The sequence below is a fragment of the Salinicola sp. 4072 genome, from assembly GCF_036663415.1.
In the GTDB taxonomy this organism is placed as follows: Bacteria; Pseudomonadota; Gammaproteobacteria; order Pseudomonadales; family Halomonadaceae; genus Salinicola; species Salinicola salarius_A.
The window spans coordinates 1-57,671 of the sequence record NZ_JAXOVV010000021.1 but is presented as its reverse complement, the minus strand read 5'-3'; the positions used below and the strand labels follow the sequence as shown (position 1 = coordinate 57,671).

At 63.0% G+C, this 57,671-nt stretch carries 47 protein-coding genes (1 of these 47 running past the window's edge); 21 read left to right on the top strand and 26 right to left on the bottom strand.

Annotated elements, in window-relative coordinates; genetic code table 11:
- Positions 1 to 356, bottom strand: partial view of a type I secretion system permease/ATPase gene (locus tag R3F72_RS14060; protein WP_087720391.1) — the beginning only. 1,429 nt of this gene lie to the left of the window's left edge; only the first 356 of its 1,785 coding nucleotides appear in the window; the start codon lies at positions 354 to 356; the stop codon falls past the left edge of the window.
- A gap of 690 nt (positions 357 to 1,046) precedes the next feature.
- Here R3F72_RS14060 and R3F72_RS14055 point away from each other — a divergent pair.
- A complete protein-coding gene (locus R3F72_RS14055) occupies positions 1,047 to 8,507 on the top strand; it encodes a carbohydrate-binding protein (RefSeq protein WP_332779960.1) in 7,461 nt (2,486 codons plus the stop codon).
- Between the two features lie 111 nt (positions 8,508 to 8,618).
- On the opposite strand, the gene R3F72_RS14050 is transcribed toward R3F72_RS14055, so the two are convergent.
- The 4 genes from R3F72_RS14050 to leuS all read right to left on the bottom strand — a co-directional run bounded on the left by R3F72_RS14050 (position 8,619) and on the right by leuS (position 14,194).
- Positions 8,619 to 9,800, bottom strand: a complete 1,182-nt coding sequence (locus R3F72_RS14050; protein ID WP_303856164.1) for a multidrug effflux MFS transporter — start codon at positions 9,798 to 9,800, stop codon at positions 8,619 to 8,621.
- 138 nt (positions 9,801 to 9,938) lie between these two features.
- Positions 9,939 to 10,997: a DNA polymerase III subunit delta gene (gene holA, locus R3F72_RS14045; RefSeq protein ID WP_071230364.1), complete on the bottom strand. Its 1,059-nt coding sequence runs from the start codon at positions 10,995 to 10,997 to the stop codon at positions 9,939 to 9,941.
- Positions 10,994 to 11,482: an LPS-assembly lipoprotein LptE gene (locus tag R3F72_RS14040; RefSeq protein WP_332779959.1), complete on the bottom strand. Its 489-nt coding sequence runs from the start codon at positions 11,480 to 11,482 to the stop codon at positions 10,994 to 10,996. Before R3F72_RS14040 ends, holA begins: the two co-directional genes overlap by 4 nt.
- Positions 11,483 to 11,608: 126 nt before the next feature.
- The gene (gene leuS / locus R3F72_RS14035; RefSeq protein ID WP_332779958.1) at positions 11,609 to 14,194 is read right to left on the bottom strand and encodes a leucine--tRNA ligase; all 2,586 of its coding nucleotides are present in this window, start codon (positions 14,192 to 14,194) and stop codon (positions 11,609 to 11,611) included.
- A gap of 321 nt (positions 14,195 to 14,515) precedes the next feature.
- On the opposite strand from leuS, the gene R3F72_RS14030 reads away from it, so the two are divergent.
- Both R3F72_RS14030 and R3F72_RS14025 read left to right on the top strand, forming a co-directional pair.
- The gene (locus R3F72_RS14030; RefSeq protein ID WP_332779957.1) at positions 14,516 to 15,058 is read left to right on the top strand and encodes a zinc ribbon-containing protein; all 543 of its coding nucleotides are present in this window, start codon (positions 14,516 to 14,518) and stop codon (positions 15,056 to 15,058) included.
- An 82-nt stretch (positions 15,059 to 15,140) separates the two neighbouring features.
- Complete coding sequence (locus tag R3F72_RS14025) at positions 15,141 to 16,505, top strand: alpha/beta hydrolase family protein (RefSeq protein ID WP_332779956.1); 1,365 nt, start codon at positions 15,141 to 15,143, stop codon at positions 16,503 to 16,505.
- Between the two features lie 46 nt (positions 16,506 to 16,551).
- On the opposite strand, the gene R3F72_RS14020 is transcribed toward R3F72_RS14025, so the two are convergent.
- From R3F72_RS14020 to miaB, 7 genes are all read right to left on the bottom strand, one after another.
- Complete coding sequence (locus R3F72_RS14020) at positions 16,552 to 17,922, bottom strand: MFS transporter (RefSeq protein WP_332779955.1); 1,371 nt, start codon at positions 17,920 to 17,922, stop codon at positions 16,552 to 16,554.
- A 127-nt stretch (positions 17,923 to 18,049) separates the two neighbouring features.
- Positions 18,050 to 19,423 carry a 2-oxoadipate dioxygenase/decarboxylase HglS gene (hglS, locus tag R3F72_RS14015; protein WP_332779954.1) on the bottom strand — a complete coding sequence of 458 codons (1,374 nt, stop codon included), beginning with the start codon at positions 19,421 to 19,423 and terminating at the stop codon, positions 18,050 to 18,052.
- A gap of 270 nt (positions 19,424 to 19,693) precedes the next feature.
- Positions 19,694 to 21,181 carry an apolipoprotein N-acyltransferase gene (gene lnt, locus R3F72_RS14010; protein WP_332779953.1) on the bottom strand — a complete coding sequence of 496 codons (1,488 nt, stop codon included), beginning with the start codon at positions 21,179 to 21,181 and terminating at the stop codon, positions 19,694 to 19,696.
- A gap of 89 nt (positions 21,182 to 21,270) precedes the next feature.
- Positions 21,271 to 22,164 carry an HlyC/CorC family transporter gene (locus tag R3F72_RS14005; RefSeq protein ID WP_071230372.1) on the bottom strand — a complete coding sequence of 298 codons (894 nt, stop codon included), beginning with the start codon at positions 22,162 to 22,164 and terminating at the stop codon, positions 21,271 to 21,273.
- A 303-nt stretch (positions 22,165 to 22,467) separates the two neighbouring features.
- A complete protein-coding gene (gene ybeY, locus R3F72_RS14000; RefSeq protein ID WP_087718711.1) occupies positions 22,468 to 22,953 on the bottom strand; it encodes an rRNA maturation RNase YbeY in 486 nt (161 codons plus the stop codon).
- Positions 22,950 to 23,954, bottom strand: coding sequence for a PhoH family protein (locus R3F72_RS13995; RefSeq protein ID WP_083387181.1), 1,005 nt, complete (start codon positions 23,952 to 23,954; stop codon positions 22,950 to 22,952). Before R3F72_RS13995 ends, ybeY begins: the two co-directional genes overlap by 4 nt.
- Positions 23,955 to 24,245: 291 nt before the next feature.
- Entirely contained in the window at positions 24,246 to 25,595 is a 1,350-nt protein-coding gene (miaB, locus tag R3F72_RS13990; RefSeq protein ID WP_087718712.1) for a tRNA (N6-isopentenyl adenosine(37)-C2)-methylthiotransferase MiaB, read from the bottom strand.
- 276 nt (positions 25,596 to 25,871) lie between these two features.
- Between miaB and R3F72_RS13985 the strand changes: the two genes are divergently transcribed.
- The 4 genes from R3F72_RS13985 (at position 25,872) to R3F72_RS13970 (ending at position 27,755) form a co-directional block, all read left to right on the top strand.
- Positions 25,872 to 26,201, top strand: a complete 330-nt coding sequence (locus R3F72_RS13985; RefSeq protein WP_071230376.1) for a DUF1820 family protein — start codon at positions 25,872 to 25,874, stop codon at positions 26,199 to 26,201.
- A 58-nt stretch (positions 26,202 to 26,259) separates the two neighbouring features.
- Entirely contained in the window at positions 26,260 to 26,436 is a 177-nt protein-coding gene (locus tag R3F72_RS13980) for a hypothetical protein (RefSeq protein ID WP_157957044.1), read from the top strand.
- Between the two features lie 73 nt (positions 26,437 to 26,509).
- Complete coding sequence (locus R3F72_RS13975) at positions 26,510 to 27,103, top strand: TIGR04211 family SH3 domain-containing protein (RefSeq protein WP_256961161.1); 594 nt, start codon at positions 26,510 to 26,512, stop codon at positions 27,101 to 27,103.
- A 19-nt stretch (positions 27,104 to 27,122) separates the two neighbouring features.
- Positions 27,123 to 27,755 (top strand): thiopurine S-methyltransferase, encoded by a 633-nt coding sequence (locus tag R3F72_RS13970; RefSeq protein ID WP_087718713.1) that lies wholly within the window; start codon positions 27,123 to 27,125, stop codon positions 27,753 to 27,755.
- A 142-nt stretch (positions 27,756 to 27,897) separates the two neighbouring features.
- Here the strand turns inward: R3F72_RS13970 and R3F72_RS13965 are convergent, their stop codons facing one another.
- The 7 genes from R3F72_RS13965 to ggt form a co-directional block, all read right to left on the bottom strand.
- A complete protein-coding gene (locus R3F72_RS13965) occupies positions 27,898 to 28,491 on the bottom strand; it encodes a YajG family lipoprotein (protein ID WP_087718714.1) in 594 nt (197 codons plus the stop codon).
- Between the two features lie 107 nt (positions 28,492 to 28,598).
- Entirely contained in the window at positions 28,599 to 29,699 is a 1,101-nt protein-coding gene (locus tag R3F72_RS13960) for a sulfate/molybdate ABC transporter ATP-binding protein (protein WP_332779952.1), read from the bottom strand.
- A complete protein-coding gene (gene cysW / locus R3F72_RS13955; RefSeq protein WP_035411899.1) occupies positions 29,696 to 30,523 on the bottom strand; it encodes a sulfate ABC transporter permease subunit CysW in 828 nt (275 codons plus the stop codon). Before cysW ends, R3F72_RS13960 begins: the two co-directional genes overlap by 4 nt.
- Positions 30,523 to 31,377, bottom strand: coding sequence for a sulfate/thiosulfate ABC transporter permease CysT (cysT, locus tag R3F72_RS13950; protein ID WP_332779951.1), 855 nt, complete (start codon positions 31,375 to 31,377; stop codon positions 30,523 to 30,525). The genes cysW and cysT overlap by 1 nt, the downstream gene beginning before the upstream one ends.
- The gene (cysP, locus tag R3F72_RS13945; RefSeq protein WP_332779950.1) at positions 31,374 to 32,402 is read right to left on the bottom strand and encodes a thiosulfate ABC transporter substrate-binding protein CysP; all 1,029 of its coding nucleotides are present in this window, start codon (positions 32,400 to 32,402) and stop codon (positions 31,374 to 31,376) included. Before cysP ends, cysT begins: the two co-directional genes overlap by 4 nt.
- 166 nt (positions 32,403 to 32,568) lie before the next feature.
- Positions 32,569 to 33,732 (bottom strand): MFS transporter, encoded by a 1,164-nt coding sequence (locus R3F72_RS13940; protein ID WP_332779949.1) that lies wholly within the window; start codon positions 33,730 to 33,732, stop codon positions 32,569 to 32,571.
- A 79-nt stretch (positions 33,733 to 33,811) separates the two neighbouring features.
- Entirely contained in the window at positions 33,812 to 35,572 is a 1,761-nt protein-coding gene (gene ggt, locus R3F72_RS13935; protein WP_332779948.1) for a gamma-glutamyltransferase, read from the bottom strand.
- Positions 35,573 to 35,770: 198 nt separating this feature from the next.
- Here ggt and rpe point away from each other — a divergent pair, with 198 nt between their 5' ends.
- From rpe to R3F72_RS13910, 5 genes are all read left to right on the top strand, one after another.
- Positions 35,771 to 36,457 carry a ribulose-phosphate 3-epimerase gene (gene rpe, locus R3F72_RS13930; protein WP_332779947.1) on the top strand — a complete coding sequence of 229 codons (687 nt, stop codon included), beginning with the start codon at positions 35,771 to 35,773 and terminating at the stop codon, positions 36,455 to 36,457.
- A gap of 6 nt (positions 36,458 to 36,463) precedes the next feature.
- Complete coding sequence (locus R3F72_RS13925) at positions 36,464 to 36,805, top strand: GIY-YIG nuclease family protein (protein WP_303854313.1); 342 nt, start codon at positions 36,464 to 36,466, stop codon at positions 36,803 to 36,805.
- A gap of 42 nt (positions 36,806 to 36,847) precedes the next feature.
- Positions 36,848 to 37,594, top strand: coding sequence for a ParA family protein (locus tag R3F72_RS13920; protein WP_303854315.1), 747 nt, complete (start codon positions 36,848 to 36,850; stop codon positions 37,592 to 37,594).
- Between the two features lie 85 nt (positions 37,595 to 37,679).
- Positions 37,680 to 39,419: a VRR-NUC domain-containing protein gene (locus R3F72_RS13915; RefSeq protein WP_332779946.1), complete on the top strand. Its 1,740-nt coding sequence runs from the start codon at positions 37,680 to 37,682 to the stop codon at positions 39,417 to 39,419.
- Positions 39,416 to 41,764, top strand: a complete 2,349-nt coding sequence (locus tag R3F72_RS13910; RefSeq protein WP_332779945.1) for an ATP-dependent DNA helicase — start codon at positions 39,416 to 39,418, stop codon at positions 41,762 to 41,764. Before R3F72_RS13915 ends, R3F72_RS13910 begins: the two co-directional genes overlap by 4 nt.
- A gap of 365 nt (positions 41,765 to 42,129) precedes the next feature.
- On the opposite strand, the gene R3F72_RS13905 is transcribed toward R3F72_RS13910, so the two are convergent.
- On the bottom strand, positions 42,130 to 43,785 hold the full coding sequence (locus R3F72_RS13905; protein WP_332779944.1) for a dihydroxyacetone kinase subunit DhaK: 1,656 nt from the start codon (positions 43,783 to 43,785) through the stop codon (positions 42,130 to 42,132).
- Between the two features lie 84 nt (positions 43,786 to 43,869).
- Complete coding sequence (locus R3F72_RS13900) at positions 43,870 to 45,168, bottom strand: NAD(P)/FAD-dependent oxidoreductase (RefSeq protein ID WP_332779943.1); 1,299 nt, start codon at positions 45,166 to 45,168, stop codon at positions 43,870 to 43,872.
- A 349-nt stretch (positions 45,169 to 45,517) separates the two neighbouring features.
- On the opposite strand from R3F72_RS13900, the gene R3F72_RS13895 reads away from it, so the two are divergent.
- From R3F72_RS13895 to R3F72_RS13885, 3 genes are all read left to right on the top strand, one after another.
- Positions 45,518 to 46,183: a phosphoglycolate phosphatase gene (locus tag R3F72_RS13895; RefSeq protein ID WP_303854322.1), complete on the top strand. Its 666-nt coding sequence runs from the start codon at positions 45,518 to 45,520 to the stop codon at positions 46,181 to 46,183.
- 229 nt (positions 46,184 to 46,412) lie between these two features.
- On the top strand, positions 46,413 to 47,909 hold the full coding sequence (trpE, locus tag R3F72_RS13890; protein ID WP_276232883.1) for an anthranilate synthase component I: 1,497 nt from the start codon (positions 46,413 to 46,415) through the stop codon (positions 47,907 to 47,909).
- 139 nt (positions 47,910 to 48,048) lie between these two features.
- The gene (locus R3F72_RS13885; protein WP_332779942.1) at positions 48,049 to 48,675 is read left to right on the top strand and encodes a TVP38/TMEM64 family protein; all 627 of its coding nucleotides are present in this window, start codon (positions 48,049 to 48,051) and stop codon (positions 48,673 to 48,675) included.
- 65 nt (positions 48,676 to 48,740) lie between these two features.
- On the opposite strand, the gene argF is transcribed toward R3F72_RS13885, so the two are convergent.
- A complete protein-coding gene (gene argF, locus R3F72_RS13880; RefSeq protein WP_332779941.1) occupies positions 48,741 to 49,658 on the bottom strand; it encodes an ornithine carbamoyltransferase in 918 nt (305 codons plus the stop codon).
- On the opposite strand from argF, the gene R3F72_RS13875 reads away from it, so the two are divergent.
- Both R3F72_RS13875 and grxD read left to right on the top strand, forming a co-directional pair.
- Complete coding sequence (locus R3F72_RS13875; RefSeq protein ID WP_332779940.1) at positions 49,657 to 49,860, top strand: hypothetical protein; 204 nt, start codon at positions 49,657 to 49,659, stop codon at positions 49,858 to 49,860. The genes argF and R3F72_RS13875 overlap by 2 nt on opposite strands.
- Before the next feature lie 195 nt (positions 49,861 to 50,055).
- A complete protein-coding gene (gene grxD / locus R3F72_RS13870) occupies positions 50,056 to 50,400 on the top strand; it encodes a Grx4 family monothiol glutaredoxin (protein WP_071230395.1) in 345 nt (114 codons plus the stop codon).
- Between the two features lie 62 nt (positions 50,401 to 50,462).
- Here the strand turns inward: grxD and rnt are convergent, their stop codons facing one another.
- Complete coding sequence (rnt, locus tag R3F72_RS13865; RefSeq protein ID WP_071230396.1) at positions 50,463 to 51,128, bottom strand: ribonuclease T; 666 nt, start codon at positions 51,126 to 51,128, stop codon at positions 50,463 to 50,465.
- Positions 51,129 to 51,419: 291 nt separating this feature from the next.
- Between rnt and R3F72_RS13860 the strand changes: the two genes are divergently transcribed.
- From R3F72_RS13860 to R3F72_RS13845, 4 genes are all read left to right on the top strand, one after another.
- On the top strand, positions 51,420 to 52,640 hold the full coding sequence (locus tag R3F72_RS13860) for an argininosuccinate synthase (RefSeq protein WP_087718731.1): 1,221 nt from the start codon (positions 51,420 to 51,422) through the stop codon (positions 52,638 to 52,640).
- A 63-nt stretch (positions 52,641 to 52,703) separates the two neighbouring features.
- Positions 52,704 to 53,009, top strand: coding sequence for an HlyU family transcriptional regulator (locus tag R3F72_RS13855; protein ID WP_332779939.1), 306 nt, complete (start codon positions 52,704 to 52,706; stop codon positions 53,007 to 53,009).
- A gap of 149 nt (positions 53,010 to 53,158) precedes the next feature.
- Positions 53,159 to 53,821 carry a glutathione S-transferase family protein gene (locus R3F72_RS13850; protein ID WP_332779938.1) on the top strand — a complete coding sequence of 221 codons (663 nt, stop codon included), beginning with the start codon at positions 53,159 to 53,161 and terminating at the stop codon, positions 53,819 to 53,821.
- Positions 53,822 to 53,933: 112 nt separating this feature from the next.
- The gene (locus R3F72_RS13845; protein WP_332779937.1) at positions 53,934 to 54,458 is read left to right on the top strand and encodes a DUF1161 domain-containing protein; all 525 of its coding nucleotides are present in this window, start codon (positions 53,934 to 53,936) and stop codon (positions 54,456 to 54,458) included.
- 48 nt (positions 54,459 to 54,506) lie between these two features.
- Here R3F72_RS13845 and nth read toward each other — a convergent pair whose 3' ends face one another.
- Genes nth through R3F72_RS13830 form a run of 3 tightly spaced genes read right to left on the bottom strand, consistent with a single transcriptional unit; the run spans position 54,507 to position 57,556 of the window.
- The gene (gene nth, locus R3F72_RS13840; protein WP_087718735.1) at positions 54,507 to 55,145 is read right to left on the bottom strand and encodes an endonuclease III; all 639 of its coding nucleotides are present in this window, start codon (positions 55,143 to 55,145) and stop codon (positions 54,507 to 54,509) included.
- On the bottom strand, positions 55,142 to 56,149 hold the full coding sequence (locus R3F72_RS13835) for an RnfABCDGE type electron transport complex subunit B (RefSeq protein ID WP_332779936.1): 1,008 nt from the start codon (positions 56,147 to 56,149) through the stop codon (positions 55,142 to 55,144). Before R3F72_RS13835 ends, nth begins: the two co-directional genes overlap by 4 nt.
- 54 nt (positions 56,150 to 56,203) lie before the next feature.
- Positions 56,204 to 57,556 (bottom strand): GGDEF domain-containing protein, encoded by a 1,353-nt coding sequence (locus R3F72_RS13830; RefSeq protein ID WP_332779935.1) that lies wholly within the window; start codon positions 57,554 to 57,556, stop codon positions 56,204 to 56,206.
- Positions 57,557 to 57,671 lie beyond the last annotated feature (115 nt).

Sequence of the window (57,671 nt, the reverse complement as noted above, 5' to 3'; positions counted from 1 at the left end):
TTGAATGGCTGAGCCGACGGTCTGCCCGGCGCCAGCAGCGCTCGCTTGAATGTGGCCTGATAGAGTCGCTCGTTGATCTGCATATCGAGCCGGTTACCGACACGAACCAGGATGCGCGAACGCACCAGGTCCAAGGCGCCCATCACGACGAACAGGAACACCACCACCAGCGTCAACATGAGCAAGGTTTCAGGGCTACGGGTGGTGATCACGCGATCGTATACCTGCAACATGTAAATCGACGGCGCCAGCATGAGCAAGTTGATGAACAAACTGAACAATAAGATAAACAGAAAGGCCTGACGACTGGCCGAGATAGCCCTTTGCAGGTCGGTTTTGTCCTGGGGGTTTGCCACAGCATTTTCTCTTCTGAGGTTGTTGTGGAAAGTGGCGTTGATGCATCGCTGTTCCCATCAGGATGCGTAAATTGTGCACAAGCTTACAAGCGGGATTTTAAATGGTTTTTCTCGGTAAAGAGAGGTTGATGAATTTTAGAATTTTCTAATAGTTTTTAAAAAACAATGATTTATTGTGGCTTTTCGCGATTGGTTTAGTGGGTTGGGAAGTTGGTGGGAATAAAAATAAAGGATCTAATGGAGTGGCGGTTACGAATTTGTGCTGAAATTTCAGGGCGATTTTTAGTGCTTTAGTTTGATATTTCTCATTCTTGAAATTTTATGTAAACGCGCCTTTATAATAGGGGCAGAAGCTTGGCTAACACGATGATGGTTTGCCGAAATCAGGGCGTGGAAAACTCAAATCTTTCCTGCGCCTCGCTAAATTCGTTTTCATGGTTGTAGAAGTTTCAACTTTGCGCCGAAAGTGAGAAGCGCTAGGTTGCCATCGGTAAGACTCCATCGGTAAGACTCCGGCGATAAAATTTTAGTCACGAGTCCGTCCTGGGTCTTCCTGTACATAACAACGACCAGCGATAGGGGGCTTCCGTTAGTGCCCGGAAGGTCAACATCGTGTCGGTTAGCGCCGAACGGGTGAAGGTCATTCTCGCTCGTTTCATAAACACCAACTTCTGCGTAGGTGCTCCATTCATGTTCACGCTATCCATCATCGATGCCCAGACAGGTGACGTCGTCGAGACGTTGACGCAGGGCGCTGCGATCACCCGTGACTTTCTTGGCGAGGACTACTGGCTGGAAGTCACGCCCATCGACAGCGCTGGCTTTGTCGCCAGTGACGTCGCCGGTCTCTCTCTTGCGGTAACTGACTCGGCGGGTAATCCGAGCGAGCAGTTGACCTCTGAGAGCCCCTATCGTTTCACGTTGCCCTCGGATCTGGACCGAGGTCTGACCAATCTGATGTTGGATGCGTTGGATGGAAGCGGTCAGCTTTTGACTGGCAGTGAGCAATCGATCGATATCGAAATCGTCAATGTCGAAGGCTGGTCGGGCGATGTCTTCACCCTCCAGGGCGAATCGTTGATGCCCGATGATGGCGCCTCGGCTGCCGACACCGTAATTCGTAACTCAGCGAATCCCGAAGCTACGGCGGCAGCGGGGTCTGATGGGCTATGGGATGGATCGAGCGGTACCGGGTACATGGACATGGGCGGACAGATCGGGGACGCGGCCTATTTCGAGGTGGATGTCGCCGCTGCCGGCACCTATCAGCTCGATGTGCGGTATGCCGGCAGTAGTGCATCTGGTTTTTCACGCCCGATGGCGGTGCTGGTCGATGGCAACGATCAGGGCACCTTGACGTTTCCCTCGACCGGTACCGGGACGGTCGGCTGGGAAACCTGGCAGCACGCGACGCTGACATTGACCCTGGATAGCGGTACCAATGTCATCCGGTTGGAGAACATCGTGGGAGGCGGCCCGAATATCGACAGCCTGACGTTGACCGCGGTCGCTGTCGACGACGGGCCGGCGCAGCTGGTCATTCAGGCCGAAGACCCGGCGCTGGTCTCCATCGATGACAGCGGATCGACGAGCAGCGCTGGCCTGACGCGAGTCGTCGACAGCGAACATCCCGACGCGCAGGGCGTCGTCAGGGCGGGCGCGATCGATGGCGGCTATGTCGACTTCGGCACGAATGCCGGCGATGCGATCACCTTTCAGGTCTCCCCCGAGGAGACCGGGATCTATACCGCGACGATTCGCTACGTCAATGGCGGAACCGGCGATCGCCCGCTGCTGCTCTCCATCAATGGTGCCGAGCCCACACTGGTCTCGTTCCCGCCGACCGGATCCTGGACCGACTGGAGCGAGATCAGCGTGTCGGTGCCGCTTTCGGCGAGCGGCAATACGCTGAAGTGGACGATACCCTCGACAGAAGAGGGGGGGATACCTAACGGCCCCAATATCGATCAGATCAGCTTCGACTACGCCGAGGCCATTCCCAAGGTGGCGTTTTCGATCGAGGGAGAAGCGCTTGCCATCGATGATGGTTCTTCTCTGGCTGATACCGTCGTGCGAGATGCCAACAATCCTGAAGCCAGTGGTGGTGGCAGCGATGGGTTGTGGGGTGATTTCAATGGTAGCGGCTATCTGGATATGGGCTCGCAGGCGGGGGATGCAGCCTCCTTCGCGATTAACGTCGTCGAATCAGGCACTTATTTCCTGACGATTCGTTACGCCAGCAGCGGCGCGGCGGATCGCCCCATGGCGCTGTCCGTGGACGGAGATGCTCAGGGAATCATCGCCTTTGCGTCTACCGGAGTGGGTAGCGCAGGTTGGGAAAACTGGACCGAGACTACGATCGAGATCGACCTCAGTGCCGGCGATAACGTGATCAGACTTGCCAATATCGGCAATACCGGACCCAATATCGACAGTTTGTCGGTTGATAGCGAAGTAGAAAGTGAGCCGAGCGTAGAACCGGGTGAGCGCTTCGAGGTGAAGATCAACTTTCAGCCGGCAGACTCCACGACGCCAGACGGCTATGTAGCGGATACCGGATTGGCGTTCGGGAAGCAGTCAGTGAACATTGACGGTCAGAGCTACCAATATGGATGGGTGACTGAAGCGTCCATCGCCAATGGCACAGCCAACGGTACGATGCCGATGGCGATCGCCGGTCAGGACCCCGATGCTCTGGGAGATCGCAGCGGCACGCTTGCCAACGTAGACTCATTGCAAGCCACCTACGCAGGTTTCGACAAACCCGGCTACAGCCAGGACGCCGGTTGGGAGATCGAACTGGAGGACGGCTATTACGAAGTCACGATCTCCATTGGCGACAGTGGCGGCTCCTATGACAGCGTCAATCTTATCAATGCCGAGGGTGAATCGTTCGGTGAACTGACATCCGAGCGGCCGGACGGCTTCCCTGCCGATGACGATCCCACCAACGACAGCGAGGGTTACCGGTCGACGCTGGTCACGCGGATCGTGCAGGTCACCGACGGGCGGCTGACGCTCGATTCGATCGGCGTCGACAGCGCCAACACTGAAATTCAGTACATCGAGATCCAGTCACTGCCGGATCTGACGCCCAACGATGACCGCGAGGCACCAGCGGATTACGCTTATTTCACTGATCCACGAGCGGTTGCCGGTGTCGGCGAGCAGCAGGTAGAGGTGTCCCTCCAGGCGGAGGATGGTACGCCGCCGGTGGGCGTCGATCCTACGTCCGATATCTTCATCGGTATTTCGGTGGTCGACGGTCGCGGCGGCGCGCTGCTGGAGAGTCTCAACGACGGCTCGGTCAAGCTCTTCAACACCGTTACCGGTGAAGAGGTCGCGTTCAACATCAATACCACCGGCGGGTTCGATTCGCTGACCATATCGCCGGTGGGTGAGCTGGATGAGTACACCAGTTACACGCTGGTGATCGACGGCTTCCAGGACCGCGGCGACAACGACGATCCCAGCGCGCCCACCCGCGAGTTCCAGAAATTCACCACTACCTTCGTGACCGGCGCCGAACCGGAAGTCCAGGACAGCGAAGTGGCCTTCGACACGACGGTGGAGCTGAACGGTGCCGAAGATGGAGCGTACCTGTTTACTTCCATCACCATGTCGCCGGACTACAGCAAGATCTACGTCTCGACCATGAACGGCGAGATCAAGCGCTTCGATGTCGATCCGGTCACCGGGGCGCTGTCCAACGAGCAGACGCTGGCGCTGGACTACTTCCAGAGCGAGGAGGGCGCTCGGGGCATCATGGGGCTCGCTTTCGATCCGACCGACCCCAACGTGCTATGGGTGACCGACAACTACCCCATTCCGCTAAGCGGGCGAGATAACGGTGTGCCCGATTTCAGCGGACGGGTCAGCAAGGTCACGATCGACGATAGCGACGCCACGTTCTCCGGGTTGGCGGAAACCTATATCACGGGGCTGCCGCGTTCCAACGGCGACCATGTCACCAACAGCCTGGTGTTCCACGCCAACCCCGAATACGACGCCGAGACCAACCCTGACGTGCCGCCTTATCTGCTGTATGTCTCGCAGGGGGCCAACACCGCGATGGGTGGAGACGACAGTGCCTGGGGTAACCGTCCCGAGCGACTGCTGAACGCCGCGGTACTCGAAATCGATCCGTATCGGGATGCGCCGGCGGGGGGCTTCGACGTCTCGACCGAACCGTTGCCGACCGATGGTTCCAACACTCGCTACGAAGACGATGACGGCGACCTCAAGAACGGCCCCATCGACATGGGTGGCGGCCAGTACCTGGTCTTCGCGGAAGATGGCACCGCGACGATGCAGGATGCCGACGGCAACGTATTGATCGAATACTACGATCCATTTGCGGCCGATGCCGTCCTCAAGGTCTACGCCACCGGCATTCGCAACGCCTATGATCTGGTATGGCACTCCAACGGCAGCCTGTACGCGCCCACCAACGGCTCGGCTGCCGGCGGTGTCACGCCGGACGATCCTTCGACGGCCTACAACGAAGGGCTGATCAACGTGGGCATCGAGGACGACTGGCTATTCAAGGTCGAGGAAGGGGGCTACTACGGCCACCCCAACCCGATGCACGACGAATATATCCTCAACGGCGGGAATCCGACCGCCGGCGAGGATACCAACGAGACCGACGAGTACGCGGTAGGTACCAACCCCGACAGCAATTACGCGATCGACGATGTGTATTCCCTGGGTACCAACCGTTCACCCAACGGCGCCATCGAATATACCAGCAACGTTTTCGGCGCGACGCTGGACGGCAGCTTGCTGTTCGTCGAGTACTCCGGCGGTGACGATATCCGTTGGATCACGCTGGACGAGGAGGGCAACGTCTCGAACGATAACGTGCTGCGTGACGTCGACGGTAATGTCATCTCCTATGTCGATCCCCTGGATATCATCGAGAATCCGCTGACCGGCCAGCTCTATCTGATAACGCTCAATCGCAGCACGGGCGAGAGCCAGGTCGTCCGGCTGGATCCGGTGCCTGGCGATATCATTGACCCCGGAGAAGGAGATGCCGACTTGACTACTATTGCCACTATCCAGGCCGAAGACGAGTCCCAGGCGATCATCGCTTCCGGGGCCGGCGCTCAGATCGTGATCCGAGACGGCGACAACCCCGAGCCCACCGATGTCGGATCGGAGTACGGCGTGCGTCCCGGCGCCTACGGGCTCGACGGCAACACCAACGACAGCGATGGTGTGATCGGCGGCTACGCCGACTTTGGCGCGACCACGGCGGATTTCATCACTTTCAACGTCGACATGAGTGCGGCCGACGCTGGCGATGCCGTACTTCGGATTCGCTACGCCAACGGGGGCACGGCCAACCGGCCGCTGGAAGTCTTCGTCAACGATGTCAGCATCGGCGTCTATGGTTTCGCGCCGCCGGTCGGTGTCAGTGGCAATGCCGCATGGAATACGTGGCAGACACTGGATATTCCGGCCGAGCTGATCGCCGGCGCCAATACGATCCGACTGCAGTCGACCAGCAACACGGGGCCGAATATCGATCAGTTGCAGGTACTGGTCGAGGACACGACGCCGGGTTATGCCGTCTACGAAGCAGAGGCTGCGGTCATCGAGGGCGGCGCCGTCGTCATTCCTTCCTCTCAGACCGATCGTGACGCCTCGGGCGAAGGCTTCGTCGATTTCGTCGGCAGCGGCGACCAGAGCCTTAGCTGGGATGTGGACGTCGATCAGAGCGGTGTCTATGAAATCGCATTCCGCTACTCGTTGACCAGTGGCAAGGCCGACCGCCCCATGGCGCTGACGATCAACGGGGTCAGTTATCCGACGGTCAACTTCCCTGCCCAGAGCCAGACGGTGAGCGACTGGATCTACCAGACGGTGGAAGTGACGCTGGCGGCGGGCAGTAACACCGTCACGGTCATCGCGCCCAATGGTGTCGGGCCCGATATCGACTCGCTAGAAGTGTCGGACGAGCCCGTCACGGTCGTCTCCGACGGCAACATCAGCGTTGTCAGTACCGATCCGGCCTACTTCAGCGACCGCATCGCTTTCAATTATCTCGAAGACAACGATGCGACCAGCTCTTCCCCGGTGCCGCGCGAGTACAAGGATAGCGGGTCGGTCGTCATCACCAATAACGGCACGGGTGATCTGTGGGTCAGCAGCGTGACGTTGAGCGGCCCGTTCATGCTGGCGGACGCGGATGCCCTCGATGACCTGAGGCTGGCGCCCGGCGAATCCATCGAGGTTGGCGTACTGTTCAACCGGGACGCCTATACACCGCCGACCAGTAACGCAGCCAGTGGCGTCTTCGAAGGCACCATGACGATCGTCTCCAACGATGCCGATCAGCCGGTGACGGAGATCCAGTTGGCCGGCTTCTGGCAGGCGCGGGACGAAGGGGGCTGGGAGCCCAACCTCAACGAGATCTGGCAAGTGTTCGGCTTCGGCAATCACATCGATGGCCTGTCGACGCTGGACGGTGGTGGCAGCTCCGTGCTGCAGGATTTCGATCTCTACCGAGCGGCCAACGACCAGGAAGTGCTGTCGCGCTACTGGCAGATCGCCGACGGCGTCGAGTCGGCCACAGTCACCCAGCTGGCGGCCTTGCACGGGTACAGTGGCGCGCTGCTGGCGCTGCATGCCCCGGGCGACAAGGCGGCGCGCGCATCGCTGAGCAATCACGACAGCCTCTATAGCCAGTCGTTCCTGCCGCAAATCGCCAACGGCGACTATGCAACGGCGTCCTTCACTCGTGGGCGGATTCCCGACAGCTGGGCCGGCGACGACATCTTCGGCATCTCGATCGCCGATCTCTCCACCGACCCCTCGCTGAATCCTTCCGGCGGCAATACGCCCCCGGCCGAGGACGCGGGTATCGAGCGTGGCCATACCGTGCGTGTCTTCCAGGCTTACGACACCGCCGGAAACGCCATCGCCAATACCTACTTCGTGGTCATGGATTACACCGGCATCAACTACGACTACAACGACAACGTGTTCCTGGTCGAAGGTATCGAGCCGGCGGCACGCACCCCATTCAACAATTCGGCAACGCCGTGGGTCGTGGATAACGATGGCCTGACGCTGGATGCGGCGCTGTTCGACGAGGGCGCGCCCTATCTGACCTACGAGGACTCCAGCGAAACCCAGCTGGGCACCAGCTTCCGCGAGGGCGGAGTGGACATTCGCGGCAATGGCGACGCCATCGGCTGGATCGAGGACGGGGAGTGGGTCGAATACACGCTAGAGGTCGATCAGGCCGGCGTCTACGATCTCTCGTTCCTGTCCGCGCTAGGTGCGCAGACGGGTAGCGCCCGCTCGATCACGGCCACGTTCGACAACGGCGCCGGGGTCTACGAAGTCGTGACCATCGGCGTCGATTACACCGGCGGCTGGAACACCTTCGAGGCAACCGACAGCCAGCACGTGGCCCTGGAGGCGGGGACGCAGACCCTGCGGCTGACCTTCAACGGCGGCTCGCAGAATCTGGAGTCCTTCAGTCTGGCACCTGCCGCTCAATCGGCATTCAACGCTTCCAGCACGCCCTGGGCGGTGGACGATGGGCTGACGCTGAATGCCGGGCTCTATGACGAGGGTGGGGCGGAAGTCGCCTACCATGACAGTAGCGAGGAACAGCTGGGCGTCAACACGAGGAACGAAGGCGTCGATCTGCGCGACAACGGCAACTCGATCGGCTCGATCGCCAATGGCGAATGGGTGGAGTACACCATCGACGTCGCCCAGGCGGGCACCTATCAGCTGTCGTTCGCCGCTGCCACGATGTCCAACGGCCGCACCGTCACGGCCAGCGTCGAGCAGGATGGCGCTGTCTATACCAGCGCCGCGCCGCAGTCCGTCACCAATACCGGTGGCTGGAACAATTACCAGATCAACGACGGTATCAAGCTCGATCTCGCAGCGGGTGAGCAGACGCTGCGGCTGACGTTCAATGGCGGGGCGCTTAACCTGCAGTCCTTTACGCTGACACCGGAAGCCAGTGCGACGGCGACGCCCATGGCATCGATGTCCTCGATGATCGCCTCGAGCGACGAGAACACCAGCCTGATGCAGGCCTTCGAGGATCTCTTCGTGGACAGTGACGAGGTTGCCGTGGCCGGGGTCGACGATAACCCGGACACCGCCAGCGTCGCCTAGGTTTCCTTCCGCCTAGACATCCCTTCAGCTTGTCCATCGTTAAGCCGGGCGGCGTCGCCCGGCTTTTTTACGTCTGCCGCAGGCGTGACGCTCACGACTGTTCAGGTCGGTTCAGCGGGCCCGGTGTGGACGCAGTGCGCCGACGATGACACCCATGCAGACGAGCGAGCAGAGAAACATCGAGGCGATGACCCAGCCCAACGTTTCCGGCAGCAGGGTCGATAGCGCACTCAGCGTGCCGGCAACCCCGAACTGGCAGGCACCGAGCAGAGAGGCCGCAGTGCCGCCATGGCGCTCGAAGTATTCCATGAAGCAGGCCTGGTTGTTGGGCACGACGGCGCCCTGGGCGCCAATGGTCAACATCATGGCCGGCAGGAACAGCCAGACGGAAACCTCCAGCCAGGTCATCAGTGATAGCAGCAGGACACCGGTGAACTGCACGCATAGGCAGGTAATCAGAATCTGTCGCGACGTGAACCGGTGGAGAACGGCGCGGTTGGTCAGGTTGACCAGCAGCATGACCAGGATATTGGCGCCGAACATCAGCGAGAAGGCGCTCTCCGACTGACCGAAATGGGCCTGATAGATGAAGGATGCGTGAGTGATGAACAGCATCATGACCGAGAAGGCAAAGGCCTGCAGGGCAATGAAAGGAAGCGCGGCCCGGGTCGCCAGAACGAAACGGTAACGGGTCAGCAGCGAGTCTTCATGATGGGCCTTGGCGGTGGGCCTGGCGTGGCGCAGCACCACGCGAGCCTGCAACGGAATCACGCCGAGCGCGTAGATGGCGAGGAACCAGAAAATCGCGTGCCAGTCGCCAAGCGCCAGTAGGGCGCTGCCGATGCTGGGCGCGACACCGGGAGCTACCACCATGATCAGCCCGATCATGCTGAACAGTTTGGCCGCTTCGCGCCCCCTGACCTGGTCTCGCACCAGCGCCGGCACCAGCACCATGATCCAGCCACCACCGAAGGCCTGCAGGCCACGCAGCATCAGCAGCAGGTTCAGGTCATCGACCTGGGTAATGCCCAGGGCGGCCGCGATGAAAATAGCCAGCCCCGCATACATGACGCGGGATCGCCCCACGCGATCCGATAGCGGACCACCGACCAGTTGCCCGATGGCGAGACCGAAGATATAGACCGAGAGGCTCCTCGACACGTCACCAATGCCGACCCCCATCGCATCGGCCATGGCCGGGAAAGCGGGGAGGTAGGCATCGATCGACAACGGCCCGAGCGCCATGGTGATGGCTAACACGAGCGGCAAGTTAAAGGAGTAAGGGCGGGACATGGAGCCTGTGACGTACATTGCTGGATAGTTGAGATAGTCAACTATATGGATGTGCCGTGGGGAGGTCAAATTCGGCTTCGTTTCACGCTGGCTGAGAAGGCCGGCAGAGACGCCGGTAAAGAAGTCCGGTAAAAGACGTCAAGCGGTACGGTAGGCGTAAGGCATTTCCGCCAGCAAACCGCGACCGCCGGCCAGCGTGAGGGCGAGATCCTGCAGGCAATCCCACACCGGCAGGGCGACGGCGCCCTTGATGGCCAGATCGATGCGCTGTGCGAACAGCAGCAGCTTGTGCAGACGACGCTGGGGGAGTCGCTTGAGTGCCTGCTGATAACCGGGACGGCGCTTTTCCGGAATCATCGGCCGCTGCGCCTTGCAGGCGTGTTCCAGACTCTGACCCTGGTCGAGATGCTGGAAGATCGACAGCAGAGTACGTAGCTCGCGGGTCAGTGCCCACAGAATGACCGGCGCTTCGACACCTTCCTGACGCAAGCCGCGCACGATCCGCGCGACTCGATCACGGTCGCCTTTCAGGCAGGCATCCGTGAGCGTGAAGACATCGTAACGCGCACTACTTTCGACCCCGTTGGCGATGGCGCTGACATCGAGGCGGGCGTTGGGCGGCATCAGCAGCGCCAGTTTCTGCAGCTCCTGGTCGGCTGCCAGCAGGTTGCCCTCGGTGCGCTCGCCGAGAAGTCGGGCCGCGTCCATGTCCATGGTGAAGCCATAGCGATTGGCCCGGTCACGCATCCAGAAGCCCAGGCGCTGGTGATCCACTGGCCACACCGGGACGAACACGCCCAGCTTGTCCAGCGTCTTGAACCATTTGCTCGATTGCGCCTTGCGGTCCAGACGCTGGCTGGACAGCAGCAGTACGTTATCGCTGTCGCCGGCCTGTTCGGCGTAAGCCTCGAGGGCCTTGCCGCCATCCTGGCCGGGCGACTGTCCGCCCAGCCGGACTTCGATCAGCTTGCTCGACGCGAACAGCGACAGGCTGGAAGCCGATTCCAGCAGTTGAGTCCACTGAAAGCCCGACTCCACATGCATGACCTCTCGTTCCTCGATGCCACGCTCGCGGGCAACCCGGCGAACGGCATCGCAGGCCTCGAGATGAATCAGCGGCTCGTCGCCTGCCACCATTACCACCGGCGGCAGACGTTTCTTGAGCGCGTCTTCCAGCTTGTCGGGAAATACCTTCATGGGGTCTCGAGCGCATCCAGTCGATCGATCAGTTGGGTCGCCGCGTCTCGACGCAGCTGCCGGATGGCCTCGTTGCGCACTTCTTCACCGGAATAGATGTCGTCGGTCGACAGCAATACCGTCGTCGACGCTTCCAACTGCTGCTGATTCAACAGGTAGGCGTCGTCTGATTCGCGCTGAACGGAGAAGGGTGCCGTCAGCGTGACTTCGGTTTCGCGGCTGCCGGAATCGGAGCGCGTGAGCCGATTCTCGCTGATTCGCTCGTCGCCGAGGTTGAGGCGGATGTCCGCCGTGTCGCTGATACGCGTGCCGGCATTCTCCAGCGCGCGACGAACCTCCTCGCTGAACGGCGAGACGTTGGCGTTGAGATTCAGCTCCGGGATAGCCAGGGTCGGCTGATTCAGGCCACGGAGCTGGAAGCCGCAGCCGGCCAAGGCAGTCAATGACACGGCCATCAGGCCGGCCAGAACGGTGCGACGCATCATGAGAAGCTCCTTTTGACATGACGGCACCGCTTTCGCAGTGCCGGATGGGTCCGATATCGAACGTTGCCGCTTGGCAAGGTTCCAGGTGGCAACGTTTCAGATGGCAACGTTTCAGATGGCAACGGCTCAGTTGGCGACGATATTGACCAGCTTGCCGGGAACGACGATGACCTTGCGCACGCTCTTGCCTTCGATATGGCGCTGCACGTTCTCCTCCGCCAGGGCGAGGGACTCTACCGCGGCCTTGTCGGCCTCTGCGGGCACGTCCAGGCGGGCACGCAGCTTGCCGTTGACCTGCACCACCATCTCGATGCTGGCCTTGACTAGTGCGTCTTTGTCCACCGTCGGCCAGGCCGCGTCGATGACCGGCTCCTGATGGCCCAGTGCCTGCCACAGCGCATGGCAAGCGTGCGGGGTGATCGGCGCCAGCAGCAGGACGCAGGCTTCGATGGCTTCGCGACTGACGGCGAGACCCTGCGGCGAGGTATCGTCGAAACGGCCCAGCGCGTTGGTCAGCTCCATCACCGCGGCGATAGCGGTATTGAACGTGGTACGACGTCCGATGTCGTCGCCGGCCTTGGCAATGGTCTCGTGTGTCTTGCGGCGCAGATCCTTTTGCGTATCGTCGAGCGCGTTCACGTCGAGCGACGCCGGCGTTCCCGCCGCGACATGATCGGCAACCAGCTTCCAGAGCCGCTTGAGGAAGCGATGCGAGCCCTCGACGCCGGAATCCGACCATTCCAGGGATTGTTCCGGCGGCGCGGCGAACATCATGAACAGGCGCACGGTATCCGCACCGAAGCGATCGATCATCGCCTGCGGGTCGACGCCGTTGTTCTTCGACTTGGACATCTTCTCGATGCCGCCCATCTCGACCGGCTGCCCGTCGCTGATCAGTTTGGCACTGGTCGGGCGCCCCTTGTCGTCGCGCTCGACTTCCACGTCGGCCGGGTTGAACCACTCCTTGCCGCCGTTTTCCGTTTCGCGATAGAAGGTCTCGGCGATGACCATGCCCTGGGTGAGCAGGCGCTGGAACGGCTCGTCGCCGTTCACCAAGCCTTCGTCACGCATCAGCTTGTGGAAGAAGCGGGCGTAGAGCAGGTGCAGAATGGCGTGCTCGATACCGCCGATGTAGAGATCCACCGGCAGCCAGTAGTTGGCGCGATCGTCGAGCATCGCCTCCGGGTTGTCGGCGCAGCAGAAACGGGCGTAGTACCAGGAGGACTCCATGAAGGTGTCGAATGTATCGGTTTCACGCGTCCAGCCGTCGCCCAGATCGTAGAACGCCGGCATCTTCTTGAGCGGTGAACCCGAAGCGTCGACCTCGACCTCCTGAGGCAACGCGACTGGCAGTTCATCGTCGGTGAGCGGAACGGTCTGGCCATCCGGGCCATACTTGATCGGGATCGGCGCGCCCCAGTAGCGCTGGCGAGCGACACCCCAGTCGCGCAGACGATAGTTGATCTTGATCTTGCCGCGACCCTGGGATTCGAGCCTGGCGGCGATCGCATCGAACGCGGCTTCGAACTCGAGGCCATCGAATTCGCCGGAGCGAATCAGCTTGCCGTGCTCGACGTAGGCGCCGCCGGAGAGATCCGGCGCGTTGCCTTCGGCATCGGCGATCACGGGCTGGATCGGCAGTTCGTACTTGGTGGCGAACTCCCAGTCGCGCTGATCGTGGGCAGGTACGGCCATCACGGCGCCGGTGCCGTACTCCATCAGCACGAAGTTGGCGACGAAGATCGGCACTTCCTGACCGGTCAGCGGATGAATGGCGCGATAGCCAGTGTCGCGGCCGCGTTTCTCCATGGTCGCCAGCTCGGCTTCGGAATTGCCGCCTTGCTGGCATTCGATCAGGAATTCGGCCATGGCCGGATCCTGTTCGGCGGCCTGCTTGGCCAGCGGATGACCGGCTGCCACCGCGACGTAGGTGACCCCGAACAGGGTATCCGGGCGCGTGGTGTAGACGTCGAGACGCTCGGTCTGTTCGTCGCCGTCCTCGCCCTTGACGTCGAAGGAGAGCTCGACGCCGCGGGATTTGCCGATCCAGTTGCGCTGCATGGTCTTGACCTGCTCGGGCCACTCGACCTTGTCGAGATCGGCCAGCAGCTCATCGGCGTAGTCGGTGATCTTGAGGAACCACAGCGGGATCTCCTTGCGCTCGACCCGCGCGCCGGAACGCCAGCCGCGACCATCGATGACCTGTTCGTTGGCGAGCACGGTCTGGTCGACAGGGTCCCAGTTGACCGTCGACATCTTCTTGTAGACGACGCCTTTCTCGACCAGCTTGGCGAAGAACCACTGCTCCCAGCGGTAGTAATCGACATCGCAGGTGGCGAATTCACGATTCCAGTCGTAGGCGAACCCCAGCGCCTTGAGCTGGCCGCGCATGTAGTCGATGTTCTCGTAGGTCCACTTGCCGGGCGCCACCCGATTCTTGATGGCGGCGTTCTCGGCCGGCATCCCGAAGGCGTCCCAGCCCATCGGCTGCAGCACGTTTTTGCCCTGCATGCGCTGGAAACGCGTGACCACGTCACCGATGGTGTAGTTGCGCACATGGCCCATATGCAGCTTGCCGCTGGGATAGGGGAACATCGACAGGCAGTAGAACTTCTCGCGCGTCGCATCCTCGACGGCCTTGAAGCTCTGGTGCTGGTTCCAGTATTGCTGGGCGGCGTTTTCAATCGCTTGCGGGTTGTACTGTGCGTCCATCGGTTTGGTCAGGCACCTTGCGTTCAGCGTATGGGAGCGCCAGAGTCCCCGCAAAAAGCTATACTCATCACAGACGAAAAGCGCGGGGCCGGCTTGATTTTTCAGGCCCACAAGCATACCCCAGACCCATCGTCGCAAGTAAGAGCCTGGCGCTGGCGGGGTGGATTTTGGGCGAATAGGGCGCCTGACAGACAAGGCACGGTGCGCAGGGTTCGTCAGGAAGGGCCGGGCAATGAAAGCCAGGCAAATCGACCAGCAGCAACTCGATCGGCAACGACTCGATCAGTAACGACTCGATCAGTAACGACAAGGGGAATAGCCATGGATGAGCAACAGTCACGACCCGAGGCGCGTTCCCGTCTCAGCGAAGCGTACGAGCGCATTCTGACCCGATTGAAGGACGGCGGCGGGGAGCTCTCCTGGGAGAGTTTTCAGAAGGAACTCGACGAGGCGGTGGCATTCGAAGCCGAATTCGAGGAGTTCACCAAGGACGAGGTGGCGCTGCTGCGAGCCTGGGTCGAGCGGGACATGCGTGATTTTCGTCAGTTTCTGGCCAAGGGCGGCGAAGGCGTCGCGACCTGGCTGGGGATCGATCTCGACGTGCTCTCGCGACGAGTCAGCGAAGCGCTGTTCTCGATCGCCGATCGCACCACCATCGACCGCGAACGCTTCGATGACGATCTCGAAGCGGCCCGGGCCGACTATACCGCCGGGGAAGTGGCCCTGCCCGGGCGCATGAGCTGTGTTCACTGCGGGGCTGGCGTGATGCTCGATCAGGTGGCCCGTCTGGACGCCTGTCACGCTTGCGGGCATCGCTATTTCCAGCGCGATTCCGGCGTGCCGTCCTCCGATTCCCAAGCGTAAGCGGGCATCGCCGCCTGAGGAACATTTGGCAGCGAGGTCAGTCGTAACGGCATTCCGTGCCAAAACCGACGAGGGCCCAAGCGTGCCGAAGCCAACTCCCACCTGGCGGCAAGGATTGCTGGTCATCGGCCTGCTGGCGGGATATTGCCATCCGCTACAGGCCGACGAGCTTTCCCTGGATGCCGATTCAATGACCCAGGCCGATTGTCCCGACTGGCTGCCGACCGCCACCCGATGTTTCACCGGCCAGGATACTCACGGCGCCTACTACTGGATCGCGATTCCCGACGACTGGAATCACAAACTGGTTCTGCACAGTCATGGCGGGCCGCGCCCCAATGCCCCGCAACCCGACGATCCTCTCGATATCGACCTGCGTCAGTATGACGTCATGGTTCGCGAGGGTTACGCCTGGGCAGGCTCCAGTTATCGGCGTGGCGGATATGGTGTGCGCATGGCGGCCGAAGACACCGACTATCTGCGACGGCTGTTCGTCGAGCATTTCGGCCAGCCCGAACGCATCTACCTGCACGGGCAGTCCTGGGGCGGTAACGTGGCCGCCAAGGCGATGGAGCTCTACGGAACGGACGACAATGGCCACCATCGCTACGATGGGGCGCTGCTCACCAGCGGCGTGCTCGGGGGCGGTACCCAGGCCTATCAGTTTCGCGCCGATCTCCGCGCCGTCTACCAGTACTACTGCGCCAACCACCCGTATCCTGACGAAACGCAATACCCGCTCTGGGAAGGGCTGCCCAAAGGCGCCGAGATGACGCCGGAGGAACTCAATGCCCGGGTCGACGCCTGTACCGGCGCCGGCCTGCCGGCGGCGCAGCGCACGCTCATCCAGCAGCAGACGCTGAACAATATCGTCGATGTCGTGCGGATTCCGCCCGGCACGCTGAAGGCGCACATGCGCTGGTCGACGTTTCTGTTTCAGGACATGGTCGAGCAGCGTCTCGGCGGTGCGAGTCCGTTCTCCAACCGCAACGTACGCTACCGGGGCTCGAGCAACGACGAGGCGCTCAACAAGGGGATCTCCCGCTTCGACGAGGATGCCCGGGCGGTCGAGAAGCTTGGCGCGGATGCGGGGCTGAGCGGGAATACCGACATCCCCACCGTGACCATGCACGCCATCGACGACCCGATCATCTTCGTCGAGAACGAATGGCTATACCGGCGCGCACGCCAGGATAGCGGCACGGCCGACTCGCTGGTCCAGATCTATACCGACGAAGCTCGACACAGCAAGCTTTCCACGCCGCAATATGCCGCTGCGCTGGAATCCCTCGACCGCTGGGTCGAGCGCGGTCACAAGCCTACACCGGAGGCGGTTGCCCAGTACTGCGAAACGCGGGAAGCCGCTGTCTACGATGGCGGTTGCCATTTCGACACGGATTACGAAGTCGCCGACTGGCGGGCCAGAATCTATGCCCGCCAGCCGTGAGCGGCTTGCCGATGGATCAGCCAGCCGTGAGCGGCTTGCCGATGGATCAGAGAGCCGGCTGGGCGGCGGATTTCGGAGCGCGCTGCCATTCGGATTCGTCGGCGTTCAAGGCACGATGGGCGGATTCCGGCAGGCGCAGACCACCCCACATCGCCAGCAGCGTGATTGCGATCAGGTAGATCGCCGGCGACAGGTTGTTGCCGGTACGCTCGATCAACCACGTCGCGACCAGCGGTGCCGTGCCGCCGAAGATCGTGTAGGAGACGTTGTAGCAGAGCGCCGAGGCGGTGTAGCGCACGCGTGTCGGGAACTGCTCCGACAGCAGGACCGCCGTGACTACGCCGCAGATCACCGCGCCCACCGCCATCAGCATCGCGCCGATCAGCGATGCCCACCATTCTCCGCTGCCGGCCAGCGTATAGGCGGGAAATACGGCAGCGATCAGACAGATCCCCGCCGTCAGTATCGTTCGGCGCCGTCCGACGCGGTCGGCATAACGGCCGACGAACGGGCACAACGCCGCCGCGAAGATCAGCGCGCCGAGGCTGGCCAGAAGGGCGGTGGTCCGCGAGGCGCTTCCGACAACCTGCATGTAGGTCGTGAAGTAGGTGGTGAACATGTAGAACGATAGCGCCGTGACCGAGATGAACGCGCTCAGGCTGACGATGGTCGCGCCATGCGTGCGCACGGTTTCCTTCAATGGTGCCTGCGGAACGGCGTGTTGCGCTTTCAGGGCCTGGAAGGCGGGAGATTCGTCCAGACGCAAACGCATGTAGAGCCCGACCAGTCCCAGTGGTGCGGCGATCAGAAACGGTACGCGCCAGCCCCAGGCATTCAGAGCTTCCTCTGACAGCAGGGCACTGATGACGAAGGTCAATGCCGCGGCCGTAGCGAAGGCCAGAAAGGTCGAAACCGGGACGAAACTGCCATAGCGCGCCTTGCGATGGGTGGGCGCGTGTTCCATCACGAAGGCGCAGGCACCGGCATACTCACCGCCGGCGGAGAAGCCTTGAACGCAGCGAGCCAGCGCCAGTGCCAGCGGGGCGAACAGGCCAACGCTTGCATAGGTCGGCAGGATGCCGATCAGCGTCGTGGCTCCGGCCATCAGCAGTACGGTCACCGCCAGAATGCGCTTGCGTCCGATCCTGTCGCCGAGCATGCCGAAGAAGATGCCGCCCAGCGGGCGCAGGGCGAACGAGACCGCGAATACGGCGAATGTCTGCAGTAGCGCCAGGGAATCGTCCCCCGGCGGGAAGAAATGCTGCGATATGACCACGGCCAGAAAGCCGTAGACGGCAAAATCGAACCACTCGACGAAATTGCCGATTACCGAAGCCGCGATTACCTTGCGTAGCGTGGAGAGATCGACGTCGGTCGAGACCGATGCGGTCGCATTGTTATTGTTGACCGTAGCCATTGCCTGTCTCCATGAGGTTCCGGGAGGGAAGCTCCCAGCCTATGGTGACGGGCGGCACGCTATCGCCATGCAAGCGACGAGAAGTGTTCCGGCAGCGACCACCGACGAATCGACGCTGCCGTTCTGCTCAACCATCCAGCCCCAACTGCTGCCGCACGCGAGCCAGAGAGTCCTCCTGCAACCGGCCGTAGAGTTCGAACTCGTCGTGAACCGGCCGGCCGAGGGCGAGCTCGAAGGCGCCCTGATTGGATTCATTGGCATACGCCTGGTGTCGGGCATCGCCGAGATTCGACTGGAAGATGCCGGCGGCGCTGACCGGCAGAAAATCCTCGTAGGTGATCGGCGTGGCGTCGATCCAGTCTGCTGCCAGGGCCTCGTCCAGCGAGGCCGGGGCTGGCTCGCCGTCGGCCAGGCGTTGGCGGCCGCTCTCGCTGATCGCGTAATGGAAGTAGGCCAGCGCGTCACGCTGCAGCGCGTCCAGGTCATCCGGGAATGCCGTGAAGTACTCGCTCAATTGGCGCTGGTGGGCGAGATTGTCGGCGGCGGGCGGCGCCTGGCGGGACTTGGCCAGCAATTCATCGTACAGCGCGCGCCCCTTGGGCGTCAGCGCCATGCCGCGCTGCTCGATCTCGCCAAAGCGAGCGGTATGGGTGCCGCCATCGCTGCCGGCGAAGCGCACCGGCTCTTCCAGTGCCTTGAAGCTGGTCTGGCGTAGCAGAATGGGCCACTCGCGCTTGGGTGGGCCTTCGATGACGGCCTTGGGCGTGATTCCGTAGTCGGGCATGGCAGCCTGGGCGGCATCGATATCCAGCGTGCGCGGGGTGAGATGATTGATATGCGGGCCGCGAAAGCAGACCACGTCGGCGATCAGGCGATGGGCGTCGTGCAGCGCCTGGTAGGTCTCGTGATCGACGGTCGCGTCGCGGTGCCAGCGGAAGGTTTCGAGGATCTCGGTCACGAAGCGCTCGGCCTGGTCGCGGTCGAAGCCGCCCTGGCGCTCGCCGAGTTCGATCAGCTCGCGGGCCGCCGGCGTGAAGATGTCGCGTTCGGCAAGGATCGAGGCGGCCTGGCGGCGCAGGTCGTCGTTCTCGATCAGCTCCAGGCGCAACAGCGACGTGAAGACGCGGAAAGGATTGCGCCGGAGCGAATCCTCGTCGATGGGGCGGAAGGCGGTGGAGTGAACCGGCACGCCCGCTTCCGACAGGTCGTAATAGCTCACCGGGAACATGCCCATCAACGCGAAGACCCGCCTCAGCGTCGACAGCTCCTCGGCGGTGCCGACGCGAATCGCCCCGTGGCGTTCGACATCCAGGCGCGACGTTTCGTTCTGAGCATCGAGCCGGGCGGCCAGTGCCGGGTCCGCTGCCAGCGTCTCGCGGTTGATGTTGGCGACCAGTTCCAGTAGATCGCCGTATTGCGGCACTTCCTGGCGGTACATGTCGGACATGGCTTGCGAGAAGGCGCTGCGGATATCGTCGGGAGAGACCAGGGACAGTGTCATGGCGAACTCGATGACTGGAAATGAAGACTTCCATCCAACGCTATCGTCACTCGCGAGGCAAGTGTCTTCCTGCGAGCGGGAACCAATCGATAAACCGGCGTCGCATATTGAAAAAGCGGAGGTGGGAAGAAAGAAGAGAGAAGAGGGTGGATCGAGATGTGTTGGAGGACGGGATCGTTCCGGAAACGGCGCCGTCACCCTCGCTGGATTCGAAGGCGAATCCTGACAGAGTGGCGGTGCCGTCTATCTATTTTCCTGTGTTCTATCTTCCTACGCCGGCTGGCGGACCTTCCACACCAGCGCCGGGGCCATCAGCAGCAACGACAATATCCAGGTCGGCCAACTACCGGTGCGCGTGAACGGTGTCAGCCCGGTCATCGGGACGACATCGCCGACCACGCTGGCAGTTTCGAACTGCGGCGCCTGCTCCCGCAACTGGCCCTGGTCGTCGATGATCGCGGTAACGCCGTTGCTGGTGGCGCGAATGACGTAGCGACCGTTCTCCAGCGCGCGCAACTGCGCCATCTGCAAATGCTGGAGGGGGCCGATCGAGCGACCGAACCAGGTGTCGTTGGAGACCGTCAGCAGTACGTTGGCATCGCGCGCGCGCTCCGCGACCAGATCGGGATAGACGATCTCGTAGCAGATCGCGCTGCCGATGGCGACGCGATGAGTGAGGATCGGCGGCTGGGAGTCGGCGCCAGCAGCGAAGTCGGACATCGGCAGATTGAAGAAGTCGATGATGCCACGCAGCAAGAAGTCCAGCGGCAGGAATTCGCCGAACGGCACCAGGTGGCTCTTACGGTACTCGCCGCGGAGGTCTCCCACGCCCGTGATGGCATTGTAGTAACGCCCGGCCTCGTCGCGCTGAACGATGCCGGTCAGCAGCGACGTCTCCGGGGGGAGCGTCGATTGCAGTCGAGCCATGAACGGGCGCGCCTGCTGCTCGAACATGGGCAGTGCCGTTTCCGGCCACACGATGATGTCGACATCGTCGGGTTGCTGGCGCGTCATGCGGGTATAGGTGTTGACGGCGTTGCGCTGGCCCTCGGTGCTCCACTTGGAAAGCTGGGGCAGGTTGCCCTGCAGCAGCGCGACCCGCAGCGGATCGGCGGCCTGCGATGTCCAGTGGGTGGGCAGGGCCAGCGGCACCAGCCACAGCAGGGCGACGGGCGCGACCGCCCACCAGTGCCGACGGCAGAATTCGACCAGTAGCGTGCCGCTGAGCGCGATGATCAGCGACAGCAGATAGACGCCACCGATCGGCGCCCAGGGCGCCAGCGGCGAATCGACATGGGCGCTGCCCAGCAACAGCCACGGGAAGCCGGTGAACGCCCAGCTACGAAAGGCTTCGCCCAGTACCCAGACCCCGGCAAAGCTGAGGAAGGCCAGCCGGGGCGAGGTGAACCGCCGGTAGAGACCGAAGATGAACGCGTGGAACAGCGCCAGCGTGGCGACGAACAGCGCGGTCAGAAACAGCGCCAGCGGCACGCCGGTATAGCCGTAGTCGTGGATCGAGACGTAGACCCAGGAGGTGCCGGTCCCGAACAGCCCGACGCCGAACAGCCAGCCGCGCAGGGCGGCCTGACCCACGCTCAGGCGGTGGTGATCGAGATACATCAGGGCCACGGCGACCGGACCCAGCCACCAGAGGTGGAAGGGGGCGAAGGTGAGCGTGGAGAACCCGCCGGCGACCAGCGCAGCGAGATAGCCCGGCCAGGGTCGACGGGCGGAAATCAACGGCTTGGCTTGCGGCATGTCGGGGGCACTCCTTGCGAAAAGTGCCCCTTATATCAAAGTTGCCGATCGAATGCGTCAAGTGCCTGCAAGCCGAAGGGCGGAATCGATCAGCTTTCGATACGGCGCGGGGAGTCGCTTTCGACCTCGGCCGGCACCGGCCTGGCCTGCAGTAGGCGGATCCGTCGATTATCGGCATTGAGGACGGTGAATCGCCACTCGCCGAGATCGGTATGTTCGTTGCGACCGGGCAGGTGGCCAAAGCGCTGCATGATCAAGCCGCCGACGGTATCGAACTCGTCGTCGGAGAAGGCCGTGTCGAAATGCTCGTTGAAGTCCTCGATCGGCGTCAGCGCGCGGACGGCATAGGTGCCGTCGCCCATGTCGCGAATGTCCTCTTCCTCGTCGGTGTCATGCTCGTCCTCGATATCGCCGACGATCTGCTCGAGGATGTCCTCGATGGTGACGATACCGGCTGTGCCGCCGTACTCGTCGACCACGATCGCCATGTGATTGTGGGTGTCGCGGAACTCCTTGAGCAGGCTGTTGAGGCGTTTGGACTCGGGAACGAACATCGCCGGGCGCAGCACATCGCGCAGCTCGAACGCCTCGCGCTCCTGGGGATTGCCCTTCAGCAGCGGCAGCAGATCCTTGACCAGCAGAATGCCGATGACGTCATCGAGATTGTCGTCGATGACCGGGTAACGGGAGTGTGCGGTTTCCAGGATGATCGGCAGGCAATCTTCCGGGCGCTGCGTCACGTTGATCGCGGTGACCTGAGAGCGCGGAATCATTACCTCGCGCACCTGCTGGTCGCTGATCTGGAAGGCACCTTCGATGATGGTCAACGCATCCTGATCGAGGTTCAGCCTAGGGCCGGCCTCGCGCAGAAAGGTGAGCAGCTCTTCGCGGGAGCTGGGTTCATCGAAATCGCTAGAGAAGGTACTGATGAGTTTATCCAGCCAGGATCGACTGTTCTGGCTACTCGATCGGTCTTCGCTCATGACTGTGGTCTCTTGTCCTCGGATGACGCACGGAAGGGGAAAACGATGGCGCGCCGGCATGACGCCCGCGCGCGTGGCCGCACCGCACTAAACGGGGGCTCGATAACAGCATGTGTTGAATCGATGGTCGATGTCCGAAGGGGCCCGTCCGCAATCCGGGAGCGGCTAGGCGGAGGCTCGTCAGGCTGTTCGGCCGTCAAGCTCGGGGTCTCGCTTGATCCTTCCCGGCCCTCGTTCCAGGCAGGGCAGGAAGGTCTCGTCGGTGTCGGCATGGCGATGAATGTTAGCGTCGTGGGTCGGCGTCTAGACATCGGGTTCCGGATCGATGACACGATAGGGGTCCGTGATGCCAAACTGGGTGAGCAGCGTTCTTTCCAGCGCTTCCATCTGCTCGGCTTCCTGATCATCTATATGGTCATGGCCGAGCAAATGCAAGCAACCGTGTATTACCAGATGGGCGTAGTGCGCCTGGGTCGACTTGTGCTGTTCCTGCGCTTCGCGCACCACGATGTCGTGGCAGATCACCAGATCGCCGAGCAGGGGAAGCTCGATTCCGGGCGGCGTCTCGAAGGGAAAGGAGAGCACGTTGGTCGGCTTGTCCTTGCCGCGATAGTCGCGATTGAGCTGCTGGCTCTCGTCCCGTTCGACGAAGCGGATCGTCAACTCGTGGCGGCCATCGCCTTCCTGGTCGAGCACGGCACCGACCCAGGCTTCCAGCTCCGCCTGTGTCGGAAGGGCGGCTTCGGCCTCGGTGCCGACGGCAATCTGACGGTCGATCTCGGGACTCATGATTCGCCTTGATCCCGCTGGGATTCCGCGTCGAGGCGTGCCTGACGACGGTCTTCCCGGCGCTGGCGCTGGGCCGCTTCCTCGGTTGCCTCGTGGATGTCGTAGGCTTCGATGATGCGCTGCACCAGCGGATGGCGAACGACGTCCTTGGGTGCAAACTGGGTAATCCCGATGCCGGCCGTGTCGCGCAGCACTTCGAGCACGTGAATCAGGCCGGAGCTCGAGCCACGGGGCAGGTCGACCTGGGTCGCATCGCCGGTGATCACCGCCGTCGAGCCGAAGCCGATACGGGTCAGGAACATCTTCATCTGCTCGCGCGTGGTGTTCTGGCTCTCGTCGAGAATGATGAAGGCATTGTTGAGCGTCCGCCCGCGCATGTAAGCCAGCGGGGCGATCTCGATGATCTGGCGTTCGATCAGCTTGTTGACGTGCTCGAAGCCCAGCATCTCGTAGAGCGCGTCGTAGAGTGGGCGCAGGTAAGGATCGATCTTCTGCGCCAGATCGCCCGGCAGGAAGCCGAGCTTCTCGCCGGCCTCGACGGCCGGACGTACCAGCAGGATGCGTCTGACCTCCTGACGATTGAGCGCCTCGACCGCCGCCGCGACCGCCAGATAGGTCTTGCCGGTGCCCGCCGGGCCGATACCGAAATTGATGTCGTGGCGGCGGATGCTGGCGACATAACCCTGCTGGTTGAAGCCGCGGGGCTTGATCAGCGTTCGCGGCGTCCGGATGAGCAGGCCGCCGGCTTCGATGTCGCCGGTTTCCTCTTCCAGCGCCTCGACGCCGGACTCCTGAAGATAGAGATGCACTGTATCCGGCGTCAGCTCGTCGGCTTCGGTCTCGCGGTAGAGGTGTTCGAGCACGTTGGCCGCTGCCTTGACGCTGGCATCCGGGCCCGCAAGCTGGAAGACGTTGCCGCGATTGCGCAGCGTCACGCCGAGGCGGGCCTCGACCAGCTTCAGGTGTTCGTCGCGCTGGCCGCAGAGATTGGCCAGGCGCATGGGATCGTTGGGTTCGAGTGTCAGGGACACGACGCGGCTGTCAGACTGTTGGTCTTGGGTCAACGCAAAGAGATCCGTTGGTTTGAAAAAGTTGGCTTGGAAAAAGGTGCAACTTGAAAACTTATCGCCAGCTTACTGCGCCGCTTCCTGTCGAGGCAATGACCGGGATTAACCTGCACCTGGTTCCGACAGGCTCTCCCGCGTATCGAATGCGAATCAGTCTGGCGGAGCAAGGCGAGGCACGGAGCGCCTCGCCTTGCGTCAGGCTAGATGAGGGCGATTGGCGCTAACTCAATAGCGGTCGGCGGATACCAGCTCGCCACGCAGTGAATTGGGCAGGGCTTCGGTGATGGTGACGTCGACGAAATAGCCGATCAGCGACGTCGGATCTTCGGCCCGGAAGTTGACGACACGGTTGTTTTCGGTACGCCCGGAAAGCTGCCCCGGATCCTTGGGCGAGAAGCCGGTGACCAGAATCCGCTCCCGGTTCCCCACCATGCGGCGACTGATCTGCTGCGTCTGCTGGTTGAGCCGATCCTGCAGGATCGCCAGGCGCTGCTTTTTCGTCTCCACGGGAGTGTCGTCCGGCAGGCTGGACGCCGGCGTGCCGGGACGCTTGGAATAGATGAAGCTGAACGAGGCATCGAAGCCGATGCGATGGATCAGGTCCATGGTGTCTTCGAAGTCCTCGTCGGTCTCGCCGGGGAAGCCGATGATGAAGTCCGAGGAGAAGCTGATGTCCGGACGCAGCGCCCGGATGCGCTCGAGCTTGTCGATATACATGTCCCGGCCGTGGCCGCGCTTCATGGCAGCAAGAATGCGATCCGAGCCCGACTGCACCGGCAGGTGCAGGTGGCTGACCAGCTCCGGAATCTCGCCGTAGGCCTCGATCAGGCTGTCGGTGAACTCGACCGGGTGCGAAGTGGTGAAGCGAATGCGATCGATGCCGTCCACCGCCGCCACGCAGGCGATCAGTTCCGCCAGATCGATTTCGTCGCCGCTCTCGTCCAGGCCGCGATACGCGTTGACGTTCTGGCCCAGCAGGTTGATTTCGCGCACGCCCTGTTCGGCCAGGTGAACGACTTCTTCCATTACCGACTCGAAGGGGCGCGATACCTCTTCGCCGCGAGTGTAGGGCACGACACAGAAGGTGCAGTACTTGGAGCAGCCTTCCATCACCGAGACGAACGCAGTCGCGCCGTCGGATTTCGGCTTGGGCAGATGATCGAACTTCTCGATCTCGGGAAAGGTCACGTCCACGGTCTGGATCGGTGTCGCGCTCTTGCTGCGGGCATCCAGCATGGTGGGAAGCCGATGCAGCGTCTGCGGGCCGAACACCATGTCGACATGAGGCGCGCGCTTGCGAATTTTCTCGCCTTCCTGGCTGGCGACGCAGCCGCCGACACCGATGACCAGATCCGGGTTCGCGGCTTTCAGCTTCTTCCAGCGACCGAGCTGGTGGAAGACCTTTTCCTGCGCCTTTTCGCGAATCGAACAGGTGTTGAGCAGAATGACGTCGGCTTCACTTTCGTCATCGGTCATTTCCAGACGATGAGATTCGCCGAGCAGATCCGCGATACGGGCGGAGTCGTACTCGTTCATCTGACAGCCGTGAGTCTTGATGAAGAGCTTCTTCGTCATAGGTTGCGTTGCTGCGGCCATGCGCGCGTCACCGATGCCCCGTGGAAAAACTGAAGAGGAGAGACAGGAAAGACGGCGCCCAGCCAGTGTGCGCGCCGTTCAGGCCTTCTCGAGAACGCGGCATTATACGGGGGATGAGGCCATACAGCCAACCCGTGCCGCTCGCACGGCGCCATGGCTGTGGTACCCTTGCGCCTATTTGAGACGCCATGATGCCGCGTTCGCGGACAGGACGAACCGGCTGCGTGGCAATGATATCGAGAGAGCCGTTCATTTATGCCCAGCAAGCCGATCTATCGGGTCGTGTTCCACAACCAAGGTGAAGTTTGGGAACTCTACGCCAGAGAGATCTTTCAAAGCGACCTGTGGGGGTTTATCGAAGTCGAGGCCTTCGTGTTCGAGGATCAGACCAAGGTGGTCGTCGACCCCGGTGCGGAGAAGCTTCGGCGCACGTTCGATGGGGTCAATCGCAGTTATATTCCCTACAGCGCCATCGTGCGGATCGACGAAGTCGAGCGCGGCGGCGTAGCCAAGGCCGTGAAGGCCGAGGGCAATGTCACCGAGTTCCCGCGGCCGATGGCCTGGCCACCGCGGGACGATGGCTGAAACGAGCCGGTTAGAGTGGCCGATACCGACCGGCCGATGGGTGGAACGAGGTTAGAAAATGACGGATTGGTCAGATTTTCACCAATTTGTCGTCAATGCCGAAGCAGCCGGTGAATGGCATGATCGCTGCGCAGGTTGTCCAAATGGTTATCCACAGAAAGTGTGGATGATTGAATCACCGCCCTCGCAGGAAGCGATGCGCGGTCTCATCGTCGCCCAGTTCATCGTCACATGAGCACGAAATGCCCAACCGTTACCGACTAGCCATTTAAGATCACGACGATATGTTGAAAATTCGAAATGCAGTCATGGGTTGCGCCTTGGGCGCGGCCCTGTTTTCCGCCTCCGCCGTGGCTCAGGATGGCCACTGGGTCAGTGATTCATTGACCACGTTCGTGCGCAGTGGCCCCACCGACGGCTACCGCATCGTGGGAACGCTCACCAGTGGTGATCCCGTTACCGTGCTGCAGACCCAGGGCGACTATACGCAGGTGCGCGGCCCCGACGGCGACGAGGTATGGGTCCAGTCCCAGTTCATCCAGGACCAACCCAGCGCCCAGCAGCAACTGCCGGCGCTCCAGAAGAAGGTGGACGAACTGACCACGCGGCTCGATGGCATCGATGACGAGTGGAATCAGCGGGTGGCCGACATGCGCAACGAACTGGAAGGCCGTCAGGCGCAGGTCGACGAGCTGCAGGCCACCAATAATCAGCTCAATCAGGCCTATTCTCAGGCGGAGAGCAAGATGCGCGAGATGCAGGCGCGTCTGGATACCCAGGAAGAAGATCTGCTGATGCGCTACTTCATGTATGGCGGCGGGGTGGCTGGCGCGGGGCTGATCGTCGGCCTGATCGTGCCGCATCTGCCGCGCCGCCGGCGCAAGCGCGACCGCTGGTTCTGAGCCTGCCTGAGGAGTCGTGATGACCGCCGCGGATTGGTTGCAGCGCTGGCAGGAAGGACGCATCGGGTTTCATCGCGAGATGCCGCACCCGGCGCTGGAAAGGCACTGGCCGCGACTCGGGCTGGACGCCGGCGCCAAGATCCTGGTGCCGTTGTGCGGCAAGAGTCGGGACATGCGCTGGCTGGTCCAGCGCGGTAATCCGGTACTGGGAGTCGAGCTGTCGCCCCTGGCGATCGAGCAGTTCGTGGCGGAAGGCGATCAGCCCGCGCTTCGCTACCGCCGATCCGGGTTCGAGTGCACGCGGCAGGGGAGCGTCGAGCTGTGGTGTGGCGACTTCTTCCACTTTCAGGTGGATGAAGCGGCCGAGCTGGCGGGCTTCTACGACCGCGCCGCCCTCATTGCACTACCACCGGCGACGCGTCAACGCTACGCTCACCATCTGGCGCAACTGCTGTTGCCGGGCAAGCGCGGCCTGCTGGTCACCCTGACCCATGACGACCCGGAGCGCGGCCCGCCGTTCAGCGTCTCCCACGAGGAAGTCCGGGCGCTGATGGCCCCCAATTTCGAGCTGACGCTGTGCGAGGTATCGGAGGCCGAAGATGGCCTGACCGAAAGCGTGTGGCAGTTGGTGAGACGGGGCCCGTCGCTCTAGTTGTCACCGAGGTGTCGTCCGGTCGTGGTCCCGTGTGGCGTCGTCCCGGGCTGCCCAAAGCCGAAGCCCGAAACGAGAGAACCGCCTGCCACGGTGATGTGGCAGGCGGTTCTTCGCATTCGGCGGAGACTTCCGGGCGGGATCAGCGGGCCAGCAGACTGGCCAGTTGCTGATCGCGGAAGGTACGGTCCAGGGCATTACCCAACAGTTCGCTCACCATGCGGTTGTTGGTATCCCAGTCCGGCTTCACGGCGTAGCTCTGGGAGCGCTTGGCGGTATAGCGACCGGTGTAGGTGTTGCCGCCATTGACCACTTCCGCCTGGATGATCGCCTGGAGCTGGGAGGCGTCCAGCAGCGGCTGCTCGGCAGTACTGCGGGCGTAGGCCAGGTCGGTCAGCGTCAGGGTCAGCGAAGGGCCGCCGGCGTTGCTGCTGGTCGGGTTGAATCCCATGCTGCGCAGGGCGTTTTCCGCCTGGACACGGATCTTGGGAATGACATCATTGGCCTCGACGGTAATCGTCGAGGTTGCCGACGGGCTGCCCGAGCGCGTGCCGATGACGCTGCTGTCGCGTCCATCGACCACTTCCAGCGAGACCGACTGGCCGCTGCCGGTATGCGAAAAACCGCCGCTGACCTTGGGACTCACGGACAGAATCTGGGGGCTCTGGGCACAGGCCGCCAGCAGGCCGAGCAACAGCAGTACGGCCAAGCCTTTGAGCACAAACCATTGACGCATAACAGTGAACCTCTCGAGTCGTGGAAACGGCGCGACCATTATAGACGTTGGCCACAAGTTTCCGGAATGCGACGAAGCCTCCTGAGGCCGTGACCTAGACTGCCGCCTCAGGAGACCGACAGCGGCGCCAATGTCTGTGGTCGTGAGGTATCGAAGCGATGCAGACGGCTGGGCTGGGCGAAGAGCCGTTTGCCACGGGTGATCGCCAGGCGCTCGAAATCCGCATGGCTGATCGTGGCCAGCCACGGTTCGCCCAGCCAGTCCGCCTCCAGCTCGAGGCGAACTTCGGCGCCTACCGGCACGACGGCCGTGACGCTGACCGGCAAGTGCGCGCGGGGGCTGGGCTGCTCGTCCAGGCGGACTTCGTGGGGCCGCAGCAGCAGTTCCTGACGACCATTCTCGACGCCGGGTGCCGCCACCCACGCGTTGCCGCAGGTGAGGATTTCCTTCTCGATATCGCCCTCGATCCGGTTGACGTCACCGAGGAACTCGAACACGAAGCGATTGGCGGGTTGGCGATAGAGCGTATCCGGCGTCGCGATCTGTTCGATCCGGCCGTTGCTCATCACCACCACGCGATCCGACAGTTCCAGCGCCTCTTCCTGGTCGTGGGTCACGAATAGGCTGGTGAAGTGAAGCTCCTCGTGAAGATGGCGCAGCCAACGGCGCAGCTCCTGGCGTACCTTGGCATCCAGCGCGCCGAACGGCTCGTCGAGCAGCAGCACATCGGGCTTCAGCGCCAGCGCCCGCGCCAGCGATACGCGCTGCTGTTGCCCGCCGGAGAGCTGGGCCGGGAAGCGCTCGGCGAAATCCTGGAGTCGGACCATCTCCAGCAGCTGCATTACCCGCGAACGAATCTCGCCGCTCGAAGGTCGCTGCGAGCGCGGCATGGCGGTCAGTCCGAAAGCGACGTTGTCGAACACGCTCATGTGGCGGAACAGAGCGTAGTGCTGAAACACGAACCCGATGCGCCGATCGCGCACGTGAACTCGCGTCACGTCGCGTTCGCCGAAATGGATCGAGCCGCTGTCGGCCTGTTCCAGCCCGGCCACGATGCGCAACAGCGTGGTCTTGCCGGAACCGGAGGGGCCGAGCAGGCCGATCAGTTCGCCATCGTGAATATCGAGATCGATAGGCTCGAGGGCGCGGGTGTGGCCATGTCCCTTGGAACCATAGGTCTTGTCGATCTGCGAGATGCGGATACTCATGTCGCGGTCTCCCGGCGCGCAGCGCGCCATTCGAGTGCGGCCTTGGCGGCCAGCGTCAGTAGCGCCAGCAGCGCCAGCAGCGATGCACTGGTAAAGGCACCGACGGTGTTGTAGTCCTGATAGAGCTGTTCGACCTGAAGCGGCAGGGTGTTGGTTTCGCCGCGAATCGCCCCGGCGACCACCGAGACCGCGCCGAACTCGCCGACTGCGCGGGCGTTGGTCAGGATCACGCCGTAGAGCAGGGCGTGGCGAATGTTCGGCAGCGTCACGCGACGGAAAATCGTCCAGCCGGAAGCGCCCAGCGTCACGGCTGCTTCTTCCTCGCGAGAGCCTTGCGCCTGCATCAGCGGAATCAGCTCGCGGGCGACGAACGGGCAGGTGACGAACAGCGTGACCAGCACGATGCCCGGCCAGGCGAACATGATCTGGATGTCGTGGGCGTCGAGCCAGCCGCCGAGCCAGCCATTGCGCCCGTAGAGCAGCAGGTAGACCAGGCCGGCGACTACCGGCGAGACGGCAAACGGAATGTCGATCAGCGTCTGCAGCAGGCGGCGGCCGGGGAAATCGAAGCGCGTCACCAGCCAGGCCAGGAACACCCCGAAGACCAGATTGACCGGCACGGTGATTACGGCGACCAGCAGCGTCAGGCCGATGGCGGCAAGCGTGTAGTCGTCGCTCAGGTTCTGCCAGTAGACATCGATGCCGCTCATCAACGCCTGGGCGAAGATCGCCACCAGCGGCAGCAGCAGGAACAGCGCCGTCAGCACCAGGGCGGCGCCGATCAGCAGACGGCGGACACGCGGTGCGTCACCGATCCGTATCATCAGCCGCGCCCTCCGTGCAGTCGTTTGATGAAGCGGCCTTGCCACAGGTTGATCGCCAGCAGCAGGGCAAGCGAGGTGGCGAGCACGATCGAAGCGACCGCCGAGGCACCGGCGTAGTCGTACTCCTGCAGCTTGACGAAGATCATCAGCGAGGTGATCTCGGTTTCGTAGGGCTTGCCGCCGGCAATGAAGATCACGGCGCCAAACTCGCCTAGCGAACGCACGAAGGCGAGCCCGGTACCGGTGACCAGCGCCGGCCACAGGTAGGGCAGGATCACCCGACGGAACGCATGGCTGTCGCTGGCGCCGAGCGTCATCGCGGCTTCGTCCACTTCGACGGGGAGATCTTCCAGTACCGGCTGCACGGTACGAACAACGAACGGGATGCTGGTAAAGGCCATCGCCAGGGCGATCCCGATCCAGGTGTAGGAGATCGAAATGCCTAGCGGCTCCAGCAGGCGCCCGATCCAGCCGTTACTGGAATAGAGCGTCGCCAGAGTGATGCCCGCGACGGCAGTGGGCAGCGCGAACGGCAGGTCCATCAGCGCATCGACCAGACGCTTGCCGGGGAACTCGTAGCGTACCAGTACCCACGCCATCAGCAGCCCGAACGCGGCGTTGAAGAGGGCCGCTACCGCGGCGCCGAAGAGCGTCACGCCATAGCTTGCCAGCAGGCGCGGGTCCGTGATCAAAAACCAGTACTGCGACCAGCTCAACTGCGAGAGCTGCCCCACCAGGCTGGTCAGGGGCAGCAGCAGAATCAGCGAGACGAAGGTCAGCGAGATGCCGAGCGAGAGGCCGAAGCCCGGCAGCACTCGGCGTTCGCGGCGCCAGGTCAGAGCGTGTGCGATCATCGGCGCTGAAGCTGATCCAGTTCACCGCCGCTGGCGAAGTGCGTTTCCATCGCCTCGGGCCAACTGCCGAAGACGTCCTCGACACGCAGCAGTTCGGCTTTCGGGAACTGGTCGCTGAACTCCTCGGCCACCTTCTCGTCGTTGACGCGATAGTTGAACCCGGCCAGCAATCGCTGTGCTTCCTCGGTGTAGAGGTAGTCGAGATAGCCCTTGGCCAGATCCTCGTTGCCGTTGCGCTCGGCGTACTCGTCGACCACGGCGACCGGGAACTCGGCGAGAATACTGACCGGCGGTACGACGACTTCGTAGTCGTCCTTGCCGTATTCGTTACGGATGTTGTTGACCTCGGACTCGAAGGTGATCAGCACGTCGCCGATACCGCGCTCCACGAACGTCGTGGTGGCGCCCCGACCGCCGGTGTCGAACACCTCGACGTTGCCGAGGAACGTGCTCATGTAGTCCTCGATCCTGGACTCGTCGCCGTCGAAGGCCTGGTCGGCGTAACCCCATGCTGCCAGATAGGTATAGCGCCCGTTGCCCGAGGTCTTGGGGTTGGGGAAGACGAGAGAGACATCATCCCGCGCCAGGTCGTCCCAGTTCTCGATCTGCTTGGGGTTGCCCTTGCGCACCAGGAATGCGGTCGTGGAGTAGTAGGGCGAGGCGTTATTGGGATAGCGGTCCTGCCAATCCTCGGCGACCAGGCCGGCATCGGCCAGCACGTTGACGTCGGTCACCTGGTTGAAGGTCACCACGTCGGCACGCAGCCCCTGCATGATCGAGCGGGCCTGCGTCGAGGAGCCGCCGTGGGACTGCTTCACACTGACGGTCTCGTCGTGCTGGGCCTGCCACCAGTCGATGAACTTGGGGTTGACCGCGGCGAACAGTTCGCGAGCGATGTCATAGGAGGAGTTGAGCAGTTCACGCGGTTCGTCCTGGGCCTGCGCGGGCGACAGGGCGCCGAAAGTCAGCGCCAGCCCGACGGCGGACGCGGCAAACAGCGAGCGAGGCTTGGAAAACCAGGTCATGGGTCAGTCCCCTAGGATTTATTGGCAATGGCGGCAAGGCTAAATAAACCAGAATGGAATGACAATTCGTTTCAATAGAACGTTTAATTATAAATTTGCTCGGTAACTCTATAAGCCCAGACGTTCATGAGCCTGGGGCGCGATCACGCCAGGGACTCCTCGCCAGTCATCGATTCAGGCGAGATGTCTTGCCGAGTCGGCGGAGGGCAAGCAACCCCAGCAACGGACCGGGAAGTAGCCACCAGGCGATCGTCGCCTCGAGGACGGGTAGCCATGGCACCAGCAGGCCTATCGAGACGGCGGAGATAGCGAATCCGATGGCGTTCTGCAGCGTCAGCGCACTACCGACCAGCGTGGCGGGACAAGCGTTGGCGGAGAGCGCCGAAAACTGCGGCGAATCGATCACCGCGAGCAGGCTCCACGCTGCCAGATACACCACCAGAGCAGCGAAACCGGCATGCGGGGCCATCCAGGGGTAGAGCAGACAGCCTATCGCCGAGCCGGCCAGCCCCAGGATCGCGACCCGGCGACTGCCCAGATGCTGGCTCAGCCAGCCGCCGAGCCAGCAGCCCGGGGCGCCGACCGCGATCAGGGCGAACGACAGCAGCGACAGCGCTTGGGGAGAAAGGGAGGGGGTGGCCGCAATCAGCAGCAACGGGAGCAGCGTCCAGAGCGTGTAGAGCTCCCACATGTGACCGAAGTAGGCGCCGGCAGCGCGGCGAAAGTCGGCGATGCGAAAGGCCGCCAGCCCGGCCAGGCGCGATGGCGTCGGAGTGGAAGCCCGAGCAAGGGAGGGTGCGTCGCCCAGCCGCCATACGGCGACGCCGGCCAGCAGGGCGAGCAGTGACGCGATCCATAGCGTCAACTTCCAGTCGCCTCCCCAATCGATGCCGGCCAGCAGGTGGGGCATCGCCGTGCCCAGCACCAGCATCCCGACGAGCCATGCCAGTCCCAGTCCGGCGCGCCCGGGCGCCCAGCCCACCATCAGTTTCATGCCGATGGGGTAGATGCCGGCCAGCGACAGCCCAGTGATCAGGCGCAACCCGACCGCTGGCCACAGGCCACCGGCATACGGCAGCAGGGCGTTGGAAAGCGCGCCGACCAGGCATGCCAGGGCGAACAGTCGGCTGGCTTGAGTGCGATCGGCAAGACCGCTGAGGCCCAAGCCGAGCGTCCCCAGCAGGAACCCGAACTGCACCGCACCGGTGAGCCAGCCCAGATCGCCGGTGGCGAGCCCCCACGTCCGCTGGAGATCATCGATCACGGCGTTGGGCGTGAACCACAGCGCGGTGCCGAACCACTCGGCGATGGCAATGATGACAATCGACATCGATTTCCCCGCATCTATCATTCGGATCATCGCCGCCGGGCGATGGCATGTCTGTCGCCTTCGGATCGCGGGTAGCGGCTCAGAGACCCATCGCCGAGGAAGTCGATCGCCGCGGATCGGCACCGCCGGTGAAGGTACCATCGTCCTCGATCAGGATCGACTGCGCAGCGCCCATCGCCTCCTGCTGGCTGACGGTGTGGCCCATCGCTTCGAGCAGGGCGATTGTGTCCGGGCTGATGCCATCCTCGATGCGGATCTCGTCCGGCAGCCACTGATCGTGAATGCGCGGCGCGCTGACGGCACTCTGGATATTCATGCCGTGGTCGATCACGTTCATCACCACCTGCAGCGTGGTGGTGATGATGCGCGAACCACCGGGGCTCCCGGTCACGAGGAAGTTCCTGCCATCCTTCTTGACGATGGTCGGCGTCATCGAGGAGAGCATGCGCTTCTCCGGTTCGATCCTGTTGGCTTCGCCGCCGATCAGGCCGTAGGCATTGGGCGTGCCCGGCTTGGCGGAGAAGTCGTCCATCTCGTTGTTGAGCAAAAAGCCGGCGCCATCGACGACGATGCCCGAGCCGTAGCTGAAGTTGATGGTGTAGGTATTGGAAACCGCCAGTCCGCTGTCGTCGGCGATCGAGAAGTGGGTGGTCTCGTTGGACTCGTACGGCAGCGGATTGCCGGCGGCGATTTCGCTGCTAGGCGTGGCGCGGTCGATATCGATCTGCTGGCGCAATTCCTCGGCGTAGGCTTTCGAGGTGATGCCTGAAAGTGGCACATCAACGAAGTCGGTGTCACCGAGATACTCGGCGCGATCGGCGTAGGCGCGTTTCATCGCTTCGCTCATGACGTGGATCGTGCGTGCCGAATTGAAGCCCATGGCGTGAATGTCGTAGCCCTCGAGCATGTTGAGCATCTGCACGATGTGGGCGCCACCGGAAGAGGGCGGGCTCATGGCGTAGACGTCGTAGCCGCGATATTGGCCATGCACCGGCTCGCGAATCGTTGGTTGGTAGTCGGCGAGATCCTGCGCCGTCATCAGGCCATCATGGTTCTGCATCTCGGCCGCGATCAGGCGCGCTGTCTCGCCTTCGTAGAATTCGCGCGGGCCGTTCGCGGCAATTCGCTCGAGCGTCGCGGCCAGGTCCGGCTGGCGGAACCGCTCGCCGGCGCGATAGAGCGAGCCGTCCGGCTTGAAGAACACCTTGCGCGTCGAATCCCACTGCTTGAGCCGCTGCTGGGACTGTTCGAGACCTTCGGCGAATCGCGGCGGAATGATGAAGCCTTTATCCGCCAGCCTGATCGCGGGCGCCAGCGCCTCGGCGAGACTCATGGTGCCGTACTTATCCAGCGCCAATGCCAGGCCGGCCACGGTGCCGGGCACGCCGGACGCGTTGTGGGTATAGCGGGAAAGCTCGGAAACGGCCTCGCCCTGTTCGTTCTGGAACATGGTCTCGTAAGCGGCGGCTGGTGCCTTCTCGCGGTAATCGATGGCGATGACGTCACCGCTATTCTCGTCGGAAATCAGCATGAAGCCGCCACCGCCGATGTTGCCCGATCGGGGCTGGGTCACCGCCAGCGCGAAGCCGGCGGTCACGGCGGCATCGACGGCATTGCCGCCATCGGCCAGCACGTCGTGGGCGATCTGCGAGGCCAGATAATGGCTGGTGGCGACCATGCCGTGCTCGCCGAGCTGGGGGTGGAATCGCTCCCCTTCAAGGATCGCCGACTGGGCATGCGTCGGTGTCGGGACGAGAGTCGATAACACCGTCGTCAGGCAGACGAGGGACAGGGCGACTCCACGGCGAGTGGATGGCGTGGCAGGAATGAAGCGAGGCATGGAAAGTCCTTCCAATGAATGTTGTTGTCAGTGAGCGAATCGAGATGCGTGGCCAAGACCTGAAGCAGTATAGAAATAGTCGCTTCCAATCGTCTCGCCGGCCATACCGGCGAGGCGGTTTTGCGTCCGGACCCGCCAAAGGTAGCGATGCGTGCGCTAGAATGAGCGCCAACGGCCAGCCTGCATAAGGATTCTTTCATGCACGACTTCAAGATCGCACCCTCCATTCTCTCCGCCAACTTCGCCTGTCTGGGGCAGGAGGTCGAGGACGTGCTGACGTCGGGGGCCGACATCATCCATTTCGATGTCATGGACAACCATTACGTGCCCAACCTGACGATGGGGCCGATGGTGTGCGAGGCGCTGCGCAAGCACGGCATCACTGCGCCGATCGACTGTCACCTGATGGTCAAGCCGGTGGATCGCCTGATCGGCGATTTCATCGACGCCGGCGCCAGCTACGTGACGTTTCATCCGGAAGCTTCGGAGCATGTCGACCGCTCGCTGCAGCTCATTCGCAGCCATGGCTGCAAGGCCGGGCTCGTCTTCAATCCGGCGACGCCGCTTTCCTACCTGGACTACGTCATGGACAAGGTCGACATGATCCTGATCATGAGCGTCAACCCCGGCTTTGGCGGCCAGTCCTTCATTCCGGCGGCGCTGGACAAGCTCCGCGAGGCGCGCCGGCGCATCGACGCCAGCGGGTTACCGATTCGGCTGGAGGTCGACGGCGGCGTCGGCCCGGACAACATCGCCGAGATCGCCGAAGCGGGGGCGGATACCTTCGTCGCCGGCTCGGCCATCTTCAAGGCGCGCAGCCTCGACGACCCCCATCGCTACGACAGCGTGATCGGCAAAATGCGCTCGGCGCTTGCCGGGAACTGAGCCGGCGTGTCGTCGAAAAACGAGGCGGTAGCGGACGATAGCGAGCCGCGCCAGTGGTATCTCTATCTCATCGAGACCGCCAGAGGCGCGCTCTACACCGGCATTACCACCGATGTGGCCCGGCGATTCGAGCAACACTCCCGCGGCCGAGGTGCGCGGGCGCTGCGTGGCAAGGGGCCGTTGACCTTGCGGCACGCCCAGGCGGTCGGTAGTCACGGCGACGCGCTCAAGCTCGAAGCGGCGATCAAGCGGCTGAGCGCCGACGCCAAGCGGCGCTGGATCGAACGGCAGCGGCCGTCATCGTTTTGTCACCAGATTGTCATCTCTCGGGAGCCCGCGGGACCGTAGAATCTCGGGCATCATTCGATATCGACCGGGAACACTTCGATCATGAAAGTGGTGGCACTGCACAATCTCAAAGGCGGCGTCGGCAAGAGCTCGGCGGCCGTCAACCTGGCCCGCGAAGCCAATCGCGATGGCTTGCCGGTGCTGCTGTGGGATCTCGATGCGCAGGGCGCCTCGACCTGGATACTGGGAGGGGAGAACGGCTTGAGCCGCAAGGTCGGCAAGCTGCTGTCGGGCAAGTCGCCGCTGGGAGAGCAGGTTCAGCACACGCCGTGGGAGCGTTTCGATTTGCTGCCGGCGGACATGCGCCTGCGCGAACTCGATCGCATCCTGGAAGACAAGGCGGAGGGCGACAAGCATCTCAAGCGTCTGATCGCGCCGTTCAGTGAAGAGTACGCGCTGATGATTCTGGACTGCCCGCCGGGGCTTTCCACGCTGGCCGAACAGCTGATCCGCGCCGCCGATCGCATCCTGGTGCCGACCATTCCCAGCCCGCTGTCGATACAGGCATTTTCGCGCATGCTGGCGCATCTCGATCTCAAGAAGCGCCAGCGCGAGCGTATCTGCCCCTTTTTCAATCTGGTCGATCGACGGCGTCGTCTGCACCGGGAGTGGATCGAATCGCCGCCGGAAGCGATGGGGCGCACGCTGCACAGCTGGATTCCCTATTCCAGCGACGTCGAGCGAATGAGTCTCGAAAATCAACCACTGGCGGACCTGGCGCCCCGCAGCCGGGCGACCCACGCCTACCGCCGTCTGTGGCAGGAGCTCAAGGCCGAACTGGGCGAGTAGTGCCTCGACCCGTTACGGGGCTTCGAACGCCGTGGCCGCATCTGTATACTTATCCAGTATTTTTGAGTCCTACGCTGGGGACGCCATGGCGCTGCCGACGCTCGAAGACCCGCTTTATTACCTTGCCAACTTCCGCCGAGTGCTCGACTGGCTGACGTCGCGCTACGCGGATCTGCTGAGTCCCGAAGAAGTCGCTTTCATTGCCGGCTTCGAGCGCGCGCCGGAGCCTTCCCAGGCGTTGCTGGTGCGGATGGTCATGCGCAAGGGCATCGATTTCCGAGCCAGTCGCCTGGTCTACGCCGAGATCGGCGATAGCGTCGATGCTGCCGGGCCGCTGATCGAGTGCGGCTGGATCGAGGAAGATGCGCCGCTGTCGCTGGAAGCGCTGTTTTCGCTGACGACCCGAGCGGAGATCGGCATCGACATGGGCGACTGCCTGTTGGCGCTCGGCGTCGGCAGGAGCGCGGGCAAGGGTGTCTGGCTGGCGGCGCTGCAGGCGGCGTCGCCCGAACCCCGCCCGCTGGCCGAGTGGTTGCCGACGCTCGGGGATCGTCACTATCGGCTGACCGTCGACGCGATGTGCGAACGCTTCCGGCTGATGTTCTTCGGCAACCTGCGCCAGCACTGGTCCGAATTCGTGCTCTCGGAGCTGGGTGTCTACCGCTTCGAGCACGTCGAACTGGACGCTTCTTCCCGCGCCTTCTCGCGTCGCGAGGAGCTGGAGGCCTATCATCATCTGCACCGCTGCCGGGAGCGTTTCGAGGCCGACGAGTCGCTGGAATCGCTGCTGCCCGACGTGCCTCGCGTGGCGTTCGACAACGACTGGCTCGAGCGTCGCAGAGGCCGGCTGATCTACAAGCTCGCCTATCGTCTCGAACGCCAGGGCGAACTCGACCGGGCGCTGGATCTCTACGGAGGTTGCTCGGCACCGGAAGCGCGGCTGCGACGGATTCGCGTGCTCGAGGCGCAGCAGGCAACGGCGGATGCGCTGGCGCTGGCCGAACGGGCGGAAGCCGCGCCTGCCAGTGCTGCGGAAAGCCAGGCCCTGGACCGCGTGATACCGCGTCTCCGTCGCAAGCTCGGGCAGGCCGCGGAAAAGCGAATGAAGGCTTCGGATCCACCACGTATCGATCTGGTGCTGCCGCGCTCGGCCAGCGTCGAACTGGCGGTGGTCCGGCATCTCTCCCGCGCCGAGGCGCCGGTCTGCTATGTCGAGAACGTGCTCGTCAACGGGCTGTTCGGCCTGCTGTGCTGGGACGCGATCTTCGCGCCGCTGCCCGGCGCGTTCTTCCATCCATTCCATAGCGGGCCGGTGGATCTGTTCGAGGCGGATTTCCGGACCCGGCGTCGCGAGCTCATCGACACGAGCCTGGCGGCGCTCGAGCGGGGTGACCATGCCGAGATCATTCGTCATCGATACCGCGACAAGTGGGGCATCCAGTCACCGTTCGTGTTCTGGGAAGCGCTGGACGAGCGGGTGCTGGAACTGGCGCTGCACTGCATTCCTGCGCGGCATCTCCGGCTCTGGTTCGAGCGTCTGCTCGACGATGTTCGCGCCAATCGTGCCGGGATGCCGGATCTGATCCAGTTCTGGCCGGAAGGCGATCATGCTTCGCAAGGTGGGCGCGGCTCCGCCGAGCCGGCTTATCGCATGATCGAAGTAAAGGGGCCTGGCGACCGCCTGCAGGACAATCAGAAACGCTGGCTGCAGTTCTGTGCCCGTCACGACATGCCGGTCAGCGTCTGCTACGTCACCTGGGCGGCCTGCGACGGCGAGACGGTAGATGCGGGCGACGCCGGCACCACGGCGGGAGCGCTTTCTTGAGCTATCGGATCGCCGTCCGCGCGCTGTGCGAATTCGCGGCCAAGCGCGGCGATCTCGATCTGCGCTTCACGCCGTCGCCTTCGGCACAGGAAGGTATCGCCGGTCATCAACTCGTCGGAGAGCGGCGGGGCGAGCGCTACGAACGGGAGATCGCCTTGAGTGGCGCCTATCGCCACCTCGAGGTACGCGGCCGTGCCGATGGCTACGACCCCGACGCCAATCGGCTGGAAGAGATAAAGACGCATCGTGGCGATCTTTCCCGGCAGCCGGCCAACCAGCGGGCGCTGCACTGGGCGCAGGCCAAGGTCTACGGCCACCTGCTGTGCACCGAACGCGGGCTGGATCAGTTGACGGTGACGCTCGTCTATTTCGATATCGTCAGTCAGCGCGAAACGCCCTTGAGCGAGCGCTGCTCGGCCGAGGCGTTGCGCGCCGAGTTCGACGCTCACTGTCAGGCGTTTCTGGCCTGGGCACAGCAGGAACTGGCCCATCGGCGACGGCGCGATCGTGCATTGCAGGCGCTGCGGTTTCCTTATGCCGGGTTTCGCGAGGGTCAGCGTCCGCTGGCGGAGTCCGTCTACAAGGCGATTCATACCCGGCGCTGGCTGATGCTGCAGGCGCCTACCGGCATCGGCAAGACGCTGGGCACATTGTTTCCGATGCTCAAGGCGATGCCGGGCGAGCCGCTGGACAAGATCTTCTTTCTGACGGCGCGCAACACCGGCCAGCGCCTGGCTCTCGACGCGCTGCGCACCCTGGGCGTCGGGCAGCGGCACTGCGAGACTCCGGAACCGGATCACCTCGAACCGGACGATTCCAGGTCGGGCGATAGCCGGTTGGGTGACGTCCAGGCCGTCCCGCTGCGCGTGCTGACGCTAACGTCCCGCGACAAGAGTTGCGAGCATCCCGACAAGGCGTGTCACGGCGAATCCTGCCCGCTGGCGGCGGGTTTCTACGATCGCCTGCCCGCCGCGCGCAAGGCGGCGGTCGAACGCGGCTGGCTCGATCGCGCCGCCCTGCGGGAGACCGCGCTCGCCCACGAGATCTGCCCTTACTATCTGGGCCAGGAAATGGCGCGCTGGGCCGATGTCGTCATCGGCGACGTCAACTACTGGTTCGATTTCCACGCCATGCTCTACGCGCTGAGCCAGCAGCAGCAATGGCGGGTCGGTCTGCTCGTCGACGAGGCCCATAACCTGGTCGAACGCGGGCGCGGCATGTACAGCGCGACGCTCGATCATGCGGCGTTTCGGCGCCTGAAGCCGACCCTGCCTGCTCCGCTCAAGCGGCCATTCTCGCGGGTGGCGTCCGCGTGGCGCGCGCTGGCGGACGACAGCGAATCGGACTATCGGGTTCTGGAGACACTGCCGGGCAAGCTGATCGGCGCGCTACAGCAGGCCGTTTCACAGGTGGTCGAGTATCAGAGCGAACAGCCGATCGCGCTCGACAGCGAGCTGCAGCGCTTCGCTTTCGATGCTCAGCACTTCTGTCGGGTCGCCGATGTCTTCGGCGAGCACTCGATCTGCGACGTGTCGCGGCAGGCGCCGCGGGGGCGGCAGCGCCAGGCTGGCGCCCGGGTGACGCTGCGCAACGTGGTGCCCGCACCTTTCCTGATGCCGCGCTTTGCCGCCGCGCAAGGCGGTACGCTGTTTTCCGCCACGCTGGTGCCGGAAGCCTACTACCGTGATCTGCTGGGCGTGCCCGACGATGCGCCCTGGATGTCGCTGGCCTCGCCGTTTCAGGATTCGCAGCTCGAGGTTCGCATCGCCGCGCGGCTGTCGACGCGTTATGCCGACCGCGAGGCATCGCTAACGCCGCTGGCGGATCGCATCGCCGCTCGGTTCCACGCCCGGCGCGGCAACTATCTGGCGTTCTTTTCCAGCTTCGCCTACCTGGAGCGGGTCGCCGACCGGCTGGCCGAGCGTCATCCCGAGGTTCCCAGCTGGCGCCAGGCATCGCGCATGAACGATGACGCCCGCGAGGCGTTTCTGGGGCGTTTCGAGGCGAACGGGGAAGGCGTGGGATTTGCCGTGCTGGGCGGTATTTTCGGCGAAGGTATCGATCTGCCCGGCGACCGCCTGATCGGCGCCTTCGTGGCGACACTGGGGCTGCCTCAGGTCAATCCTGTCAACGAGCAGATGCGAGCGCGTCTGCAGGCGCTTTACGGCCACGGCTACGATTACGCCTACTTCTTTCCCGGCATGCAGAAGGTGGTGCAGGCGGCGGGACGGGTGATCCGATCCGGCACCGACGAAGGCGTCATTCATCTGCTGGACGATCGCTTCGCGAAGCGGGAAACGCAGGCGCTGCTGCCGGCGTGGTGGCCCAAGCCGATCACGGACTAGGTGCGAAAAGGGGAGAGGAGCTGAAGGGCCGCCTCTCTATTTGGCAAAGTGCCACATTCCGGCTTTTTCAGCTTACGACTGTTCGAGCATCGACGACCGTTCCGCTCGTGATTGCGAGGGGGCTTAACGCTCGCCCCCTCGCGCTCCCCCTCTTGATTGACGCCGCTGGTCCGCGAAACCCTGAAAGACGATGGCCTGCGCTTCGGGTCGGCGCGCAAGGACATCCCTGTCCGGGCGCGCCTCTTGTGACATCCATGTCACAAGACCCGGCTTGCCCCTCGTCTTTCAGCGCGGCCCCGGAGGCGTCGAGGTGGCCGATTCAAGTGGACATGGCGTAGGTCTTTTCGGTAGCGCTGTCCTACGATCTACGAGACCGAATGGCTTAGTGCCTCGAATACCCGCGCGACAGCCTCGGCACCAGGATCGACGACACCCTTGAGCGCGCTTTCCGGCACGTAGGCGGAGCGGCCGGCGTTGGCGCGGGTCAGGCTGGCGGTGGCCTGGGCGCCGTCGCGAGCGGCCTGCGCAGCCTGGGTAAGCGACTCGCCACGCTGCAACGATTCGATGGCGGGGATCAGGGCGTCGAGCATGGTGCGATCGCCGGGCCTGGCACCGCCGTAGGCCTGCATTTTCTCCACGCCGTCAGCCAGTGCCTCGTCGAGTTTGCCGCGGCGATCCAGCGAGCCGGCGGCAGCGGTGAACAGGATCGACAGCAGCACGCCGCTGGAGCCGCCCATGTCCCGCGACAGCAACTGGCCGATGCCCGCGAACAGTAGCGGTAGGGCGGCGGTGTTCAGGCGTTTGGCTTCGAGCGCCCTGGCGATCGAATCAGCGCCGCTTTGCATGCTGGCGCCGGCGTCGCCATCGCCGCTCCTGGCATCCAGGGCATCGAGTTCTTCACGTGCCTGGCGCAGGGTATCGATGATCCGCTCGAGCGTCGCGACGGTGTCGGCATCCTGCGGCGCGTCCTCGGCCAGCGCTCCGTGATCCTGATGGGTGTCCGGCGAGAAGTGCGGGGGCGCCTGAGTTGCGCGCAGCCCGGGCCAGCCTGGCGCTGTCGTCGGTGCCGACAGCGCCGTGACGATATCGTCATCCGCCGGCAGCAGGGTGAGCGAAAAGCCGTGCATGTCCAGTGAGGTCATCAGCGGCGCCGGGCCAATCAGGTGCGCGATCTGCTCGACGCCCAACTGGCGCAGCAGGCTGGCGGCCAGCACGCCCATTTCCTGGGTGGAGCAACTGCCCAGATTGTTGAGCATCGCGATCCAGGGGTCGGTGAGCTTGCGGTCGGACAGCGTGTTGTGCAGGGGATCCAGAACCAGGGTCATGGCCTCGTCGGCACTCTTCGGATCGACCTGGCGCGTGCCGGTCTCGTTATGAATGCCCAGGCCCAGTTCCGGCGAGCGGTCGGCGGCGGGCTGGCCCGGCTGTGCCGCTGCACTCAGCGCCATGCCCAGTGATCCCATGCGCCGACACAGTACTTCGGCACGTTCGCGGATGGCATCGAGGGGTGTCTCCTGGCTTGCCAGGTAGCCGGCCAGCTTGTGGACCAACACGGTGCCGGCGATGCCGCGCGGCTGCGGCGCGTTCTCGATGGCGATATCGTCGGCGACGATTACCATGGCGACATTCAGGCCCTCGCTGCGGGCGCGCTCGGCGGCAAGGCCGAAATTGAGTCGGTCGCCGGTGTAGTTCTTGACCACCAGCAGGCACCCGGCCTCGCCGCAGACCTCGCGAATGGCGGCCAGTACCGCCTCCACGCTGGGGGAGGCGAACAGGCTGCCGGAGATGGCACCGGTCAGCATGCCTTCGCCGATATAACCGGCGTGGGCCGGCTCGTGACCGGCGCCACCGCCGGAGAGCACCGCGACCTGGCGGCGCCCCTGTTCCTTTTTGTCCCAGTCCCGACGGATCAGTATGCGCAGGCCGCTGTCCGGTTCGGCGATACGCAGCGGGGCGGTCGCCGCCGTCGTCCGCAGAATCTCGTCGACGACATCGCCGGGGGCATTGTAGAAACGTTCCATGTGATCTCTCCGCTGACGTTTCGAGTTCGCTGGCTATCGTGTTGGGTGGCGCTTCGCGTTCACGGCGTTCAGTGCAGCTGTTGCTCAGTGCAACTTCATCTTCGGCCGCAGGTAGCGGTTGAGGCCGTCGACGATGACGGTCATGCCGGTCTTGAGAATGCCGTGAATGGCCATCTGATGCATACGGTAGAGGGAAGCGTAGAACAGCTTGGCCAGTCTGCCCTCGATGAACAGGCTTCGCGCCGACGCGCCGCGCATGAGGCTGCCGACCGCCTCGAAGTGCGCCAGCGAGATCAGCGAGCCTCGATCGTGATAGACGAAGGGCTTCAGCGGTTTGCCATCCATGGCCGCACGCAGGTTATGGTAGCAATGGGTCGCCTGCTGATGCGCGGCCTGGGCGCGAGGAGGAACGCGCTTGTCGTCGGGCTGAGGGCAGGAGGCGCAGTCGCCGAACGCGAAGATGCGCTCGTCGTCCAGGCTCTGCAGTGTCTGGTTGACCTTGATCTGATGATTGCGCTCGGTGGCGAGCCCCAGTTCCGACAGGAATTCGGGCGCCCGGATGCCCGCTGCCCAGACGCTCAGGTCCGTCTCCAGCGGTTCGCCGTCGGCGGTGATGAAGCCGTTGGCGTTGGCTTCTGTCACGCGCGTATCGACATGGATCTTGACGCCGAGCCGTTCGAGCTCGCCGTGCACGGCGCGGCTGATGCGCTCGGGCAGGGCGGGCAGAATGCGCGGCGCGGCCTCGATCAGGTGCACCTCGAGCTTGCCGCTGTCCATGGCCGTGAAGCCGTAGCTGTGCAGCATGCGTGACGCGCCGAAGAGTTCGGCGGCCAGTTCGACGCCGGTGGCGCCCGCCCCGACCAGGCCGACGGTCAGCTTGGGATGCGTCCGGCGCTCCGGGTCGCTGTAGCGCAGGAAGGTATTGAGCATGTTGCGCCGGAAGCTCTCCGCCTGCTGCGGGCTGTCGATGAAGTGGCAGTGTCTGGCGACGCCGGGCGTGCCGAAGTCGTTGGAGACGCTGCCGACGGAAAGCACCAGGTAGTCGTACTCGATCTGGCGCGCGGGCAGCACGACCGCATCGTCCTGGTCATGGATCGGCTCGAGGGTAATGGTCCGATTGTCGCGGTCGATGGCACTCAGGGTGCCGCGCTGGAAACGATAGCCGTGGCTCTTCGAGTGCCCCTGATAGGAGACCTCATCGAGCCCAGAATCGAGCGTGCCGGTGGCGATCTCGTGCAGCAGCGGTTTCCAGATGTGGGTCGGGTTGCGATCCACGAGGACGATGTCGGCACGCTGACGCTTGCCGAGCTTGCGACCCAGTCGGGTTGCCAGCTCGAGCCCGCCCGCGCCGCCACCGACCACGACGATGCGTGGTGTGGTCATGGGAAGCTCCAATGTGAGAATCAGAAAGGGAATGGCGAGAAAGAAACGAGAAAAATCGGGGGTGTCGAAGCGAGTCACGGTAAGGCAAGGCGGGGTCCTGAATGATCGCCAGGCCAGTGACCGACATGGACGACATGAAATAGACGCAGCGATAGCCGAGCAGTGACGATATCGGGCTGTGGAACTGCGCATTCACGGAAGTCGATACCCGTCGATTCGACGAAAGATGCAGTCAAGGATACGCCGATCACTGGCGCTTGGCATCCGCGGGTTGCGTAAACTTACCGGCTTTTGGGTAAGCTAAAGGTCGTAATTCCGACGCTCCGGCGCTACAGACAAGGACGCATTCATGCACGCTTTGCTTCAGGACATTCGCCTGGTGGCCTTCGATCTCGATGGCACATTGATCGATTCCGTCCCCGATCTTGCGGCAGCGGTGGACGCCATGCTCGTCGAGCTGGGCATGGTGGCGGTGGGCGAAGCGAAGGTTCGCGACTGGGTCGGGAACGGTTCCCGCAAGCTGGTCGAGCGGGCGCTGGAGAACGTCCTCGAGCGAATGCCCGAAGCGGCGCTGCTGGAAGCGGCTCACGACGCTTTCCTGCGTCATTACCATGCCGCACCCTGCGAGCGGACCCGCGTTTACCCCGGCGTCCGGGAAGCGCTCGATGCGCTGGAAAGCCGTTCGATCATCCTGACGCTGATCACCAACAAGCCGGCGGCGTTCATCGATCCGATTCTCGAAGCGCTGGAACTGCGCCACTATTTCCGCACGACGCTGGGCGGCGACTCGCTGCCGGAGAAGAAGCCTCATCCGGCGCCGCTGCTGCATCTGGCGGCGCGTTACGATATTGATCCCGCTCGGTGCCTGATGGTGGGGGATTCGCGCCATGACGTGGAAGCCGGAAAGCGCGCCGGCTTCCGCACGCTGGCCGTTCCCTACGGTTACAATCATGGCGAGCCGGTGGTCTCGAGCGAACCGGATGGCGTGGTTGAATCACTGAGGGAACTCGTTTAGGGTTTCCGGGACGGCGCCAGGGCGGTTATGGCGCCGGTTTCAGGCAGCTCCCCCGTTTTTCCCGTTACCCCTTTCGACCGAGCTTTGACATGCGACCGGATACCCAACGCCTTTTCAGCCCCTGCGTCTCGATGCGCCCGGCCAAGCGATGGCGATGGTGATTATCAGTCGTTACCGACGCAGCCGCTCTCACGATTGCTGATTTTCACTGCTGGAGCCCGGTCCCATGATGACCCCCGATCGCTTTGCCGAGCTGGCGCAAGCCGGCTACAACCGTATTCCGGTCACCCGCGAGGTGCTGGCCGATCTCGATACGCCGCTCTCCACCTATCTCAAGCTCGCTGACGCCCCCTGGACCTTTCTGCTCGAGTCGGTACAGGGCGGAGAGAAGTGGGGCCGCTATTCGATCATCGGCCTGCCAAGCCGGGAACGCATCGAAGTGCGCGGCTTCACCGTGCGCCATATCGTCGATGGCGAGCAGCAGGGCGCCAGCGAAGTCGAAGATCCGCTGGCGTGGATCGAGCGGTTCCAGTCTCGATTCAAGGTCCCGGATCTCGACGACCAGCCGCGCTTCGACGGCGGTCTCGTAGGCTACTTCGGCTACGACACCATTCGCTATATCGAGCCCAAGCTGCGCACTGCGCTGGCCGCCGAGAAACCCGATCCCATCGGCGTGCCGGACATCCTGCTGATGGTGTGCGACGATCTGGTCGTCTTCGACAACCTCTCCGGCCGTCTGCAGCTGTGGACCCACGCCGATCCGGAAACGCCTCACGCCTACGATAATGCGGTGGAGCGGCTCGAGACGCTGGAACTGAAACTGCGCAGCGCGACCTTCAATACGCTGAGTCCGGGAACCGGGCGGGCGGATGTCGCCGAAGACGACTTTCATGCCAGTTTCAGCGAGCAGGGCTACAAGGACGCGGTCGCCAAGATCAAGGAGTACGTGCTGTCCGGGGACGTCATGCAGTGCGTGCCTTCCCAGCGCATGTCGATCCCGTATCAGGCGCCGCCGCTGGATCTCTATCGCGCGCTGCGCAGTCTCAACCCGTCGCCCTACATGTTCTTCCTCAATCTCGAGGATCATCACGTGATCGGCTCCTCCCCGGAGATCCTGACGCGGCTGGAGGGTGGCGAGGTGACCGTGCGGCCGATCGCCGGCACGCGGCCGCGTGGTGCGACGCCGGAGCAGGACAAGGCGCTGGAGGAGGAGCTGCTGGCCGATCCCAAGGAGATCGCCGAGCATCTGATGCTGATCGATCTGGGGCGTAACGACATCGGTCGCATCAGCCAGGTCGGGACCGTCGAACTCACCGACAAGATGGCGATCGAGCGCTACTCCCATGTCATGCACATCGTCTCCAACGTCACCGGCAAGCTGCGCGAAGGCATGTCGGCAATGGACGTACTGCGCGCCACCTTCCCGGCGGGGACGCTCTCCGGCGCGCCCAAGATCCGGGCGCTGGAGATTATCGACGAACTCGAACCGGTCAAGCGCGGCGTCTATTCCGGTGCGGTCGGGTATCTCTCCTGGCACGGCAACATGGACATGGCGATCGCGATTCGCACGGCGGTGCTGAAGGATGGCGAGCTCCACGTGCAGGCCGGTGGCGGCATCGTCGCCGACTCGGATCCCGACGACGAATGGCACGAGACGCTCAACAAGCGCCGCGCGCTGTTTCGCGCCGTCGCCATGGCCGAAAAAGGGCTCGATAACCTGGAATAGGCATCGGTTCGGCCGGGCTGTCATCATCCGGTCACGGTGATCGGTTTAGATCGGGGGCATGCGACACGCTGCCCCCGATCGATTTCATGCCGACTCTATCCTATTGCCGAGGCGCGCTCGCCTGCGGCGGCGGTGGATCGTGTTCCTCACCCTGGTGTTGCTCGTTGCAGGTCTCGTTGGCTGGGGCGGTGTTCCGCGGGAAGTGCTCAAGACGCTGCATCCGTTGGCGCTGTTGATCGCCATGGCGGGCTTGCCGGCGCTGGGAATTCCGATGACGCCTTTCTACATTCTCGCCGGATTGCGCTTTGGCGTGCCGGGCGGGCTGATGTTCTCGGCAGTGGCAACGCTGCTCAACCTGTTGCTCTGCTACACGATCGCCAGGGGCCAACTGCGGCCGGTTCTCCGCGCCTCCATCGAGCGGCGTTTTCCGGCGCTGGCAGGACTGGACGATGCGCGCCAAAATGCCTGGCGCGTCACGTTCCTGATCAAGCTCGTTCCCGGTGTCCCGATGTTTCTCAAGCACTATGCGCTGGGAATTGCCGGCGTCCCGCTGTCGATCTACCTGAGCGTTGCCTTGTTGACCACCGGCCCTTACGGCGTAGCCTTCGTGGTGCTGGGGCAATCCGCGCTGACCGGGGATATCGGTCAGGCGCTGATCGCGGCCGGGCTACTGGCGCTCATCGTGACGGCGGTGAACATCGGGCTAGGTCGCCGGGCACGGCGCCAGTCGCGCAGGGAGCCGAGTCTCGAGGCGGGGTTTGAGTAGAGCGGAAAGAAGAAGGCCGCGAACCTGTCTCGGATCGCGGCCCATTGCGCTTCGCCCGGCAACCGTCAGTCGACCTGACCCAGCAGCAGAAATTCGATCAGTGCCTTCTGTGCGTGGAGCCGGTTGCCGGCTTCCTGCCAGACCACGGCGCGGGGATCGTCGAGCAGCGTCGTGCTGATCTCTTCGCCTCGGTGCGCCGGCAGGCAGTGGAGGAAGATCGTATCGTCTGAGGCCTGATCCAGCAGCGCTTCGGTGACCTGGAAGCCGGCGAAATCCCGCTCTCGCTTGGCCTGCTCTTCCTCCTGCCCCATCGAGGCCCAGACGTCCGTGGTCACCAGATCGGCGCCGCGAACCGCTTCGGCCGGGTCGCGTACGATGACGGCGTGCTCACCGGCGGCGTCGAGGATGTCCTGACGCGGCTCGTAGCCCTCGGGGCAGCAGATGCGCAGCTGGAAATCGAACTGGCGCGCGGCGTTGATCCACGAATGGCACATGTTGTTGCCGTCACCCACCCACACGGCGGTCTTGCCCTTGACCGGCCCGCGGCATTCGGTCCAGGTCATCACGTCGGCCAGCAGTTGGCAGGGGTGATAGTCGTCGGTGAGGGCGTTGATTACCGGGACCGAGCTGGCAGCGGCGAACTCCTCGAGGCCGGCATGGGAGAAGGTCCGGATCATTACTGCATCGACCATTTCCGACAGCACCCGGGCCGTGTCGCCGATCGGCTCGCCGCGCCCGAGCTGGGTATCGCGCGATGACAAGAACAGCGCATGGCCGCCGAACTGCGCCATCGCGGTCTCGAACGATACACGCGTTCGCGTCGAAGACTTCTCGAAGATCATCGCCAGCGTGCGATTGCTGAACGGCGTGTAGGTCGGGCCGTTCGTCTTCAGGCGGTTCTTGATCGTGATACCGCGCTGAATCAGATAGTCGAGCTCCTCGGCGGAGAGATCCAGCAGGGTCAGAAAATGGCGTGCGCTCATGAGCGAATTCCTGTCGTGGCTTTGGCACAAGGCATGCGGCAATATCCAGGCGCGCCGCACGGCGAAATCGAGATCGTCGGCCGCAATCGCAGGCTATCCACGCGGTCGACTCGGAAAACAACGAAAAAAGCGCCGCGTCCCAAACGCTTGCGAAGGCGTCTGGCGAGACGGCGCCGTGATCGGCCAGTTGTGCGTTTTCTAAAGCCTTGGCCGATCCGTGCGAAAGCCAATCATCCTAACCAGCCCCCGCGGGCGGCGCAACGGCATAAGGGAAGCTTCACCAGGCAACGGGGGTGTTTTCAGCCGGTGTCATCAGTAGAATGGAGGCACGGTCATTCACACTCGCGTACACGCGAAGAGTCGATATCGGTCTTCTCTTCCCGCTATAGGACGTCTCATGAGCGATACCATCGAAGCGATCAAGCAGCAGATCAGTGACAACGCCATTCTGCTCTACATGAAAGGATCGCCCCAGTTGCCGCAGTGCGGTTTCTCAGCGCAAGCGGTTCAGGCGCTGATGGCTTGCGGCGAGAAGTTTGCATTCGTCAATATCCTGGATAACCCGGACATCCGTGCCGAGCTGCCGAAGTACGCCAGCTGGCCGACGTTCCCCCAGCTTTGGATCGAAGGCGAGCTGGTCGGCGGCTGCGATATCATCGTCGAGATGTATCAGAACGGTGAGCTGGAGCCCATGGTCAAGGCGGCTGCAGCCAAGGCGGCCGAGGCCTCCAGCGATAGCTGAGCCAGATTGCAGCATCGTCAACGAAACGCCCCGTCACGACGGGGCGCTTTTCGTTCCGTCGTTCAGATGTCGTCGAATCCCTGTTCCTTCATGGCGAGATTCCAGCCGCCGAGATCCTTGAAGCGGTTGATGATGGCGCAGAAGAGTTCGGCCGTGCGCTCGGTGTCGTAACTCGCCGAGTGCGCCGAGGAGTTGTCGAAGTCGATCCCGGCAGCCTGACAGGCCCGCGCCAGTACGGTCTGTCCATACGCCAGCGCCGAGAGCGTGGCGGTATCGAAACTGGAAAACGGGTGGAAGGGATTGCGCTTGATATTGCAGCGATTGACCGCGGCGTTGAGGAAGCCCTGGTCGAAGGAGGCATTGTGGCCGACCAGGATCGCGCGCGTGCAGTCGTGGGACTTGATGGTCTTGCGAATCGGCTTGAAGATGCCATCCAGGGCTTCGCGCTCGCTCACCGCGATCTGCTTGCGGAAGGCGCTGGATGGGTCGATGCCGGTAAAGTCCAGGGCCGACTGTTCGATGTTGGCGCCTTCGAAGGGCTCGACGTGGAAGGCGATCGTATCGAGCGGCAGCAGATTACCCTGTTCGTCCATCGTCAGCGGCACGGCGGCGATTTCCAGTAGGGCGTCCGTGGCCGAATTGAATCCGCCGGTCTCGATATCTACCACCACCGGGAGATACCCGCGAAAACGCTGCGCCATCAGCTCCCTCGTGCTGGCGTCCGACATGCAATGACTCCCGTTCCCTTGATGCAAGGATGATGAACTCGTGATGAATGTCGCCGGCTCGACAGGAGCGGATACGCGCGGCGCACCGCATCGTGATCGGGTACCGCTCCGGGCTGGCAACCGCGTAGAGTCTAGCAGTTTCGGCCATTGGCGTCCCGCCGCTCGGTGTTACCCGCCGGCCCGGGGCGTTATAATCCACTTTATGTTTGGTCATAGACTGTGCCCGGTCGAAGACCGCCGTATGCCAACGAAACCTTGTCCATCAAGGCAATTTTGCTAAGGAGCTGTCGCATGTCCGATGTCAAGAAGGTCGTCCTCGCCTATTCCGGCGGCCTTGACACTTCCGTGATCGTGAAGTGGCTGCAGGAAACCTATGCTTGCGAAGTGGTTACCTTCACCGCCGATATCGGCCAGGGCGAAGAGGTCGAACCGGCGCGAGCCAAGGCGCAGGCACTCGGGGTCAAGGAGATCTACATCGAGGACCTGCGAGAAGAGTTCGTGCGTGACTACGTCTATCCGATGTTTCGCGCCAACACGATCTACGAGGGCGAGTATCTGCTCGGGACTTCCATCGCCCGGCCGTTGATCGCCAAGCGCCTGATCGAGATCGCCAACGAAACCGGCGCCGATGCCATTTCCCACGGTGCCACCGGCAAGGGCAACGATCAGGTTCGCTTCGAACTGGGCGCCTACGCGCTGAAGCCGGGCGTCAAGGTCATCGCCCCGTGGCGGGAGTGGGATCTCAACTCCCGCGAGAAGCTGATGGCCTACTGCGAGGAGAACGACATTCCGGTCGACTTCTCCAAGAGCAAGAAGAAGTCGCCGTACTCGATGGATGCCAACCTGCTGCACATCTCCTATGAGGGCGGCATTCTCGAGGATCCGTGGGCCGAAGCCGAAGAGGACATGTGGCGCTGGAGCGTTTCTCCGGAGGCCGCGCCGGACGAGCCGACCTATATCGAGCTCACCTACGAGAAGGGCGATATCGTCGCGATCGATGGCGAATCCCTGAAGCCTCACGAAGTGCTGGCCAAGCTCAACAAGCTGGGCGGCGACAACGGCATCGGCCGTCTCGATATCGTCGAGAACCGCTACGTCGGCATGAAGTCGCGCGGCTGTTACGAGACGCCGGGAGGCACCATCATGCTGCGCGCCCATCGGGCGATCGAGTCGATCACGCTGGACCGCGAAGCGGCACATCTAAAAGACGAACTGATGCCGAAGTACGCCAAGACGATCTACAACGGCTACTGGTGGAGTCCGGAGCGTCGCATGCTGCAGGCCGCGATCGACGAGACGCAGACGTTCGTCAACGGTGTCGTGCGCATGAAGCTCTACAAGGGCAGCGCCGTGGTCGTGGGTCGTCAATCCGAGCAGTCGCTGTTCGACGAGTCGATCGCCACGTTCGAAGACGACGCCGGCGCCTACGACCAGAAAGATGCCGAAGGCTTCATCAAGCTCAACGCACTGCGCCTGCGCATTGCGGCGGGCAAGGGCCGCTCCGCCAACTGAGCATCAGCGGCCGCAGCTCTTGGAGAGTCACCCTCTATCAGAGCGCGGCCGCGGGAGGAACGCATGCTGAAGAAGTTGTTTTCCGGATGGCTGGGCGGCGGTGATGCCAAGCCCGCTGCGCCGAAGAAAGAGCGGGAACCGGTCGAGTACAAGGGGTTCCTGATCGTCCCCGACCCCCAGGACGCCGGGGGACAGCATCGGGTCAGCGGCTGGATTCGCAAGCCCGTCGAAGGCGGGGAAACACGGGAGCGTCGCTTCGAGCGTTCCGATGTGGTGCCCGGCGAAGACGCCTGTGTCGAACTGACGATCGCCAAGAGTCAGCGTTACATCGATGATGTCGGCGACGAGATGTTCGACCAGCAGCATTGAGAGCGATCGAAACGTTCTCGACGACGGCGCCATTACGGCGCCGTTTTTGCGAATGGCGATGTCAACGATAACTTCCTATGGTTAGTGGACCCCGGATCGAAAAGCGGGGGGATTGGAAGCGTTCGAATCGCCGGCAAGGAAGCCAGCCCATGATCACCGTGCATCATCTCGAAAACTCCCGCTCGCAGCGAATTCTCTGGTTGCTCGAAGAGTTGGGAATCGAGTATGAAATTCAAACGTATTGCCGGGATCCCGAAACCCTGTTGGCGCCCGATGCGCTGAAGAAGGTCCATCCATTGGGCAAGTCGCCAGTGATCACCGACGATGCCCATACGGTGGCGGAATCCGGCGCGATCATCGAATATCTCGTTGCTCGCTACGGTGGCGAAGCCCTGGTCCCGGATGCGGGGACGCCAGAGCATCTGCGCTATATTCATTGGCTCCACTATGCCGAAGGTTCGGCGATGCCGCTGCTGGTGATGAGGCTGGTGTTCTCGAGACTGGGGAGGCCGCCGGTGCCCGCCATCCTTCGTCCGGTCGGCAAGTTGCTGGCTAATGGGGTTCATCGAAAATTTCTCGATCCGCAGCTTCGCCAGCATCTCGATTACTGGGAAAGCGAACTGCGGCAGACTGCCTGGTTCGCGGGGGACGACTTCAGCGCGGCGGACATCCAGATGAGCTTTCCGCTACTGGCTGCGGAAAGTCGTGCCGATTTGTTACATTATCCCAACATTCGGCAAGTGCTACAGAATATGCGCGATCGCTCGGCCTATCGGCGCGCGATCGAGAAGGGAGGGGAGTTCCGGTTGTGAGGTGTCTCGGTAGCGGATTATCGAGGCGGGTCACGCGTGGCTTGGTATCGCTCGCGCGAGAATTGGCAAGACGGCTCGCCAATCTCGCGACGCAATGGGTTGAGGAGTTTCTATGCGTGTCTGTCGCTGGAAAATGGCTATGGTGGCGGGTTTGGGTAGTGTCGGTCTAGCGTCATCTCTCGCCTGGGCGCAGACCCAGCCGGGGGATTCCCGGTTCGACGAGCAGCCGGAAACCCGCCTGGCCTGCGAGCGCCTGAAGGCGCAGATCGATCAGACGATCCGAGATAATGGCGCGCGGCATTTTCTGCTCGAGATCGTCGATAATGCCCAGGTGGAAAACGATATCGTCAGGGAAGGCGAACGCTTTGCCGGTGCCGAAGTCGTGGGAAGCTGTGACGGTGGCACACGTAAAGTCGTCTACAGTCGCGACGGCGCGACGGAAATGCGTGTCGAGACACCGCAAGAGAAAACAGCGACATCCAGCCATGTCGATGCATCAAACAGCACTGACGGGGGCGACGGTAGCCATTTACCGGAAACCGCGCCCGCCGCGCCGGAATCCAGCGGTGAAGATGCGGTGCCGACGCGGAAGCGGGCGGATGAAGAGACCGCGCAGGAGCCCGAATCCAGCCCCTGATTTCCTGCTTCCTGAGTGCCCGATCGTTATCGTCTGATCTGACCCCTGTCAGGCGATATCGATCTTGTCGGGGTATTCACAGAGATCCTCTATCACGCAGCTCCCGCAGCGTGGCTTGCGTGCCAGGCAAGTATAGCGCCCGTGCAGAATCAGCCAGTGATGGGCGTCCTTCAGATAGTCGCGAGGCACGAAACGCATCAGTTTCTGCTCGACTTCCAGCACGTTCTTGCCCTTGGCGATCCGCGTCCGGTTGGCGACGCGAAAGATATGCGTATCGACCGCCATGGTCAGCTCGCCGAACGCCGTGTTCAGAATGACGTTGGCAGTCTTGCGGCCGACGCCGGGGAGCGCCTCCAGCCCTTCCCGTGTGCGTGGAATGTCCCCGTCGTACTGATCGACCAGGATATGGCAGGTCTTCATCAGGTTCTCGGCCTTGGTGTTGTAGAGGCCGATGGTCTTGATGTGATCTTTCAGACCGTCGATGCCGAGATCGATGATCGCCTGCGGGGTATTCGCCACCGGAAACAACTTCGCCGTCGCCTTGTTGACGCCCACATCCGTCGCCTGCGCCGACAGTAATACCGCTGCCAGCAGCTCGAAGGGCGTCGACCAGTTCAACTCGGTGGTCGGATTTGGGTTGTTGGCCTTGAGGCGGGCAAAAATCTGTTCTCGCTTGGTGGCGTTCATGACGTCGTTCCGTGGTCGTCGCCAGCGCTGTCGGCAGGCGAAGTGGCCGGGGGTTGGTAGGCAAGGGAAAGAAGCCGCTCCGACTCGCGAATCTTTTCCTGCGCCTGCGCGACGCCGGCCTGATCGCCCTGACGCTGGAAATGGGCGAGTTCCTGACGCGCCTTGCGCATCGCCTGCTCTGCCGCTGCCACCGCAATATGCCGATGAGCGGGAGTGGCGCTTTCGCGAGGCGATGACGCCGACTCGAGCTGGCAATCGATGGCAGCGAGCTGGTCGTCGAATCCGGCCAGTCGCTCGAGCAGGGCCAGACGCTGGGTCTCGTCGGCCTTGTCCAACTGCCGCTGCAGGCGCTTCCGGCGAGCCGTGAGCGTCGCTCTCTGCGCTTTCAGTACCGTGGCGTCGACCGCGGCGTGCTGCGATTGCGTCTCGGTCGGGGATTCGGCCGGTGCGCGCGCCGCGGCAGCACGGCGTTCCCGCCGGCGACGCTTCTCTTCGGCCTTGACTGCCAGTCGGCGCTTGCGCGCCTCGAAGCGTTGGCGGCCGTTCCCGGCACGCCAGTCGAGATAGCGCTGCTGCTCGACCTCGTTTTCGGCTCCGGCCCACTGCGGGTGTTCGACGAGATCGATACAGTCGACCGGGCAAGGCGCAACGCAGAGCTCGCAGCCGGTGCACTCGGACTCGATCACCGTGTGCATCTGTTTGGCGGCGCCGAGTATGGCGTCGACGGGGCAGGCCTGGATGCACTTGGTGCAGCCGATGCATTCGGCTTCGCGGATGACGGCCAGTAGCGGCGTCTGCGCGGGCTCGATCAGTTCGAGAGGCGGTTGGCCGGTCAGCTTCGCCAGCCGGTCTCGTGTGACCTCGCCGCCGGGCGGGCAACGGTTGATCGCCTCGCCCTCGACGATCGCTTCTGCGTAGGGGCGGCAGCCATCATGGCCACACTTGCCGCACTGGGTCTGCGGCAGTTCGGCATCGATGCGTTCGGCGGTAATCGTGGTGGCCATGTTGTTTCCGAAACGTCGGGACAAGCGGTGGCTCCCGGTTCAAAGAGGCCGGCATTATAAACGCTCCTCCGCATGGCTTCGAGAAGCCTTTCCGAGATCGCATTCGATCCGGTTGCGGCCTCGCTGTTTGGCGCGGTAGAGCGCGGCATCGCATCGTGCCATCAGTGTCGCCGGAGAGAGCTCGTCGATGGCGCAGATCGCCGCGCCCACGCTGACCGTGACAATACCCAGGCGGGACTTGTCGTTCGGCAATTTCATCTGCGCGACCGCGCTGCACAACGCGTCAGCAAGTTGCGCGACGCGGCTGGGCGAGGTGCCCGGCAGGATGACGGCGAACTCTTCGCCGCCAACGCGTGCAAGAAGCGACCGATCGCCTGCCTGCTGGCGCACGGTTCGCTGGAGACACTTGGCCAGGCGGGTCAGGCAGCGGTCGCCTGCCGGATGGCCGTAGAAATCGTTGTAATTCTTGAAGTAGTCGATATCGAGCAGTATGCCAGCGACCGGTACGGGGGGCTGCGACGCATCCATCAAGCCATTCAATCGTTCATCGAACAGTCGGCGATTGGCCAATCCCGTCAAATGGTCCGTCTGTGATAGGTTGAGCAGTTGGGACGTCCGGTGTCGCTGATGCTGGATCAGATGCAGGAACTCACGCGACAGCGCGCCGATTTCATCCTGGCGATGCTGAAGCCGTTCCGGCAGCTCGGCCTGCGTGGCGTCCTGCTTGGCCTGTTGGGTAAAGGTCGCGAGCTGGCGGAGCGGGCGCAATACCACGATTTCCAGCAGTAACAGAACGAGTGCGATGACCGTCAGCAGGAGGCCGGCTGTCCACCACTGCGCGTAACGAACGGTGGCCATGCGCTCCAGAAAGGCATCTCGCGGCAAATAGGTGCTCAGCAGGGTGGGCGCATCTCGAGGATTGAGCGATAGCGTTTTCGTGACGTGGATGCGTCCATCCCCGGTGGGGGTGATTTGTAGTTCGGGTGGCACTTCGGCAGGCGGTAAGGGCAGGACATCGACTTCCCGACCCGTCTGCATCGCCATTCGCGCTTGCCATTGGTCATCGAGGAACTGGATCTGGACAAGCCAGCCCTGCATCGGGCCACTCTCGTCCGTGCGGAAAATGGGATGAATGGCCGCGTAATATAGCCGGCTCCCTTGGCGCTCCAGATGCGTGCTGGCGTGCTGATTAGCCGATCCGAGTAGTGGCCTCAGCTTGTCGGCATAAGATTTTGCCCAGGCGCAGGCATCGCTTTGACCAGGGCAGGAATCGTATCGATCGCTGGCCGGGTCGATGCCGGCGACCCAGCGAAGATTGGCTTGCCGATCGAAGAACAGCATGAACTGGTAATCGAGATCCTCGAACATGTTGCGGCTGAAGTTGGAGGCTGCGTAAGGCGGTCTCAAGTTCCAAGCGCAACGCTATTGAAGGGTGCTCGGTCCAGCGACCGATTTCTTGAGCACCTCGGCGTAGACTTCCAGCGGCGTGCGCCAGTCGAGCGTCTTGCGCGGCCGCGTGTTC

Excerpts from the sequence above, each read along its gene's own strand:
- R3F72_RS13895 (WP_303854322.1), top strand. The coding sequence starts at position 45,518 with ATGCACGCTTTGCTTCAGGACATTCGCCTGGTGGCCTTCGATCTCGAT.
- argF (WP_332779941.1), bottom strand. The coding sequence starts at position 49,658 with ATGAGCGCACGCCATTTTCTGACCCTGCTGGATCTCTCCGCCGAGGAG.
- R3F72_RS14005 (WP_071230372.1), bottom strand. The coding sequence starts at position 22,164 with ATGAGCGAAGACCGATCGAGTAGCCAGAACAGTCGATCCTGGCTGGAT.
- holA (WP_071230364.1), bottom strand. The coding sequence starts at position 10,997 with ATGAAGGTATTTCCCGACAAGCTGGAAGACGCGCTCAAGAAACGTCTG.
- grxD (WP_071230395.1), top strand. The coding sequence starts at position 50,056 with ATGAGCGATACCATCGAAGCGATCAAGCAGCAGATCAGTGACAACGCC.
- lnt (WP_332779953.1), bottom strand. The coding sequence starts at position 21,181 with ATGCCGCAAGCCAAGCCGTTGATTTCCGCCCGTCGACCCTGGCCGGGC.
- R3F72_RS13920 (WP_303854315.1), top strand. The coding sequence starts at position 36,848 with ATGAAAGTGGTGGCACTGCACAATCTCAAAGGCGGCGTCGGCAAGAGC.
- ybeY (WP_087718711.1), bottom strand. The coding sequence starts at position 22,953 with ATGAGTCCCGAGATCGACCGTCAGATTGCCGTCGGCACCGAGGCCGAA.
- R3F72_RS13875 (WP_332779940.1), top strand. The coding sequence starts at position 49,657 with ATGAGCGAATTCCTGTCGTGGCTTTGGCACAAGGCATGCGGCAATATC.
- nth (WP_087718735.1), bottom strand. The coding sequence starts at position 55,145 with ATGAACGCCACCAAGCGAGAACAGATTTTTGCCCGCCTCAAGGCCAAC.
- R3F72_RS13985 (WP_071230376.1), top strand. The coding sequence starts at position 25,872 with ATGCCCAGCAAGCCGATCTATCGGGTCGTGTTCCACAACCAAGGTGAA.
- miaB (WP_087718712.1), bottom strand. The coding sequence starts at position 25,595 with ATGACGAAGAAGCTCTTCATCAAGACTCACGGCTGTCAGATGAACGAG.
- R3F72_RS14020 (WP_332779955.1), bottom strand. The coding sequence starts at position 17,922 with ATGGCTACGGTCAACAATAACAATGCGACCGCATCGGTCTCGACCGAC.
- R3F72_RS13975 (WP_256961161.1), top strand. The coding sequence starts at position 26,510 with ATGGGTTGCGCCTTGGGCGCGGCCCTGTTTTCCGCCTCCGCCGTGGCT.
- R3F72_RS13970 (WP_087718713.1), top strand. The coding sequence starts at position 27,123 with ATGACCGCCGCGGATTGGTTGCAGCGCTGGCAGGAAGGACGCATCGGG.
- cysW (WP_035411899.1), bottom strand. The coding sequence starts at position 30,523 with ATGATACGGATCGGTGACGCACCGCGTGTCCGCCGTCTGCTGATCGGC.
- rpe (WP_332779947.1), top strand. The coding sequence starts at position 35,771 with ATGCACGACTTCAAGATCGCACCCTCCATTCTCTCCGCCAACTTCGCC.
- rnt (WP_071230396.1), bottom strand. The coding sequence starts at position 51,128 with ATGTCGGACGCCAGCACGAGGGAGCTGATGGCGCAGCGTTTTCGCGGG.
- R3F72_RS13940 (WP_332779949.1), bottom strand. The coding sequence starts at position 33,732 with ATGTCGATTGTCATCATTGCCATCGCCGAGTGGTTCGGCACCGCGCTG.
- R3F72_RS13980 (WP_157957044.1), top strand. The coding sequence starts at position 26,260 with ATGACGGATTGGTCAGATTTTCACCAATTTGTCGTCAATGCCGAAGCA.
- ggt (WP_332779948.1), bottom strand. The coding sequence starts at position 35,572 with ATGCCTCGCTTCATTCCTGCCACGCCATCCACTCGCCGTGGAGTCGCC.
- cysT (WP_332779951.1), bottom strand. The coding sequence starts at position 31,377 with ATGATCGCACACGCTCTGACCTGGCGCCGCGAACGCCGAGTGCTGCCG.
- R3F72_RS13965 (WP_087718714.1), bottom strand. The coding sequence starts at position 28,491 with ATGCGTCAATGGTTTGTGCTCAAAGGCTTGGCCGTACTGCTGTTGCTC.
- R3F72_RS13855 (WP_332779939.1), top strand. The coding sequence starts at position 52,704 with ATGCTGAAGAAGTTGTTTTCCGGATGGCTGGGCGGCGGTGATGCCAAG.
- trpE (WP_276232883.1), top strand. The coding sequence starts at position 46,413 with ATGACCCCCGATCGCTTTGCCGAGCTGGCGCAAGCCGGCTACAACCGT.
- R3F72_RS13995 (WP_083387181.1), bottom strand. The coding sequence starts at position 23,954 with ATGCGCCTGGCCAATCTCTGCGGCCAGCGCGACGAACACCTGAAGCTG.
- R3F72_RS13860 (WP_087718731.1), top strand. The coding sequence starts at position 51,420 with ATGTCCGATGTCAAGAAGGTCGTCCTCGCCTATTCCGGCGGCCTTGAC.
- R3F72_RS13905 (WP_332779944.1), bottom strand. The coding sequence starts at position 43,785 with ATGGAACGTTTCTACAATGCCCCCGGCGATGTCGTCGACGAGATTCTG.
- leuS (WP_332779958.1), bottom strand. The coding sequence starts at position 14,194 with ATGGACGCACAGTACAACCCGCAAGCGATTGAAAACGCCGCCCAGCAA.
- R3F72_RS13900 (WP_332779943.1), bottom strand. The coding sequence starts at position 45,168 with ATGACCACACCACGCATCGTCGTGGTCGGTGGCGGCGCGGGCGGGCTC.
- R3F72_RS13845 (WP_332779937.1), top strand. The coding sequence starts at position 53,934 with ATGCGTGTCTGTCGCTGGAAAATGGCTATGGTGGCGGGTTTGGGTAGT.
- R3F72_RS14030 (WP_332779957.1), top strand. The coding sequence starts at position 14,516 with ATGGATGAGCAACAGTCACGACCCGAGGCGCGTTCCCGTCTCAGCGAA.
- R3F72_RS13850 (WP_332779938.1), top strand. The coding sequence starts at position 53,159 with ATGATCACCGTGCATCATCTCGAAAACTCCCGCTCGCAGCGAATTCTC.
- cysP (WP_332779950.1), bottom strand. The coding sequence starts at position 32,402 with ATGACCTGGTTTTCCAAGCCTCGCTCGCTGTTTGCCGCGTCCGCCGTC.
- R3F72_RS13835 (WP_332779936.1), bottom strand. The coding sequence starts at position 56,149 with ATGGCCACCACGATTACCGCCGAACGCATCGATGCCGAACTGCCGCAG.
- R3F72_RS14050 (WP_303856164.1), bottom strand. The coding sequence starts at position 9,800 with ATGTCCCGCCCTTACTCCTTTAACTTGCCGCTCGTGTTAGCCATCACC.
- R3F72_RS13960 (WP_332779952.1), bottom strand. The coding sequence starts at position 29,699 with ATGAGTATCCGCATCTCGCAGATCGACAAGACCTATGGTTCCAAGGGA.
- R3F72_RS14040 (WP_332779959.1), bottom strand. The coding sequence starts at position 11,482 with ATGATGCGTCGCACCGTTCTGGCCGGCCTGATGGCCGTGTCATTGACT.
- hglS (WP_332779954.1), bottom strand. The coding sequence starts at position 19,423 with ATGACACTGTCCCTGGTCTCTCCCGACGATATCCGCAGCGCCTTCTCG.
- R3F72_RS14055 (WP_332779960.1), top strand. The coding sequence starts at position 1,047 with ATGTTCACGCTATCCATCATCGATGCCCAGACAGGTGACGTCGTCGAG.
- R3F72_RS13915 (WP_332779946.1), top strand. The coding sequence starts at position 37,680 with ATGGCGCTGCCGACGCTCGAAGACCCGCTTTATTACCTTGCCAACTTC.